This window comes from Neoroseomonas lacus, from assembly GCF_014644535.1.
In the GTDB taxonomy this organism is placed as follows: Bacteria; Pseudomonadota; Alphaproteobacteria; order Acetobacterales; family Acetobacteraceae; genus Neoroseomonas; species Neoroseomonas lacus.
The window spans coordinates 1-56,523 of sequence record NZ_BMKW01000016.1 but is presented as its reverse complement, the minus strand read 5'-3'; the positions used below and the strand labels follow the sequence as shown (position 1 = coordinate 56,523).

General features: G+C 69.6%; 52 protein-coding genes (1 of these 52 only partly in view). 22 read left to right on the top strand and 30 right to left on the bottom strand.

Annotated features, from left to right (window positions below):
• Window positions 1-999: the 5' portion of a glycerol kinase GlpK gene (gene glpK / locus IEY36_RS25930; RefSeq protein ID WP_188972418.1), read on the bottom strand. The gene continues 495 nt to the left of window position 1, outside the view; 999 of the gene's 1,494 nt are visible here — the first part of the coding sequence; the start codon lies at window positions 997-999; its stop codon lies beyond the left edge, outside the window.
• Between the two features lie 122 nt (window positions 1,000-1,121).
• On the opposite strand from glpK, the gene IEY36_RS25925 reads away from it, so the two are divergent.
• Both IEY36_RS25925 and IEY36_RS25920 read left to right on the top strand, forming a co-directional pair.
• The gene (locus IEY36_RS25925) at window positions 1,122-1,670 is read left to right on the top strand and encodes a cytochrome P460 family protein (RefSeq protein ID WP_188972416.1); all 549 of its coding nucleotides are present in this window, start codon (window positions 1,122-1,124) and stop codon (window positions 1,668-1,670) included.
• Window positions 1,671-1,682: 12 nt separating this feature from the next.
• A complete protein-coding gene (locus tag IEY36_RS25920) occupies window positions 1,683-3,131 on the top strand; it encodes an amidohydrolase family protein (protein ID WP_188972414.1) in 1,449 nt (482 codons plus the stop codon).
• A 9-nt stretch (window positions 3,132-3,140) separates the two neighbouring features.
• Here the strand turns inward: IEY36_RS25920 and IEY36_RS25915 are convergent, their stop codons facing one another.
• Genes IEY36_RS25915 through IEY36_RS25905 form a run of 3 tightly spaced genes read right to left on the bottom strand, consistent with a single transcriptional unit; the run spans window position 3,141 to window position 6,990 of the window.
• Window positions 3,141-4,211, bottom strand: coding sequence for an ABC transporter ATP-binding protein (locus tag IEY36_RS25915; protein ID WP_188972411.1), 1,071 nt, complete (start codon window positions 4,209-4,211; stop codon window positions 3,141-3,143).
• A 3-nt stretch (window positions 4,212-4,214) separates the two neighbouring features.
• Complete coding sequence (locus IEY36_RS25910) at window positions 4,215-5,936, bottom strand: ABC transporter permease (RefSeq protein ID WP_188972409.1); 1,722 nt, start codon at window positions 5,934-5,936, stop codon at window positions 4,215-4,217.
• Window positions 5,937-5,940: 4 nt separating this feature from the next.
• A complete protein-coding gene (locus IEY36_RS25905; RefSeq protein ID WP_188972407.1) occupies window positions 5,941-6,990 on the bottom strand; it encodes an ABC transporter substrate-binding protein in 1,050 nt (349 codons plus the stop codon).
• Window positions 6,991-7,133: 143 nt separating this feature from the next.
• Here IEY36_RS25905 and IEY36_RS25900 point away from each other — a divergent pair, with 143 nt between their 5' ends.
• Window positions 7,134-7,958: a sugar phosphate isomerase/epimerase family protein gene (locus tag IEY36_RS25900; protein ID WP_229681578.1), complete on the top strand. Its 825-nt coding sequence runs from the start codon at window positions 7,134-7,136 to the stop codon at window positions 7,956-7,958.
• Window positions 7,959-8,071: 113 nt separating this feature from the next.
• Here IEY36_RS25900 and IEY36_RS25895 read toward each other — a convergent pair whose 3' ends face one another.
• Together IEY36_RS25895 and IEY36_RS25890 are read right to left on the bottom strand one after the other, a co-directional pair.
• The gene (locus IEY36_RS25895) at window positions 8,072-9,079 is read right to left on the bottom strand and encodes a zinc-binding alcohol dehydrogenase family protein (protein WP_188972403.1); all 1,008 of its coding nucleotides are present in this window, start codon (window positions 9,077-9,079) and stop codon (window positions 8,072-8,074) included.
• 192 nt (window positions 9,080-9,271) lie between these two features.
• Window positions 9,272-9,991, bottom strand: a complete 720-nt coding sequence (locus tag IEY36_RS25890) for a M48 family metallopeptidase (RefSeq protein ID WP_188972401.1) — start codon at window positions 9,989-9,991, stop codon at window positions 9,272-9,274.
• A 76-nt stretch (window positions 9,992-10,067) separates the two neighbouring features.
• On the opposite strand from IEY36_RS25890, the gene IEY36_RS25885 reads away from it, so the two are divergent.
• Entirely contained in the window at window positions 10,068-10,961 is an 894-nt protein-coding gene (locus IEY36_RS25885; RefSeq protein WP_188972399.1) for a DMT family transporter, read from the top strand.
• Here the strand turns inward: IEY36_RS25885 and IEY36_RS25880 are convergent.
• From IEY36_RS25880 to IEY36_RS25840, 9 genes are all read right to left on the bottom strand, one after another.
• Window positions 10,942-11,256, bottom strand: a complete 315-nt coding sequence (locus IEY36_RS25880; protein WP_188972397.1) for a cupin domain-containing protein — start codon at window positions 11,254-11,256, stop codon at window positions 10,942-10,944. The two genes, IEY36_RS25885 and IEY36_RS25880, sit on opposite strands and share 20 nt — an antisense overlap.
• Entirely contained in the window at window positions 11,256-12,194 is a 939-nt protein-coding gene (locus tag IEY36_RS25875) for a dihydrodipicolinate synthase family protein (protein WP_188972395.1), read from the bottom strand. Before IEY36_RS25875 ends, IEY36_RS25880 begins: the two co-directional genes overlap by 1 nt.
• A complete protein-coding gene (locus IEY36_RS25870; protein WP_188972393.1) occupies window positions 12,191-12,670 on the bottom strand; it encodes a YcgN family cysteine cluster protein in 480 nt (159 codons plus the stop codon). Before IEY36_RS25870 ends, IEY36_RS25875 begins: the two co-directional genes overlap by 4 nt.
• 188 nt (window positions 12,671-12,858) lie before the next feature.
• Window positions 12,859-13,119 (bottom strand): hypothetical protein, encoded by a 261-nt coding sequence (locus tag IEY36_RS25865; protein WP_188972391.1) that lies wholly within the window; start codon window positions 13,117-13,119, stop codon window positions 12,859-12,861.
• Between the two features lie 287 nt (window positions 13,120-13,406).
• Complete coding sequence (locus IEY36_RS25860) at window positions 13,407-14,807, bottom strand: sensor histidine kinase (RefSeq protein WP_188972389.1); 1,401 nt, start codon at window positions 14,805-14,807, stop codon at window positions 13,407-13,409.
• Window positions 14,808-15,150: 343 nt separating this feature from the next.
• Window positions 15,151-15,831, bottom strand: coding sequence for a winged helix-turn-helix domain-containing protein (locus IEY36_RS25855; protein ID WP_188972387.1), 681 nt, complete (start codon window positions 15,829-15,831; stop codon window positions 15,151-15,153).
• Between the two features lie 12 nt (window positions 15,832-15,843).
• Entirely contained in the window at window positions 15,844-16,887 is a 1,044-nt protein-coding gene (locus IEY36_RS25850) for a S1C family serine protease (protein WP_188972385.1), read from the bottom strand.
• A gap of 44 nt (window positions 16,888-16,931) precedes the next feature.
• The gene (gene hrpB, locus IEY36_RS25845; RefSeq protein ID WP_373290353.1) at window positions 16,932-19,433 is read right to left on the bottom strand and encodes an ATP-dependent helicase HrpB; all 2,502 of its coding nucleotides are present in this window, start codon (window positions 19,431-19,433) and stop codon (window positions 16,932-16,934) included.
• Between the two features lie 283 nt (window positions 19,434-19,716).
• Window positions 19,717-20,451, bottom strand: coding sequence for an aspartate/glutamate racemase family protein (locus IEY36_RS25840; protein ID WP_188972382.1), 735 nt, complete (start codon window positions 20,449-20,451; stop codon window positions 19,717-19,719).
• A 300-nt stretch (window positions 20,452-20,751) separates the two neighbouring features.
• Here IEY36_RS25840 and IEY36_RS25835 point away from each other — a divergent pair, with 300 nt between their 5' ends.
• Both IEY36_RS25835 and IEY36_RS25830 read left to right on the top strand, forming a co-directional pair.
• Window positions 20,752-21,705, top strand: a complete 954-nt coding sequence (locus IEY36_RS25835) for an ABC transporter permease (RefSeq protein WP_188972380.1) — start codon at window positions 20,752-20,754, stop codon at window positions 21,703-21,705.
• Window positions 21,706-21,799: 94 nt separating this feature from the next.
• Window positions 21,800-22,708 carry an ABC transporter permease gene (locus IEY36_RS25830; RefSeq protein ID WP_188972378.1) on the top strand — a complete coding sequence of 303 codons (909 nt, stop codon included), beginning with the start codon at window positions 21,800-21,802 and terminating at the stop codon, window positions 22,706-22,708.
• A 187-nt stretch (window positions 22,709-22,895) separates the two neighbouring features.
• Here the strand turns inward: IEY36_RS25830 and IEY36_RS25825 are convergent, their stop codons facing one another.
• The 3 genes from IEY36_RS25825 to IEY36_RS25815 all read right to left on the bottom strand — a co-directional run bounded on the left by IEY36_RS25825 (window position 22,896) and on the right by IEY36_RS25815 (window position 24,770).
• Window positions 22,896-23,339: a hypothetical protein gene (locus IEY36_RS25825; protein WP_188972376.1), complete on the bottom strand. Its 444-nt coding sequence runs from the start codon at window positions 23,337-23,339 to the stop codon at window positions 22,896-22,898.
• The gene (locus IEY36_RS25820; RefSeq protein ID WP_188972374.1) at window positions 23,336-23,968 is read right to left on the bottom strand and encodes a glutathione S-transferase family protein; all 633 of its coding nucleotides are present in this window, start codon (window positions 23,966-23,968) and stop codon (window positions 23,336-23,338) included. Before IEY36_RS25820 ends, IEY36_RS25825 begins: the two co-directional genes overlap by 4 nt.
• Before the next feature lie 64 nt (window positions 23,969-24,032).
• Window positions 24,033-24,770 carry a Crp/Fnr family transcriptional regulator gene (locus tag IEY36_RS25815; RefSeq protein ID WP_188972372.1) on the bottom strand — a complete coding sequence of 246 codons (738 nt, stop codon included), beginning with the start codon at window positions 24,768-24,770 and terminating at the stop codon, window positions 24,033-24,035.
• A gap of 73 nt (window positions 24,771-24,843) precedes the next feature.
• On the opposite strand from IEY36_RS25815, the gene IEY36_RS25810 reads away from it, so the two are divergent.
• Window positions 24,844-25,848, top strand: coding sequence for a sensor histidine kinase (locus tag IEY36_RS25810; protein ID WP_229681577.1), 1,005 nt, complete (start codon window positions 24,844-24,846; stop codon window positions 25,846-25,848).
• Between the two features lie 116 nt (window positions 25,849-25,964).
• Here the strand turns inward: IEY36_RS25810 and gshB are convergent, their stop codons facing one another.
• Window positions 25,965-26,912 carry a glutathione synthase gene (gene gshB, locus IEY36_RS25805; protein WP_188972368.1) on the bottom strand — a complete coding sequence of 316 codons (948 nt, stop codon included), beginning with the start codon at window positions 26,910-26,912 and terminating at the stop codon, window positions 25,965-25,967.
• A gap of 275 nt (window positions 26,913-27,187) precedes the next feature.
• Here gshB and IEY36_RS31165 point away from each other — a divergent pair, with 275 nt between their 5' ends.
• Complete coding sequence (locus IEY36_RS31165) at window positions 27,188-27,802, top strand: hypothetical protein (RefSeq protein WP_188972571.1); 615 nt, start codon at window positions 27,188-27,190, stop codon at window positions 27,800-27,802.
• 68 nt (window positions 27,803-27,870) lie between these two features.
• On the opposite strand, the gene IEY36_RS25795 is transcribed toward IEY36_RS31165, so the two are convergent.
• From IEY36_RS25795 to IEY36_RS25785, 3 genes are all read right to left on the bottom strand, one after another.
• Entirely contained in the window at window positions 27,871-28,890 is a 1,020-nt protein-coding gene (locus tag IEY36_RS25795; RefSeq protein ID WP_188972366.1) for an FUSC family protein, read from the bottom strand.
• 111 nt (window positions 28,891-29,001) lie between these two features.
• On the bottom strand, window positions 29,002-29,988 hold the full coding sequence (locus IEY36_RS25790; RefSeq protein WP_188972364.1) for an HlyD family secretion protein: 987 nt from the start codon (window positions 29,986-29,988) through the stop codon (window positions 29,002-29,004).
• Between the two features lie 49 nt (window positions 29,989-30,037).
• Entirely contained in the window at window positions 30,038-31,477 is a 1,440-nt protein-coding gene (locus tag IEY36_RS25785) for a helix-turn-helix domain-containing protein (protein ID WP_188972362.1), read from the bottom strand.
• A gap of 155 nt (window positions 31,478-31,632) precedes the next feature.
• Between IEY36_RS25785 and aceA the strand changes: the two genes are divergently transcribed.
• The 3 genes from aceA (at window position 31,633) to IEY36_RS25770 (ending at window position 33,879) form a co-directional block, all read left to right on the top strand.
• A complete protein-coding gene (gene aceA, locus IEY36_RS25780; RefSeq protein ID WP_188972360.1) occupies window positions 31,633-32,976 on the top strand; it encodes an isocitrate lyase in 1,344 nt (447 codons plus the stop codon).
• Window positions 32,977-33,002: 26 nt separating this feature from the next.
• On the top strand, window positions 33,003-33,182 hold the full coding sequence (locus IEY36_RS25775; protein WP_188972358.1) for a hypothetical protein: 180 nt from the start codon (window positions 33,003-33,005) through the stop codon (window positions 33,180-33,182).
• A 145-nt stretch (window positions 33,183-33,327) separates the two neighbouring features.
• Window positions 33,328-33,879 (top strand): cytochrome b, encoded by a 552-nt coding sequence (locus tag IEY36_RS25770; protein ID WP_188972355.1) that lies wholly within the window; start codon window positions 33,328-33,330, stop codon window positions 33,877-33,879.
• Window positions 33,880-33,978: 99 nt separating this feature from the next.
• On the opposite strand, the gene IEY36_RS25765 is transcribed toward IEY36_RS25770, so the two are convergent.
• From IEY36_RS25765 to IEY36_RS25755, 3 genes are all read right to left on the bottom strand, one after another.
• Window positions 33,979-35,043 (bottom strand): hypothetical protein, encoded by a 1,065-nt coding sequence (locus IEY36_RS25765; protein ID WP_188972353.1) that lies wholly within the window; start codon window positions 35,041-35,043, stop codon window positions 33,979-33,981.
• Entirely contained in the window at window positions 35,018-36,391 is a 1,374-nt protein-coding gene (locus tag IEY36_RS25760; protein WP_188972351.1) for an MBOAT family O-acyltransferase, read from the bottom strand. The genes IEY36_RS25765 and IEY36_RS25760 overlap by 26 nt, the downstream gene beginning before the upstream one ends.
• 225 nt (window positions 36,392-36,616) lie before the next feature.
• A complete protein-coding gene (locus IEY36_RS25755; protein ID WP_188972349.1) occupies window positions 36,617-37,030 on the bottom strand; it encodes a nuclear transport factor 2 family protein in 414 nt (137 codons plus the stop codon).
• A gap of 232 nt (window positions 37,031-37,262) precedes the next feature.
• Here IEY36_RS25755 and IEY36_RS25750 point away from each other — a divergent pair, with 232 nt between their 5' ends.
• Window positions 37,263-38,693, top strand: a complete 1,431-nt coding sequence (locus tag IEY36_RS25750; RefSeq protein WP_188972347.1) for a vWA domain-containing protein — start codon at window positions 37,263-37,265, stop codon at window positions 38,691-38,693.
• Between the two features lie 49 nt (window positions 38,694-38,742).
• Here IEY36_RS25750 and IEY36_RS25745 read toward each other — a convergent pair whose 3' ends face one another.
• From IEY36_RS25745 to IEY36_RS25730, 4 genes are all read right to left on the bottom strand, one after another.
• Window positions 38,743-39,411, bottom strand: coding sequence for an SDR family NAD(P)-dependent oxidoreductase (locus tag IEY36_RS25745; protein WP_188972345.1), 669 nt, complete (start codon window positions 39,409-39,411; stop codon window positions 38,743-38,745).
• Between the two features lie 78 nt (window positions 39,412-39,489).
• Window positions 39,490-40,023: an SRPBCC family protein gene (locus IEY36_RS25740; RefSeq protein WP_188972343.1), complete on the bottom strand. Its 534-nt coding sequence runs from the start codon at window positions 40,021-40,023 to the stop codon at window positions 39,490-39,492.
• On the bottom strand, window positions 40,020-40,424 hold the full coding sequence (locus tag IEY36_RS25735) for an ArsR/SmtB family transcription factor (protein WP_229681576.1): 405 nt from the start codon (window positions 40,422-40,424) through the stop codon (window positions 40,020-40,022). Before IEY36_RS25735 ends, IEY36_RS25740 begins: the two co-directional genes overlap by 4 nt.
• Window positions 40,425-40,880: 456 nt before the next feature.
• Window positions 40,881-42,011, bottom strand: coding sequence for a M20 family metallopeptidase (locus IEY36_RS25730; RefSeq protein WP_188972342.1), 1,131 nt, complete (start codon window positions 42,009-42,011; stop codon window positions 40,881-40,883).
• A gap of 116 nt (window positions 42,012-42,127) precedes the next feature.
• On the opposite strand from IEY36_RS25730, the gene IEY36_RS25725 reads away from it, so the two are divergent.
• The 3 genes from IEY36_RS25725 to IEY36_RS25715 are packed head-to-tail and all read left to right on the top strand — an operon-like array spanning window position 42,128 to window position 44,085.
• Window positions 42,128-42,571: a MaoC family dehydratase gene (locus IEY36_RS25725; protein WP_188972340.1), complete on the top strand. Its 444-nt coding sequence runs from the start codon at window positions 42,128-42,130 to the stop codon at window positions 42,569-42,571.
• Between the two features lie 3 nt (window positions 42,572-42,574).
• The gene (locus tag IEY36_RS25720; protein WP_188972338.1) at window positions 42,575-43,156 is read left to right on the top strand and encodes an LOG family protein; all 582 of its coding nucleotides are present in this window, start codon (window positions 42,575-42,577) and stop codon (window positions 43,154-43,156) included.
• Between the two features lie 11 nt (window positions 43,157-43,167).
• Window positions 43,168-44,085 carry a bifunctional riboflavin kinase/FAD synthetase gene (locus tag IEY36_RS25715; protein ID WP_188972336.1) on the top strand — a complete coding sequence of 306 codons (918 nt, stop codon included), beginning with the start codon at window positions 43,168-43,170 and terminating at the stop codon, window positions 44,083-44,085.
• Between the two features lie 305 nt (window positions 44,086-44,390).
• Here the strand turns inward: IEY36_RS25715 and IEY36_RS25710 are convergent, their stop codons facing one another.
• Window positions 44,391-45,989, bottom strand: a complete 1,599-nt coding sequence (locus IEY36_RS25710; RefSeq protein WP_188972334.1) for an ABC transporter substrate-binding protein — start codon at window positions 45,987-45,989, stop codon at window positions 44,391-44,393.
• A 133-nt stretch (window positions 45,990-46,122) separates the two neighbouring features.
• Here IEY36_RS25710 and IEY36_RS25705 point away from each other — a divergent pair, with 133 nt between their 5' ends.
• From IEY36_RS25705 to pgi, 7 genes are all read left to right on the top strand, one after another.
• The gene (locus IEY36_RS25705) at window positions 46,123-47,478 is read left to right on the top strand and encodes a peptidase C69 family protein (protein WP_188972332.1); all 1,356 of its coding nucleotides are present in this window, start codon (window positions 46,123-46,125) and stop codon (window positions 47,476-47,478) included.
• 266 nt (window positions 47,479-47,744) lie between these two features.
• A complete protein-coding gene (ileS, locus tag IEY36_RS25700) occupies window positions 47,745-50,552 on the top strand; it encodes an isoleucine--tRNA ligase (RefSeq protein ID WP_188972329.1) in 2,808 nt (935 codons plus the stop codon).
• A gap of 73 nt (window positions 50,553-50,625) precedes the next feature.
• Window positions 50,626-51,123: a signal peptidase II gene (gene lspA, locus IEY36_RS25695; RefSeq protein WP_188972328.1), complete on the top strand. Its 498-nt coding sequence runs from the start codon at window positions 50,626-50,628 to the stop codon at window positions 51,121-51,123.
• Window positions 51,120-51,692, top strand: coding sequence for a DUF3035 domain-containing protein (locus IEY36_RS25690; RefSeq protein WP_188972326.1), 573 nt, complete (start codon window positions 51,120-51,122; stop codon window positions 51,690-51,692). The genes lspA and IEY36_RS25690 overlap by 4 nt, the downstream gene beginning before the upstream one ends.
• 157 nt (window positions 51,693-51,849) lie before the next feature.
• Window positions 51,850-53,235 (top strand): M16 family metallopeptidase, encoded by a 1,386-nt coding sequence (locus tag IEY36_RS25685; protein ID WP_188972324.1) that lies wholly within the window; start codon window positions 51,850-51,852, stop codon window positions 53,233-53,235.
• 4 nt (window positions 53,236-53,239) lie between these two features.
• Entirely contained in the window at window positions 53,240-54,493 is a 1,254-nt protein-coding gene (locus tag IEY36_RS25680; RefSeq protein ID WP_188972322.1) for a M16 family metallopeptidase, read from the top strand.
• Window positions 54,494-54,685: 192 nt separating this feature from the next.
• Window positions 54,686-56,410, top strand: a complete 1,725-nt coding sequence (pgi, locus tag IEY36_RS25675) for a glucose-6-phosphate isomerase (protein WP_308423202.1) — start codon at window positions 54,686-54,688, stop codon at window positions 56,408-56,410.
• Window positions 56,411-56,523 lie beyond the last annotated feature (113 nt).

Genomic DNA, 56,523 nt, shown 5'->3' with positions numbered 1-56,523 from the left:
GGCAGCGAGCACGCCCGCCTCGGCCGCGGTGGCGATGATGCCAAGCCCGTCGCGCAGCCACTGCACCGCCGCGCCGGCGACGAAGATTGCCCCTTCCAGCGCATAGGTGCGCCGTCCGCCAAGCTGATAGGCGATGGTGGTCAGCAGGCGCGCACCGGACGCGACCGGCGTCTCCCCCGTATTCAGCAGCGCGAAGCAGCCGGTGCCGTAGGTGGATTTCACCATGCCGGGCTCGAAGCAGCCCTGCCCGACCGTCGCCGCCTGCTGGTCGCCGGCGACACCACGGATCGGCACCGCGACGCCGAGATGCACCGCGTCGGCCATGCCGAATTCGGCGGCGCAATCGCGCACCTCCGGCAGCACACTGCGCGGGATGCGGAACAGCCGCAGCAGCTCGTCATCCCAGTCGCCGCGGCGGATGTCGAACAAGAGCGTGCGCGCCGCATTGGTCGCATCGGTCGCATGCACGCGCCCACCGGTCAGCCGCCAGATCAGGAAGCAATCCACCGTGCCGAAGGCGAGGCTGGCGCGTTCGGCCGCGGCGCGCGCGCCCGGCACATGGTCGAGCAACCAGGCGAGCTTGGTGGCGGAGAAGTACGGATCGGCCAACAGGCCGGTGCGCTCGCGCAGCAACGCCTCGGCACCCTCGGCGCGCAGCCGCGCGCAATGTTCGGCGGTGCGGCGGTCTTGCCAGACGATGGCGCGGTGCAGGCAACGCCCGGTGGCGCGGTCCCACAACAGCGTCGTCTCACGCTGGTTGGTGATGCCGATGCCGCCGATCCGGCGCGGGTCGCCGCCGGCCGCCGACAGCGCACCGCGCAGCGTCGCCAGGCTGGCGTTCCAGATGTCCTCCGGCTCGTGCTCGACCCAGCCGGGTGCCGGGAAATGCTGCGGCAACTCCTCCTGCGCGGTGGCGAGCGGGCGCAGCGCGGCGTCGAAGGCGATGGCGCGCGTGCTGGTGGTGCCCTGGTCGAGGGCGAGCAGCAGGTCCCCGGTCATGCGATGCGTTCTCCTCCGGTGCGCAGGATAGACGCTGCGCCGGCCGCGGGCGATGGCTGCCGAAACCCTTGCATACCGGCGCCGAAACGGGCCGGATGGCGTCCGGGAGAGGGAGAAACGCCATGACCCGCACCGCCATCCTGACGGCCGCGCTGCTGACCGGGGTGCTCGCCACCGCCGCGATCGCCCAGCAGCGACCCTACGCCACCGGCCCGCAGAACATCCAGTTGCCGGCCGACTGGCAGCAGCGCTTCATCCGCTACAGCACGGTGGACAATCCGACCCGCAAGATCATCCGCAACATTTACATCAACCCCGAGGCCTACGCCGCGCTGAGCCCCAGCGCGCCGATGCCCTACGGCACGCTCGTGATCATGGCCGACCAGCGCGCGCGGCTGGACGGGCAGGGCAATCCTCTGCTCGACGCCAATGGCCGCATGATCCCCGAACCTGCCTTCATCGCCATCGCCGCGCAGCAGAAGGAACGTGGGTGGGGTGAGGGCTACGGCCCGGAGCTGCGCAATGGCGAATGGGAATATGCCCGCTTCAATCCGGCTACCGGCGCGCCGGTGGAAGGTCCGCTCAACGCCTGCTTCACCTGCCATCTGCGGGCGCGCGCGCAGCAGGATTTCACCTTCACCACCTGGGATTACGCCAACCGCAGCCGCTGAAGGACCGCTGCCATGCCTGCACCCGTGCTGATCCGTGATGCCGACTGGGCGGTGGTGTGGGACGCGCCGGCGCGCCGCCATGCCTATGCGCGCGGCATGGACGTGCTGCTGGATGGCGGGCGCGTCGCCGCCATCGCGCGTCACGACCCCGATGCGCCAGTGCCACCCGGCGCCGAGGTGGTGGATGGAAGGCGCCTGCTGGTCATGCCGGGCCTGGTGAACATCCACACCCACCCGACGACGGAACCATCCGCGCGCGGCGTGCGGGAGGACCATGGCGTGCCGGAACAGCAGATGTCCGGGCTGTTCGAGCGCCTGCAGGCTTTCCGCCTCGACCAGGCGGGCCAGGCGGCGGCGATGCGCCTCGCCTATGCCGAGCTGATGTCGGCCGGCGTGACCTCGGTGGTGGACCTCTCGCCGCCCTTTCCCGACTGGCTCGGCATCATGCGCGACAGCGGCCTGCGCGTCTGGGCCGGCCCGGGCTATGCCGCGGCGCATTGGGGCATGTCGGCGCCGCAGACCGTCACCTGGATGTGGAACCGCGAGAATGCCCGCACCCAGTTCGACGCCGCCAAGCGCGTGATGAAGGAGGCGGACGCCGACCCCTCCGGCCGGCTGCACGGCATCGTCTTCCCCGCCCAGATCGACACAGTGGAGGAGGACATGCTGCGCGAGAGCATCGCCTTCGCCGGCGAGACCGGCCGCCCCTTCACCACCCATATCGCGCAGGCCGTCGTCGAGGTGCGCGAGATGATCCGCCGCCATGGCATCACACCGATCCAATGGGCGGCCTCGATCGGGCTGCTGACGCCGCGCAGCATCCTCGGCCATGCCATCTTCGTCGATGAGCACAGCTCGATCGGCTGGCACACCGCGACGGATATCGGCCTGGTCGCCGAACACGGCGCGACGGTGGCGCATTGCCCGTCGCCCTTCGCGCGCTATGGCGAACACCTCAAGCATTTCGGTAAGTATCGCGCGCGCGGCGTGAACATGGGCTTCGGCACCGATTGCGCGCCGCACAACCTGATCGAGGAAATGCGGCTCGCCATCATCCTGGCGCGCAATGCGGTGCGCGACGTGGCGGCGGCCGATACCGGCAGCGTCTTCCATGCCGCGACTGCGGGCGGGGCGGCGGCGCTGGGGCGGCCGGATCTCGGGCGGCTGGAGAAGGGCGCCGCGGCGGATGTGGTGCTGGTGGACCTCGCGCATCCGCTGATGTCGCCTCCGCGCGACCCGCTGCGCGCGCTGGTCTTCCACGCCGCCGACCGTGCGGTGAAGCGCGTGATGGTGGGCGGCGAGACAGTCTTCGCCGATGGCGGGCCGACGCGGCTCGACGTCGCGGAGGCGGCCGGCATCCTGGCGGAGAGCCAAGCGAAGATGCTGCGTGATGCGCGCGGGCGTGACTATCGCGGCCGCAGCGGGGATGAGATCAGCCCGCTGTCGCTGCCCATGCATTGACGCGGTGGGCTATTCCACCACCGCGACCTGCCGCGGGTCGATCCGCAGCCACACCGCGGCGCCGACGTCATGCGCTTCCAGCGGTGGCGCGGCGGCGCGCAGATGCAGCCCCGTGCCGTCCGGCCGCAGCACGTAGTCCCAGGCCTCACCGAGATAGGTGCGCTCGGTGATGACTGCCTTCAGCACGAGGGCATCGCTGGCCGGCGGCGGCGCGGCGAGGATCGCCATGGCCTGTGGGCGCAGCGAGACCAGCACCGAGCCCCGCGCATCGGCCGGCAGCCCGGCCTGGGATGCGGGGCCGAGGCTGACGCCATCGAGCAGCAGCGCGCCGTCCTCGACGCGCGCTTCCAGCAGGTTGGTGCGCCCGACGAAGCCGGCAACGAAGCGGGTGCGCGGACGCGTATAGAGCAGATGCGGCGCATCGACCTGTTCGATCCGCCCGGCATTCATCACCGCGATGCGGTCCGAGGTCGCCATCGCCTCGCCCTGGTCATGCGTGACATAAACGGTGGTGATGCGGAACTCGTCGTGCAGGCGGCGTATCTCGAAGCGCATCTCCTCGCGGAGGTTGGCGTCGAGGTTGGACAGCGGTTCATCGAGCAACAGCACCGAGGGCTTCACCACGATGGCACGCGCCAGGGCGACGCGCTGCTGCTGCCCGCCCGAGAGTTCGGCCGGATAGCGATGGGCGAGCTTGCCGAGTTGCACCACGTCGAGCATCTCGGTGACGCGGCGCTGCACCTCCTCGCGTGGCAGTTTGCGCAGTTTCAGGCCGAAGGCGACGTTCTCTGCCACCGTCATGTTCGGCCAGATGGCATAGGACTGGAAGATCATCGACATGCCGCGGCGTTCCGGCGGCACCACCGCGCCGGGAGCGGACAGCGCCTGGCCATCTACCGAGATGGTCCCGCCGGTCGGGTCGACGAAGCCGGCGATCATGCGCAGTGTCGTCGTCTTGCCGCAGCCTGACGGACCGAGCAGGGAGACGAATTCGCCTTCCTCCAGCGTCAACTCGACGCCATCCACCACCTTGATCACGCCATAGGCCTTGGTCAGGCCGGAGAGCACCAGACGCGGCACGCGCTATTCCCTTCGCAGCATGAAGTCGCGGCCCACCAGCTTCATGCCGATGCCGACGATGACCATGGTGATGAACAGCAGGATTCCGCCAAAGGCCGCGACGACCTCGAAATTGCCCTGCTCGCTGAGGTCATACAGCAGCACGGACATCGTTCGCGTGCGTGGTCCGACCAGGAAGATCGCCGCCGACAATTCGCGCGAGGCGACGATGAACACCACCAGCCAGCCGCCGAGCAGCGAGGTCTTCAGCAGTGGTGCCGTCACCTTGCGGATCGCGTGCAGCCGGCCGGAACCGAGGATGCGCGCGGCTTCCTCCATTTCCGGATGCACGGCGCGGATCGCCGCCTGGGAATTGGCGTAGGCGATCGGCAGGAACCGCGCGGCGAAGGCGAGGATGATCAGCAGCCCCGAGCCGTAAAGCGACAGCGGCGGCCCGGCATAGGCGGCGTAGAAACCGATCGCCATGACGATGCCCGGGATGACGAAGGGCGCCATCGCCAGGAAGCCGAGCGCGTCGGCGAAGCGCATGAGCTTGCGAACGACGATGTAGGCGACGAGCAGCGCCAGAACGCCGGCGATGGTCGCGGAGGCGCCCGAGAACCACACCGTGTTCCACACTGCCCGCGGGGCGACGTCGTGTTCGAACAGCAGGAACTCGTAATTGCGGAGCGTCAGGTTGTCGAAGGAGAAGCCGCGCCCCCACGCCTTCGCGAAGGAAGCCTGCAGCAGCACCGTCAGCGGCTTCACCACCGACAGCATCGCCACCGCCACGCACCAGCCGAGCATCACCCAGCGCCACGGGCCGAGCTTCACCTCGCGCCGCTCGCCGCCTTTGCCGGTCTGCGAGACGAAGCCCTTGCGCGAGAGCATCAGCTTCTGCACCGCGATCATGCCCATGGTGATCAGCAGCAGCGGGATGGCATAGGCGGCGGCAACCTCGACGCGGACCGGGTCCTCGAAGAACTGCCACAACTGGGTGGTGACGACGTTGATGCGCGCCGGGATGCCGATGATCGCCGGCGTGCCGAACAGCGCGATGGTTTCGAGGAAGATCAGGATGAAGCCGCCGAGGATCGACGGCCAGACCAGGGGCAGCGTCACCTTGCGCATCGCGGTCCAGGTGCCGGCGCCGAGGATATTGGCGGCGTCCTCCATCTCCGACGAGACCAGGTCGAGCGCCGACTTCACGAAAATGAACACCAGCGGGAAGGAATGCAGCGCGATGACGAAGGCCATGCCGGTGAAGGTGTAGATGTTCACCAGCGGGTCGGTCGCCCCGGTGAGGCCACGCCAGACCACGTTGATCCAGCCGGAATTCGGCCCCGCCAGCAGGATCCAGCCGATCGCGCCGAGATAGGGCGGCATGATGAAGGCGGCCAGCACCATCGCCCAGGTGAAGCCCTTGCCCGGCATGTCGGTGCGCGAGACCGCCCAGGCCATCGGCACCGCAATGACGGTGGAGATCGCCGCCGACAGCGTGCCGAGCAACAGCGAATTGATCAGCGCATCGATGTAGCGCTGCCGCCCATAGGCGGTGAAGTAGTTCTGGATGGTGAAGACGCCGGTGTCCTGTTCCTCGAATGAGATCACCAGCAGCTTCAGCAGCGGCGCCGCCACCAGCACCAGCAGCGCCGCGATCAGAGCGACCCACAGCAGCGTGATCGGCTCGAACAGGCGGAGGCGGCTTGGTCGTGCCGCCACCGCCGGCAATACGCTGGAACTCATATGATCAAACGCCGAAGATCTCGCGCCACTGCTCGCGCACCTCTGGCACGCCCTTTTCGGCATCCTCCAGGCTCGGTGCGAGCATTGTCACCTGGTCGAGCGGGCGCGAGCCTTCGGGCGGCGCCACGTCAGGGCGAATGCTTTCGTTGAACAGCAGCCGCACCGCGGTCGACAGCGCCGGACCGGTCTGGAATTCCTGGAACAGCTTTGCCGCGTTCGGGTGCGGCGCGTTGGTCGGAATCGCCGAGGGCGACAGCGCCGCGATCACGCCTTCGGTCGGGTAGATCACCTTCAGCGGATTGCCGCGCGAGGCGGCGAACAGCGTCGATGCATTCGGTACGGCGACGCCCACCGCGCGTTCGCCCGCCGTCATCATCGTGACCGGGTCGATCGAGGACCGGCCGACCTGCGGCTTGTTGCGCTCGAAGCGGCGCAGGTAGTCCGGCCCGAACATGGTACGCATCTGCAGCGCCCACAGCCCGATCGCGCCGCTGAAGCCGGGATGTCCGACCGCCAGCTTGTCCTTCCACTTCGGGTCGAGGATGTCAGTCCAGGATTTCGGCGCCTCGGCCTCCGACACCAGGGTGGTGTTGAAGCCCATCAGGTAGATGCCGAGGAAGGACGACTGGAAATAATTGTCCGGGTCCGGCGTGCGCAGGATCGGCAGCAGCCCGTCCGCATTGAGCGGGCGGAACTGCACCAGCCGGTTCTGCCGCTTGAGCTGGACGTAGTGCCCGCCATTGGTCGAGGAGAACACGTCGCATTGCCCGACGCCGGCACGGAAGTCCTGCGACAGGCGCTGAAACGCCACCTGCGACGTGCTGCGCACCACGTTGCAGCGCACCCCCGGGTAGCGTTCGTTGAAGGCGCGGCCGGCGGCTTCCGAGGCATCGGCGCTGTACTGGCCGGTGTACCAGGTGATTTCGCCTTCGCGCTTGGCCGCTTCGTACAGCGCCGCTTCCTGCGGGTTCATCGGCGTATCCGCCCATGCCTTGGTGGCCGCGGCCGACCAGGCCGCAAGGGCCAGCATCTGTCGCCTGTCGATCAGGAACATCCGGCTTCCTCCCATGATTGTCGGCGTTGGCCGCCTTTGGCGGTCGCAGCGCACGGCGCATTATTCTTGGACGAGGAAACGTTGCCACCGGGCTCGGGGCCTGTAAACCGTTCGTCTTGGCAAGGGGGAATACGATGTCACTGATGGACCGCATCGGCGTCGATGTCGGCCGCAAGCTGCGGCTGGAAGACGCCATCGAATGGGCCGCGCGCAACGGGGTTCGCCACATCGACATCCAGCTCGACACCGGCGCCAACGCCGTGACGCTGTTCGACGATGCCCGCTGCCGCGCCATCCGTTCGAGCGCGAAGGCCAATGGCGTGGTCGTCGCGCTGCACACGCTCTCGGCCGTCAATGTCGCGGAATATTCGCCCTTCCTGTCAGAGGCCGTGGATGCCTACATGCGCGCCTATATCGAGGTGGCGCCGAAGCTCGACGCCGAATGGATCGTCGTCCATGCCGGCTATCACTTCACCGCCGATGTGGCCCAGCGCATGGAGGCCGGGCGCGACCGGCTGCAGCGCATGGTGCAACACGCCGAACGACACGGCGCGCTGCTGCTGCTGGAGAACCTGAACCGCGAACCGGAGAATGCCGAGGTCCACTACCTCGCGCATACGATGGAGGAATGGCGGTACTATTTCGATGCCATCCGCAGCCCGTCCTTCGCGCTGTCCTTCACCGCCAACCACGCGCATTTGTTGCCGCCCGGCGTCGAAGGCTTCGTCGCGGAAATCCCGCTGGACCGCGTGAAGGAAGTCCGCCTCGCCGATTGCTGGCGCAATGGCTACGAGGAACACTTGGTGCCGGGCCGGGGCGACTTCGATTTCGGCGCCATGTTCGCCCTGCTGGAGGGCAAGGGCTATCGCGGCGCCTACACCAACGCTTTCGGCACGCTGGAGGAGATGCAGGCGGCGCGCGGCACGATGGCGGAGCAGGCGCGCCTTGCCGGCGTCATGGTGGGCTGACCACGCTTCCATGTGACGGGCGCCGACGTCGAGCGCCCGACCCTGAAGAATGGCATTCCAACGGGCCCTGCCCCTTGGCGGGGTAGCTTGGAGAGGCGGCGCCCCTCCAACGGTCACAGCCCTTCCAGCACCACCTTGCCGACCATCGTCCCGCTCTCCACCATCGCATGCGCCTCGCGCATCCGCTCCGCCGTGGCGGGGCCGAGGTTGCGCGTCATGGTGTGGCGGATACGCCCGTGGTCGACCATCTCGGCCACGGCATTCAGCAGGTGATGCTGTTCGATCATGTCCGGCGTGCCGAAGATCGGCCGCGTGAACATCAGCTCCCAATGCAGCGACACCGATTTCGGCATGAGCTGCCGCGCATCGATCGGCGCCTGGGATTCGATCAGCACGATCGCCCCCTGGGGCGCCACGGCAGCGACGATCTGTTCCCAGTTGCGCGCCGTGGTGTTGGTCGAGAACACATAGCGCGGCCGCACGCCGATCGCCTTGAGCTGTGCCGCGATGTCCTCACGATGATCGACGATGTGATGCGCGCCGAGCTCGCGGCACCAGGCCGCGCTCTCGGGGCGTGACGCGGTGGCGACGACGGTCAGCGCCGTGCGCTGCCGCGCGATCTGCATGACCATCGAGCCAACACCGCCCGCACCACCGACCAGCAGCAGCGCCTCCCCCGCGCCGGCACCCTCGTGCAGGCCGAGCCGGTCATGCAGCCCTTCCCAGGCGGTGATGGTGGTCAGCGGCATCGCCGCCGCCTCGGCGAAGGTGAGCGTGGCCGGCTTTCGCCCGACGATGCGCTCATCGACCAGTTGCAGTTCGGCATTGCTTCCCGAGCGGTTCACCACACCGGCGTAGAACACCTCGGCGCCCGGCTGGAACAGCGTGCAAAGCGGCCCCACCGCGCGCACCACCCCGGCCGCATCGAAGCCGAGGATGCGCGGCCCGTCCTTCGGTTCCTCGCTGCGGCGGCGCTTGGTGTCCACCGGGTTCACCGACATGGCGCGCACCGCGACCAACATGTCGTGCCCGGCGGGCTCGGCGGGGGCGGGAATATCGAGGTCGAGAAATGCCTCCGGATGTTCCGCCGGGTGGCACGCCGTATAGCCAATCGCCTTCATCGCATCCTCCGCCTCGTTGCGGATGAATGTAGGCCGGATTCATACAAACGGTCGAATTCTTCGACCGTTGACATTCGCCTGTTCATGCCCCCGCCCGCCGGGCGGAAACCTCCGGTCTGCTTGGCTTTCGCCGGATTCTCGGCGGGCCGCATTCGCGGCCTCGGCACGAGCTGAACCCTCGTGTCCTTGGTATCAGCCGACACGCAGCAGGGCCGGCCCGTGGTCGCGTAGCCAATCCTGCGCGGCCCCGCGATGCGGCGTCAGAGCCTCGACATGTGCCCAGAAGCGCGGCGAGTGGTTCAGCTCGCGCAGATGCGCGACCTCATGTGCCACGACGTAGTCCAGCACCCAGTCGGGCGACATCACCAGCCGCCACGAAAAGGCCAGCGTGCCATCCGGCGCGCAGGAGCCCCAGCGGCTTTGCGTGTCCTTCAGCCGTACCGCGCGAATCTTCACGCCGAGCGTCGCGGCATGCCCCTCGGCGAGCACCGTGATGCGCCGCTTCGCCTCGGCGCGCAGAAAGTCCTTCAGGCGGCGGGCGTGGAACTCCGGCTGGCCGGTGACGACGATGGTCTCACCCTCGAGGAAGGCGCCCCCGCGCGCCGTCGGGTCGTGTCGCACCACATGCGGGCGTCCGCCGAGCAGCACCTCGGCACCGGAGGAGAGTTCGACCGCCGGGCTCAGTGCGGAAAGGCGCTGCATCACCCAGGCGGCATGCGTCGTCAGCAGCGCCATACCGGCGCGGCGCGCCGTGCGCATCGGCAGTGTCACCACCACCTCCCCGGCGCGGGCATCGATGCGCAGACTGACGCGCCGCGCGCGCGCGGACCGGCACCAGCGCACCGGGCAGCCGACCGGTGCGCCGAACACGCCAGGACGCAGGACGATGGTTTCCGACTCGGGCAACGCCATGGGGCCAACTTGGCGCACCACCCATGACCGGTTCAACTGCTTGACAGATGACGGCGCCGGGCGACCTCTGCGCGTCATGCCCGACGCGCTCCGTCCGCTGCCGCCCTTGCTGCTTCTCGGCACGATCTGGGGCGCGACACCGGGCTTCGTGAAGTATCTGGGCGGCATCGGCTGGCCGCCGTTCCTGATCGCAACCTGCGCGGGGGCGGGCAGCGCGGTCATCCTCATCCTGTTGTGCCGGATGCGCGGCCTGGCGCTGCCGTTGTCGCGCGCGCATCTGCGCCATTACGTCGTCTCGGGGCTGACCGGCCTGGCGGCGGCGAACCTGGTCGGCTTCACCGCGCTCCAGCATATCCCGGCGGGCTTCTTCTCCCTGCTCGTACCGCTATCGCCGATGCTGACGGTGCTCGGTGCCGCCATGCTCGGGATGGAACGCGTGACGCCGCGACGCATCCTGGGCACCTTGCTCGGCCTGTCGGGCGTGCTGCTCGCCATGGCGCCGGGGGCGGCGCTGCCCGACCCGGCGATGCTGCCCTGGGCGTTCCTCGCGGCGCTCACGCCGGTCTGCTACGCGGCGTCGAACCTGATGGCGGTCAAGCTGGCACCGCGCGACACGCCACCGCTGGTGCTCGCCGCCGGCACGCTGAGCGCCGGGGCCGTCGGCCTCGCCATCGTCGCGGCGGCGAGCGGGCATATGCACGCCGTGCCGCTGTCGGGCGTGCCCGTCTCGGCCTTGCAGGCGGCGGCGACGGCCGGCGCCTTCATGCTGTATTTCCGCTCGCTCGGCGCGCATGGCGGCGTGGTGACGTCGCAGGCCGGCTACGTCATCACCATCACCGGCCTCGCCTGGGGATGGGTGCTGTTCGGCGAAAGGCCGGGATGGCTGACCATCCCGGCGGCGCTGCTGGTATTTGCCGGGCTCGCGCTGGTGACGCTGCCCGGCCGGCGCCTCACCCGATCAGGTGCTTGAGCTCGGTCTCCACAAAGGAGAACGCCGTGTCGCCGGCATTGACGACGTTGTGCTCCATCCCCGCCGCGCGGGCATAAGCGACGCCTTGCTTGATCTCGGCGGTCGCTGTCTGCCCGCCGGGCAATTCCAGCAGCATCTTCCCGTCCGACACCGGCACGACGACATAGGCCATGCCGTGGCGGTGCCAGCCCGTCTCGGAACCCGGCGGGAAATCCCAGCGGGTCACGCGGACGTTGTCATCATCCACCTGAACGGTGGCGATGGCGGGCTCGCGGCAGCGCAGCGGTTCACTCATCACTCGGCCGCCTTCGCCGTCGTCATGCCCGGCAGCGGCAGCGCGCCGGCGGCATCCCACGAGGCCCACACCTTGTCGGCCTGCTCCTGGCTCAGCGGCAGATGCGGCGGACGGATAACACGCCAGCCGGCATCGCCGGTGCTGCGCGCGATGATCTCGCGCAGGCCCGGGATCAGCGGCACCGAGGTCGCGGCGCGGCGCGTCGCGGTCAGCGTCGCCTGCGCGGCATCGGCCTCGGGGCCGGTGCGCTTCGCATAGACAATCCCGCCCCAATGGCTGTTGCCGTTCGACGCGGCGGTGATGCAGCCCGCGCCACCCTCGGCAAGGATCTGCTGCAGGTATTCGTCGCTGCCCGAATAGACCTCGAAGCCATCCGCCGCGAAGGCCTTCACCATCGCCAGCATGTTGGCGTAGTCGCCCGAGGAATCCTTCACGCCCTTGATCGTGCCCGGGAAGGCCTTGATCAGGCGGCCCAGCAGCTCGAGCGAGAACGGCACCGCCGATTGCTGCGGGAAGTGGTACAGATAGATCTTCACCCCGCCGCCGACGCGGTTCACCACTTCGCTGAAATACGCGAACAGCCCGTCATCCGACGGCGCCTTGTAGTAGAAGGGCGGCAGCATCAGCACGCCGGGGCAGCCGGCATCGCGTGCATGCTTGGTGAGTTCCACGGAATCCGTCAGCGACGCGCAGCCGGTGCCCGGCATCATCTTCGCCGCCGGAATGCCGCGCTCGATCAGCCCTTCCAGAATCGCCTTGCGCTCATGCAGGCCGAAGGAATTGGCCTCGCCGGTTGTGCCGAGCACGCCGAGCCCGTTGCAGCCATTGGCCAGCAGCCAGCGCGCATGCGCCGCCATGCGGTCTAGGTCCGGCGTCAGGTCCGGAGCCATCGCCGTCAGCACCGCGGCATTCACGCCGCCATAGATCGCGTTTTTCATCCGGCTCTCCTCCGGTCCTTCGCCCCGGGCGGCCAGCGGCCGGGCCAGGCGACGACATGGTCCTCGAAATCCCCCGCCTCGCGTTCCGCGATCGTGCGGCCGCGGACCGAGACGCCCGCTTCATGCACCGTTTCCGCTCGGCCGGAAACCAGGGGGTGCCACCATGGCAGGTCGCGGCCCTCCGCCAGCAGCCGATAGGCGCAGGTCGGCGGCAGCCAGTCGATCGCGGCGACGCGCTTGGGCGTCAGCTTCACGCAATCGGGCACCCGCGTCTTGCGGTCCGCGTAATCCTTGCATTGGCAGGTTTCGCCATCGAGCAGCCGACAAGCGACATTGGTATAGGCGAGACGGTCGGTCTCCTCGTCGCGCAGCTTGTGCAGGCAGCAACGGCCGCAGCCATCGCACAGGCTCTCCCACTCGGCGCGCGTCATCGCGTTGAGGGGCTTTTCTCGCCAGAAGGGGGGAACTGTTGTCACGGGACGCATCCTAGACGCATGGGGCGCCCGGCTCCATGGGGTCGATTGCTCGCCCCGACACGCGCCTCGGCCGCCATGCACCAGGACCGGCCGCAGCAGGCCCGTGCCCGATCTTCCAGATAGACCCCGGAGCGGTTTGCTCGGGCATCTCCACGTGCCTGACTGATTCCAACCAGGCGCGCTCTGCTCTAGGGATGCAGCTGCGCGGCGCGGATCGCCCGGCGCAGCTTGGCGACCCCGGTACGCGGATGTCCATTATTGCACAGCTGCATGCCGTCCTCGGCTAGCCGGCGCACGGCATCGTCCCGCGCACCCGGCAGCACGCCCAGCCGGTCGGCCAGCTCGACGCAGTATTCGCGGCTATCGGTGGTGACGCGCGGCATTGGCTCGCCGCCGGCAACGAGATCAGGCGCGGCGAAGAGCAAGGCCAAAGGCAACAAGGCACGCATCGAAGGAATTATGCCGCCGCCCGCCTAGCCTGCCCGTGACACCCGCATGAAGCCCCGTTCATCGGCCGGCCGGCCACTCGACGACCGGATCCTGGTCGGGCGGCCGGGCATCGGCGGTGCCGCTGCCGGCGCGTCAAGATCGCTCAGAGACCGTTTGAAAAGCACGGCACCGGCCCGCACCCCCACCCGGCCACCCACGTCAGTATCCTGGAATGGGTGGCCGGGTGGGGGTGCGGGCCGGTGCCGGACCTCAAAATGTGCCCCCGGGCGCATTTTCAAACAGTCTCTCAGGCGCCGCCAAGCCTGATCGTGGCGCGCAGCCCCGGCGGCAGCAGATCCGGCGTCGCGTCATCCAGTTCAAGGTCACCACCATGCAGATGCGCCACCGCCTGCACCAGCGACAGGCCCAGCCCCGACCCCGGCGTGCCGCGCGAGGCATCGGCGCGGAAGAAGCGTTCGCCAGCGCGGGCGCGATCCTCCGGCGGCAGGCCGGGCCCGGTATCGGCGACCGCGACCTCGATACTCTCCCGCGCGCCAGGCCGGGCGGAAAGCCGCACGATGCCTCCCGGCGGGGTGAATTTCAGCGCATTGTCCAGCAGATTGCCGACCGCCTGGGCGAGCAGGTCCGGATCGCCCACCAGTTCCAACCGCTCGGGCAGGTCGGTCTCGATCACCTGGCCGCGGCTCTCGGCCACCACGCCGTAGAATTCCGCGACATCGGCCAGCACCGGCACCAGGTCGATCGGCGCGAAGGCGGCCCGGCGCGCGCCGGCCTCGGCCTCGGCGATGCGCAGCAGCGCCTCGAACACGCGGGAGATGTTGTCGAGGTCGGTGATGCCACGTTCCATCGCCGCGCGCAGCGCCTCGGCATCGCCGCTGTCGGTCACCGCCTCCTCGAGCCGCGCTCGCGCCCGCGCGATCGGCGTGCGCAGGTCATGCGCGATCGAATCCGAGACGCCGCGAATGCCTTCCATCAGCCGGTCGATGCGGTCGAGCATCGCGTTCATGCTCTCCCCCAGCCGGTCGAACTCATCCTCCCGCCCCGAGGGCGGCACGCGGCGCGACAGGTCGCCGGCGGCGATCGCCCGCGCGGTCTGCGCCGCCGGGCGCAGCCGGTGTTCCAGCGCACGCCGCAGCACCGCCGCGCCGACCAGGGCGAACAGCGCCGCCGCCGCCGCCGACCAGGCGAGCCCTTCGGCCAGCAGGTCGCGCAGGCGCTGCTTCTCCTCGACATCGCGCCCGATCAGGACGCGATAGCCATCGAGGTCGATGGTGTAGGTGCGCGCCTCGACCTGCACGCCCTCGCGCGCCACCAGCGTGACCGACCAATTGCCATCGCCCACGGCCTCGGGCGGCCAGCGGTCGAGGTTGCCGGCCAACCGGTGCCCGTCGGCATCGACCATGAGGTAGATCGCGTGGTTCTCGACATCGGCGGCGAGACGCTCGGCAATCGCCTCGGCAACCGCGGTGGGGCCGGCCTCGCGCCAGCGTTCCGTCAGGCCGAAGGCGTCGGTGCGCAGCGCGGCATCGGTCTGGCGGTCCAGCGAACCGGCGGTGGCGAACCACAGCACCAGTGCGAACAGCACCGCCGAAACACTGAACACGCCGGCGAACAGCAACGCGAAGCGGAACGACGCGCTGCGCAGAAAACGCAGCAAGGGGTCCCAGGCGCCGGCAGCGGCGGGCATGGGGTCAGGTACCATTGGACGGGACAGATGGCGGGACGGCCCAGGGGCGCCCCATAAGCGCGAAGGTTGGAACCGGAGAGGGCTTTGCCCCCTCCGGACCTCCCCCACCAAAGGCCCGAGGCCTTTGGAAACCGATACTTGGTGTTGGGCAATGGGGGGTTTCGCGAAAGCAGGGCGATTGCCCTGCTCTGTGCCGGGCACAATGTCTCAGTCCTGGCAGGGTTGGCGCGCCCGACCCCAACTCAAGGTGTCCGCAGGCCCTCAGGGCCTCGGCGGGGTGAGATCCGGCGAGGGGAAGGGCCTCTCCTCGATGCCGCCAGCATCGCATCCTCGCGCGTGGACCTCATGCCTCGGCGCGAATCATGTAGCCCGCATTGCGCACGGTATGGATCAACGGCTTGTCGAAGCCTTTGTCCACCTTCTGGCGCAAGCGGCTGACATGCACGTCGATCACATTGGTCTGCGGATCGAAATGATAATCCCACACTTTCTCAAGCAGCATGGTGCGCGTCACCACCTGCCCGGCATGGCGCAGCAGATGCTCCAGCAAACGGAATTCGCGCGGCTGGATCTCGATGCGCTTGCCGCCACGCGTCACGCTGCGCGACAGCAGATCCATCTCCAGGTCGGCGATCTTCAGCCGCGTCGCCGGCGCATCCACCGTCGGGCGGCGCGCCAGCGCCTCGACCCGGGCGAGCAATTCGGCAAAGGCGAAGGGCTTGACCAGATAGTCGTCGCCACCCGCCTTCAACCCCTTCACCCGTTCATCGACCGCCGACAGCGCCGAGAGGAAAAGCACCGGCGTCCGGTTGCCCTGCCCGCGCAGCGTCTCCACCAGCCGCACGCCATCCACCCCGCCGGGCAGCATGCGGTCAAGCACCAGGATGTCGAATTGCTCGGACGCGGCCAGGAACAGACCATCGCGACCATTGCCCGCGTGCTCGACCACATGGCCGGCTTCCTGGAGGCCTTTGCGCACAAAGCGCGCGACCTCAGCATCGTCCTCGACCAGCAGGATACGCATGCGCTTTCGTCCTCAGCCTTCGTTCGGCCGCCGGCCGATCTGCACGGCGATTTCCTGGCTCCGTCCGCCACGCGTCAGCGTCAGGCGCACCGTCTCCCCGGGCGGGAGCCCGGCGACGCCGCGCACTAGGGCGCGCGATGTGACCACCGGCTCCCCGTTCAGCGCGGTCACCAGGTCCCCCTGGCGCAGGCCCGCACGCGCGGCCGGGCTGCCACGCTCGACGCCCATGATCACCGCGCCACGCTGGTGGCGGCCCTGCTCCTCGGCATCGGAGACCGAGACGCCCAGCCAGCCGCGATCGACCCGCCCGCCGCGGATCAGCGCCTCGACCACCGGCCGCGCGAGGTCGGACGGCACCGCGAAGCCGATGCCGGCGGAGGCGCCGGAAGGCGAATAGATCGCCGTGTTGATGCCGATGACCTCGCCCGAAAGGTTGAACAGCGGCCCGCCGGAATTGCCGGGATTGATCGGCGCATCGGTCTGGATGAAGTCGTCGAACGGCCCGGCGCCGATATCGCGCCCACGGGCCGAGATGATGCCGCTGGTCACCGACCCGCCAAGGCCGAACGGATTGCCCGCCGCCATCACCCACTGCCCAACCCGCATATTGGCCGAAACACCCAGCGACACGGCCGCCAGCGGCGCCTGCGGCGTGATCTTCAGCAGCGCGATGTCGGTCAGGTCATCCGCGCCCAGCACCCGCGCGACATATTCGGTGCCGTTCTGGGTGGTGACCTGGACGCGCGTGGCATTGCCCACGACGTGGCCATTGGTGACGATGATGCCCGAGGGCTCGATGATGAATCCCGACCCGGCCCCCTGCACCAGATGCCCGCCGCGCCGGCGTTCCTGCGGCGTGTCGCGCCGTTCGAGCGGGCCGGCGCGTTCGCGGCTGGTGACCTGGATGCTGACCACGGCCGGCAGCACGCTTTCGGCGAGGTCGGCGAAGTCGGGCAGGCCGCGCTGCGCCGCGCCCGGCCGGGCGCAGGCGATCAGGGCGGTGGGCAGCAGCAGCGCCATGCGACGGGACAGACGCGGCGACTCGGCGGGGGGCATTGATTTCCTCACAGGATACAATCTGCGCTGACGCAACCGGCCGTTCAACCGCCAGCCGCCGGATCCTCCGGCCAGGCGTGTTTCGGGTAACGGCCGCGCATCTCCTTGCGGACCTCCGACCATGTGCCTTTCCAGAAGCCGGCGAGGTCCCCAGTGACCGCAATCGGCCGCCCGGCCGGCGACAGCAGCGCCACCTGCAACGGCACCCGGCGCCCCGCCAGCGGCGGCATGGCGGCGAGGCCGAACAGATGCTGCGCGCGCGCCTCGAGCGTCGGCACGTCGCGCGCATAGTCGATCGCAGCCGAGCGCCCGCCCGGCAGCGTCATCCGCGCCGGCAGCGCGGCATCGAGCGCGCGGCGCAACTCCCACGGCAGGTGGTCCAGCACCAGCGCCGTGGCGTCCAGGGCCGCCAGTTCCGTCAGTCGCGTGCGGCCATGCAAATGCGGCGCCAGCCAATCGCGTACACTGGCGATGAGCGCGGCGTCCGAGACATCCGGCCAGGCCTCGCCCTCCACCTTGCGCATCCAACCGATGCGCGCCTGCGCCTGGCGCGCGGCATCGGTCCAGTTCAGATCACGCAATCCACGTTCCCCGGCCGCATCGGCGAGCGCGAGCGCGACCGCCTCGGGGTCGGCATGGGCGAGCGTCGCTTCCTCCAGCACCAACGGGCCGAACATCAGCCGGCGACGGGCGACCACGGCGCCGGCGCGGGCGTCGAAGGCCGCGCCCTCCTCGCGCCGCAGCCGTTCGGGGAAACGGGCTTCGAGCACGGCGCGGTCGATCGGCGCGGCCATGCGGATGCGTGCCTCGGTGCCCTGAAGCGCGAGGTCCGCCACCGCCAGCAGCACGGATTTCGCCAGTGGATCGGTCGCCGGCAGCCGCGCGCCCTGGCCGGAGGTGAGCCGGAAGGCGCCATCCATCGTCCCGCGTTTGGCGGCGATCCGGTCGGGGAAGCCGGCGGCGAGCAGCGCGCCGGCATCGCCCTCGGCATGCACGCCGCCATGCACGCCCAACCGCCGCCGATGCAGCGCCGAGGCCCGGCGAATGCGGTGAATCGTCGCCCGGTCCGCATCGGCGTGATCAGCGCCATGCAGCAGGTCGAGCCGCAGATGGATATCCGCCGGCACCTCGCGCCCCCGGATCGGGTCGCGTTCCTCCAGCAGCGCGGCGAGGTCCGCGGCCAGCGCCCGTTCCCCGTCATCCGTCGCGGCGACCAGCATGCGCGCGAGGCGCGGATGCGTCCCCAGCCGCGCCATGCGCCGCCCTGTCGCGGTGATGCGCCCCTGCCCGTCCAGCGCGTCGAGGTCGCCCAACAGCGCCTGTGCCGCCTTCACTGCCCCGGCCGGCGGCGGGTCGAGAAATGCCAACTCGGTCAGCGAAGTCCCCCAGCCGGCGACGTCGAGTACCAGCGACGACAATTCGGCCTCCAGCATCTCCGGCCGGTCGGCGAGCGGCAGGCCGCGATGAAGTGCCTCGGACCATAGCCGGATCGCGACGCCAGGTGCGGTGCGTCCCGCGCGACCGGCGCGCTGTTCGGCTGCCGCGCGGCTGATGCGGATGGTCACAAGCCGCGACAGGCCGCTCGCGGGGTCCAGCCGCGGCGCACGCCGGAAGCCGCCATCGACCACGATGCGCACGCCCGGCACGGTCAAGGATGTCTCGGCGATCGAGGTGGACAGCACCACCTTGCGCCGCCCATCCGTCGTCGGGTTCAGCGCGACATCCTGCTCCGCCGGCGGCAATTCGCCGTGCAGCGGCACCACCAGCGCATCGAGGCCGGCCAGCCGTTCCTGCGTGCGCCGGATCTCGCCCCAACCGGGCAGGAAGGCGAGCACGTCGCCCGGATGCTCACGCAGCGCGTCGCGGATGGCGCCGGCCATCGCCTCGGGCAGGTCGCGCGCCTCGGCGATGTCGCGCCCGCGGTGCTTCAACGTGACGGGGTAAGCGCGGCCGAGGCTTTCGATGACCGGCGCGTCACCCACGGGCCCGGTCGGCGTAGCGCCGGAGGGCGCGGCGCCGTGAATCGGCCCAGCACCCAAGAGCCCGGCGAATGCCGCGCCATTCAGCGTCGCCGACATCGCCAGCAGCCGCAGTTCCGGCCGCAGCGCCCGCTGCAGGTCGAGGCACAAGGCCAGCGCCAGGTCGGTGTCGATGTTGCGCTCATGCGCCTCGTCGAACAGCACGGCGGCGACGCCCTCGAGGCCCGGGTCGGATTGCATCCGCCGCACCAGCAGGCCCTCGGTGACCACCTCCACCCGCGTGCGGTCGGAAAAGGCGCGGTCGAGCCGAGTCGCCAGCCCGATCGTGCCGCCCGGCGCCGGTTCGCCCAGCATCTCCGACATGCGCCGCGCGGCGGCACGGGCAGCGACGCGGCGCGGTTCCAGCACCAGGATGCGCGCACCCTCGGCCCAGGGCTCGTCCTTCAGGATGAGCGGGACCAGCGTCGTCTTGCCGGCACCAGGCGGGGCGATCAGCACGGCGTTGGGGCCGGCGCGCAAGGCCTCGCGCAGGGCCGGAACGGCCTCGGCGACGGGGAGATCGTACATGTCGGGCATCAGGCGGGACCGAGAGGGGCTTTGCCCCCCTCGGGCTCCCCCCACCAGAGGCCTAAGGGCCTCTGGACACCGATACTTGGCGTTGGGCGGGGCAGGTCATCGGCGGCGACCAGCCATGCGCTGGGCCCGTTGGCCGGCGTTGCCTCCTGGCGCCATGCCCGGCGCGCGCTCCGTCCACTCGACACCAACTCCCGGCGGTCCAGGGTGCCCGGCACCCTAGCGGGGTGAGGTTTGGAGAGGGGCAGAGCCCCGCTCCAATTCCCGGCCTTTGCCATCAAGCAAACCAGCGCCGCAGCGCGTCCGACCCGCCCAGCATCGGCGCCTGCCCCACACGCGGCGTCACTGCACCGCCGCGCACCGCCGCAACCAGCGCGCAGTCCAGGCTGTCGAGCACCGGCACCCCCACCAACGGCGCGACACGCGGCGCAAGCCCGGCCAGCCCCGCCCCGCCCAGCACCACGGCGCCCGCGCCATCGGCCACCGCCGCGCGCGCGGCCTCCGCCAGCAGCGCGATGGCACCGTCCGGGTCCCGGGCGATCATGTCCCCGGTCGGCGCAACCCCGCGCACCAGGGCACGATCCGGCCCCAGGCCGCGGATCAGGCAGAATTCTTCCAGCATCGGCACCCAGAGCGCGCCCCCGGTCAGCAATGCAACGCGCGGCGCCAGCGCCAGCGCGGCGGCGATCGAGGTCTCCGCCATGCCGAATACGGGGACGGGCAGCAGTTCGCGCGCCGCTTCGATCCCCGGTTCGCCGAAACAGGCGATGATGACGGCATCGTAGCCGCGCGGATTGTCGGCGCCGACATGCTCGGCCAGGGCGGTGAGCACGGCATGGCCGGCGACGGCCACCGCCGCGCGGGTCGAGATGTAGCGCACGCCGAAGGGTGCCGTGGCCGGGACCACCTCCATCGCCGGCAGGCCGAGACGCGGGATCGCCGCCGCCGTTCGCGCCGCGAGCAGCTCGGTGATGGCCGGGTCGGTATTGCCGTTCAGCAGCAGTATGCGCATCGCGTGGGATCAGCATGGGGGCGTGGCGGGCGCAAGGGCCGAGGCCCGCCATCGCCTGGAACCGGCGTCGGACGCCACCCGCGCGGGCAGGCTGCCGCTGTTCTGGGCAAGGCCGGGGCGGGGCTGCCCGGCCGGCAGGGCATGGGGCATGGCATGGCCCTTGCAGCGCTGAACCATCTGTTTCGTCGGCCAGGCGGGCCGGTGCCGCGACGAGATCGCCACGCGCCACCGTCCGAAGCGACGACCAGGACCCCATTCCCGCCGGGCCGCAGCCTTGCCCGGGCCCCGTGAGGAGAGCGCATGTTTTTCTACCTGATCCGCCGCATCCTCTATGCGATCCCGATCGCGCTGGCGGTCGGTTTCTTCTGCTTCATGCTGGTGCAGATCGCGCCGGGCGACCCGATCAACGCCATCGTCCCGGCCGACGCGCCGGGCGATGTGGTGGAGCAGGTTCGGCGCGACTACGGGCTCGACAAGCCGCTGCCGATCCAGTTCGGGCTGTGGCTGATGAAGGTGGTGCAGGGCGATCTGGGACGGTCGCTGGCCACCGGGCGCAGCGTCTGGTCCGACCTGTCGGGGGCCATCATGAATACGCTGCGCCTCGCGCTGGTCGCCTCGGTGGCTGGCTTCGTGATGGGCTGCGTTCTGGGCGGGCTGGCCGGGACCTTCCGTGGCTCCTTTGTCGACCGCGCGGCGGTGGGTGTCGCCGTGGCGGGCGTTTCGGTGCCGCATTACTGGCTCGGCATGGTGATGGTGGTGATCTTCTCGGTGCAGCTGAACTGGTTGCCGGCGATGGGCGCGGGGCCCGGCGGATCATCGGATTGGGCCTGGGACTGGGAACACATGCAGCACCTGGTGCTGCCGGCGGTCACCCTCGCAGTCATCCCGATGGGCATCGTCACGCGCACGGTGCGCGGCATCATCGCCGAGATCATGAGCCAGGAATTCGTCACCGCGCTGCGGGGCAAGGGGCTGACGCGCGGGCGCATCTTCGTCCATGTCGTGAAGAACGCCGCGCCGAACGCGCTGGCCGTGATGGGCCTGCAGCTCGGCTACCTGATGGGCGGTTCGATCCTGGTGGAAACGGTGTTCTCCTGGCCCGGCACCGGGCTGCTGCTGAACAACGCGATCTTCCAGCGCGACCTGCCGGTGCTGCAGGGGACCATCCTGGTGCTGGCGATGTTCTTCGTGACGCTGAACCTGTGCGTCGACCTGATGCAGACGGCGCTCGACCCGCGGATCAAGCGGGCATGATCCGCCCTCTTCATGTTTGCGCGCGTCACCGCGCGACGGATCAAGCGCGCATGACGAACCAGATGGTTTTGACCGGCACCGAAGGGAACGGCCGATGAGCGCCACCACGCCGACGGCCGCCGAGGCCGAACTCGCCCTCCAGGCCAAGCAGACCGTCACCCGCAGCAAGGGCTACTGGGCGGGGGTGCTGAAGCGGCTGCGGCGCGACCCGCTGACGATCCTCTGCGGCCTGGTGCTGCTGCTCATGCTGCTGGCGATCGTCTTCGCGCCGCTCCTGGCACCGCATGAACCCTTCCAGGGCAGCATGATCCGCCGCCTGAAGGGGATCGGCACGCCGAACTACCCGCTGGGCACCGATGAACTCGGGCGCGACATGCTCACGCGCCTGCTCTATGGCGGCCGGCTATCCTGGTTCATGGGCATCACGCCGGTCGTGCTCGCCTTCTTCATCGGTACGGTGCTCGGCGTCCTGGCAGGTTTCGCCGGCGGCAAGATCAACATGGCGATCATGCGCACCACCGACGTCTTCTATGCCTTCCCCTCCGTGCTGCTGGCGGTCGCCATCTCGGGCGCGCTCGGCGCGGGCATCATGAACGCGATCCTCGCCCTGACGCTGGTGTTCATCCCGCCGATCATCCGCGTGGCGGAAAGCGTCACGACCGGCGTGCGCAATCTCGACTTCGTCGACGCGGCGCGGGCCTCGGGTGCTTCCGCATTCACCATCGTGCGCGTGCACGTGCTGGGCAATGTGCTGGGGCCGATCTTCGTCTATGCGACGTCGCTGATCAGCGTCTGCATGATCGTGGCCTCGGGCCTCTCCTTCCTCGGCCTCGGCACCAAGCCGCCGGAGCCGGAATGGGGGCTTATGCTGAACACGCTGCGCACGGCGATCTATGTGCAGCCCTGGGTAGCGGTGCTGCCGGGCGTGTGCATCTTCGTGACGTCGATCTGCTTCAACCTGCTGAGCGACGGGCTGCGCCAGGCGATGGACGTGAAGGCCTGATCGGCCTTCACTCCATCGCTGTTTCAGCTTAGCACGCTTGCCGGCGTGACGGACGTGAAGGCATCATCGGCCCTCACTCCATCGCTGCTTCGGCTTGGCAAGCCTGCCGGCGTGACGGACGTGAAGGCCTGATCGGCCGTCGCCTTCATCGCCGGCGTGGCCTACGTCGTGACGAACGCGGCGGCCTTCACCAGAGCGGCAGGAACCGCTTGATCACCGCGCGCGACAGTCGCTGGTTGGACCGTCGCCACGGATCTTCCGTGTAGAACACCGGTTCCGCCGGCTCCCAGCCCGAGCAGCTCCAATCCGACTGCCGCGCGAAGAACGCAACAAACGCCTCCTCGTCACGCCAATGCGCGATCGCTGGACCAGGGAAGAAGCCATCCTGAATCTCGCACAGGATGACGCCGCCGCCGCTGCGGATCAGCCCATGGCCGCAATAGTCCCGGTGCGTCTCATGGATCAGCCCCTTGCCCTGTGCGCACCGGGACAATTCACGCCAAAGTCGGCCGGCCAAGCGTTCGCCGAAGGGCCGGCGGTCCAGCCTGGCGGCGAAGCGTTCGCGCTCGGCGCGATTGGACTCGTAATAGTCGCGCAAATAGGCGTCGTGGTCGGGTGGCGGTTCCGTCATGTCATCGGCACAGCCACCCAGCGATCGAAGCCCGGGCGCTGGCCGATCGCCGCATACCAGCGCGCCAGCGCCGCGAATTCCGGCATCCCGTCCACTCGCACTTCCGGCCCGAACCACCGCCGCGCATAGCAACCGAGCACGATGTCGGCGATCGTCATCGCCGCACCGTCGATGAACGGCCCGCCATGGCGCGCGATATGCGCATCGAGCATCGCCCAGCATTCGCCCGCGGCCTTGGCCGCCGCCATCACGGCGGCCATGTCGCGCTTGTCGGGCGCGGTGCGCACCATGCCCCAGAACAGGTTGCGCTCCGCCGGGCCGAGCGTGGAGAGCTGCCAATCCATCCAGCGGTCGGCACTCGCCCGCGCCGCCGGGTCGGTCGGATACAGCGCGTCGCCATGCTTCATCGCCAGGTAGCGCAGGATGGAATTCGACTCCCACAGGACGAAGTCGCCATCCTCGATGGTCGGCACGCGTCCATTCGGGTTCATGGAACGATAGGGCACATCATTCACCACGCCATGCTCCATGCCGGCGTCAACGCGGTCATAGGCGGTGCCGAGCTCGTCGAGCATCCACAGCACCTTCTTCACATTGACCGAATTGACCCGGCCCCAGACCTTCAGCATGCGCGCCTCCCTGATGATGGCACGTAGGATAAAGCCATCGGCGTGACCGAGGAACCGCCGCCCGCTAAAGCAACGGCCGCAACGGCGCCGGCTGTTCCCAATACTGCCCCACCCGCCGCATCGCCCCCAGATCGCCGATCGCCAGCCGCTGATCCTCCAGCCGGATGAAGCCGCCCTTGCGCAGTCGTTGCAGCACCCGGTTGGTGTGCACCACCGAGAGGCCAAGCGCATCGGCGATGTGAAGCTGCGTCAATGGAAACGGAATGCTGTCCCGCTCCACCAGCCCGACCGAGGCAGCGCGCTTGAACAGATGCACCAGCAATGCCGCGACGCGTTCCATTGCGGTGCGGCGCCCCACCGTCAGCACCGCATCATCGACCAGCCTTTCCTCGTGCGCGGCGAGCCAGGTGACATCGAGCGCAATGCCCGGATGGTCGCGAAAGAAGCTCGGCACGGCATCGCTGCCGAAGGCACAGAGATTGACCGGCGTCAGCGCCTCAACCCCATGCGGCAGCCGCGCCAGCAATTCCCCCTGAAGCCCGAGCAGATCCCCCGGCAGCAGGAAGTTCAGGATCTGCCGCCGGCCATCCTCCAGCGACTTGAACCGGAACGCCCAACCGGCCAGAAGGACATAGACGCGTGTGGTCGCCTGCCCCTCGGCGAGAACGGTCGCCCCGGCCGAGCACAAGCGCTGGCCGACCTTGGCGGCGGAAATGGACATCACCTCCTCCGGCCGCAGCGGCTTGAAGGCCGGCAGCGGTCGCAAGGGGCAAGCCGAGCAGGGCAGCACTGGTTCCATCATGGTGGTTATCACAGGTTAATGACGCCGCGTCGCGTGGATTGCAGTATGCGGCAACCCAAGGAGACTGACCGGCTTGGCCGTATTCGAGAGCCTCGGCCGCAAGCCATGGATGGGGTGGGCAGTGGCCGCAATCACTTTTGCAGCCGCTTTCCTCACCCGCTATCTGTTTTCCGACGTCATGGCGGGCCTGCCCTTCCTCACGTTCCTGTTGGCTGTGCTGCTGACATCCTTCGTCGGTGGCTGGCTGCCGGCGACGGTGGTGGCGGTCGCCTCGCTGCTGTCGGCCAGCTATTTCTTCTTGCCGCCGCCGGGCGCCTGGACCTTCGTCTGGCCGCGCGACGCCGTGGCCCTGGCGCTCTTCGCCGCGGTGGCCGGTAGCCAGATCGCGCTGGTCCACCGGCTGACCAAGGCGATGCGGCGGCTGGAATGGAAGCGGGCACAGATGGAAGCGCTGCGCGCCTCCGAACAACTGATGTTCAGCGAATTGCAGCACCGCATCGCCAACGGCATCCAACTGGTCGCCAGCCTGCTGTCGCTCGAGGCAGCCCGCGTCGAAACCGCCGAGGATGCCGTCGCCGTGCTGGACGACGCCGTGACGCGGCTGTCGATCGTCGCGACCATCCACCGCCGACTGCACGACCCGGCGCTGGGTGAGACAGGCTTTGAAAAGGCGATCGAGACCCTGGTGCGCGACATCCTGGTGGCCGCCGGGCGCGATGGCGTGACGGTCAGCGTGACCGCGCCGCGCCTGGCGATCACGCCGGCGGACGCCACCTCCTTGTCGATGATCATCGCCGAGGCCGTGACCAACGCCGTCAAGCACGCCTTCGCGGGGCGCGAGACTGGCCATATCGCCATTCGCTTCGAGGCCACGGCGGATGGCGGGCGCCGCCTTGTGCTGCGCGATGACGGCCCCGGCTTCGAGACCGTGCCGGATGCCGATGGAGAAAGCCTCGGCCTGCTGGTGATGAGCAGCATGGCGCAACGGCTGGGTGGCAGCCTGGAACTCGGCAATGCGGCCGAGGGCGGCGCGGTCGTCACGGTGTTGTTGCCGCCGCCGGAGGATGCGCCGGGGTGAGGAAAGCCGGAGGGGGCAAAGCCCTCTCCGGTTCCGCCGTCGGGCGGCATCATCCCGGCGCGAATGGAGCAACGCCCCACTCGCCTCCGCCGGTCACGACACCGGGCCGCTAGTACTTACCGCTTCGCCTCGATCGCATCCCAGATCGCCTTTTCCAGATGCACGCCGTCGAAGCGCGCGATCTCCTGCAGCCCGGTGGGCGAGGTCACGTTGATCTCGGTGAGGAAGCCGCCGATCACGTCGATGCCCACGAAGATCATGCCGCGCGCCTTGAGTTCCGGCCCGATGGCCTCGCAGATCTCGCGCTCGCGATCGGTCAACGTCGTGGGCTCGGGCCGGCCGCCGACATGCATGTTCGAACGCGCCTCGCCGGCGGCGGGCACGCGGTTGATCGCGCCCATCGCCACGCCATCCACCAGGATGATGCGCTTGTCGCCCTCGCGCACGGCCGGGACGTATTTCTGGATCACGAGGGGCTCGCGGGAGCGTTCGGTGAACATCTCGACCAGCGCGTTCATGTTCGGGTCTTCGGGGCGCAGATGGAACACGCCGGCGCCGCCATTGCCGAACAGCGGCTTGATGATGATGTCGCCGTGCTCGGCGCGGAAGGAGGCGATGCGCCGGCGGTCGGCGGTCACCATCGTGATCGGCATCAACTCGGGGAAATGCGTGACGAACAGCTTCTCCGGCGCGTTGCGCACCGAGGCCGGGTCGTTCACCACCAGCGTCTTCGGGTGGATGTGCTCGAGGATGTGAGTCGCGGTGATGTAGCCCATGTCGAAGGGCGGGTCCTGGCGCATTAGCACCACATCCGCGCCGGAGCCGAGGTCGAGTTCCACCTCCGCGCCGAAGGTGAAGTGGTTGCCCTGTTCGCGCCGCACCTGCACCCGCTTCGCCCAGGCGGTGACGCGCCCGCCGCGCAAGGCGAGGTCGCGCACATGGTAGTGCCACAGCGCATGGCCGCGCGCCTGCGCCTCCAGCATCAGGGCGAAGGTGCTGTCAGCGTCGATGTTGATGGTCTCGATCGGGTCCATCTGGACCGCGACGCGAAGGCTGCGGGTCATGGGCGCGCTTCCTGATCCGGGTCCGCGAGGGACCCCTCGAGTGATGGTCCGGGACGGACCGCTTGGGCCTGTCGTGCCACCCCCGCGCGGAATCCGCCAGAGGCCCTGGGCTGGCACCGACAATGCAACTCATGGTTGTTTTAGATTAACGTCGCACGATTGTGGGTTAAGCTCTGCCGTCTTTGTGGCATAGATTGACGCATGGTTAAGGTCCGCGCAGCGCGGGCCCGAGACGCGGCAAGAGGTCGCAATCACCCCTCGGTTCGAGTTGCGCCATGATCATCCCGCCTCTGCCCGACGCCTTCTTCCTCCTGGAGGAACCGCCTTTCGTCGTTCCGGACGAAATCCTGGTCTCCGGCCCCACCACGGTGACGGAGGCGGTGCCGTCTGTTGACGCGGTATTCGCCGCCACCCCGGCGACTGAGGCGCTGCTCGTCGCCATACCGGCGCCCGAGGCCCCCGTGCCCGTGGAGCCCGCCCCCGCCGCCGGGCCGGATGTCGCGCCCCCCGAAGCCGCGCCGGAGCCTCTACCGGCCGCCGGGCCTGCGCCCGAACCGGCGCCGGCGGTGACCGCCGCCGATCCCGCCCCCCCGCCGCCCTTCGACGTGCCGCCCGAGGATGCCTTCCCGAGCCTGGCCGATCTAGACGCCATCCTCGCGGCCAATGCCGGCCCACTGCCCGGCCCGGAGCTGGCGGAGCAGGAAGCGCTGCTCGCCCTGCTCGGCCTCGACCTCGCCATCGCGGCGGACCCCGACCTCTACGACGCGACAATCGCTGGGCTGCATGACCCCGATGCCGAGCAGGTCGTCGCCGACTGGATGAATGAGGCCGGCGTCGGCGAACCGCCACCGGAATGGCCAGGCCCGGTCGGGGACTGGCATCTGGGCTGATCGCCGCCAGCCGCCCTGCCATGGCTCGCCCCGGTGCGCGGAACCCGCTCGCGAGCAACGTCACCCGGTCAGGCGCTTCCACCCGACCGGGATCCGCCCTGCCGGCCCGCCAGCCCATGGGGCTGAAGCATCCCTTGCATCACCACCGTCGTCGTCAGGATCAGCACGAGGACGCCCAGGGTCGCCCCGGCCAGCCGGTCCACCACCGGCAGGATCGATGCCGGCGGCCCGCGCCCGGCGACCAGCGTGATGATCACCGCGAGCCCGCCCTGCGTGCCGACATAGGCTGACGGCCCGCCGCCATGGTGCAGCACCGAGAACAGGAACAGCCCCAGCCCCAGCACGCCGAGCCACAGCACAAGCGACGCCCCGCCCAGCATCATCGCACCCAGCCCGAAAGCACCACCCAGCAGGCAGCCCACCACTCGCTGCCGCCCCCGATGACGCAGCGCGCCGAGGTCCCGGTCCAGCACCACCAGCGCCGAGATCGCCATCTGCACCGGCTGCGGCAGATCGAAGCGCTGCCACAGCAACACCACCGCCACCAGCACCAGGCCGCCGATCAGCGTCACGGCCGAGAGTTCCCGCTCCGACAGCACCGGCGCCGCGGCGCCGGGCGCCGCCCTGGCGGTGGGCATGATCACCACCGCCACCGAGGCGGCGCAGATCACGCCAGTGATTATCTCCGCCGACCGATTGGCCGCGAAGTCGAACAACCCGGCCGGTGCGACCGCCGCCTGCACCAGCACCATCGTCGCCGTCACCGCGCCGAGCAGCCAGGCATAGGGCGCCGCCGCGACATACCGCGCGCGCGTCCCCACCGCCCCCACGCAGAACAGCGCGACCAGCAGCAAGGCCGGCTGCCCGTTCGACAGCGTCGCCAGCACCAGCCCGGCGGCCAGGCCGAGCAGCGTGCCCATCACCCGCTGCATCGCCTTGGCCAGCATCATGTGCCGGTCCGGCCCCGCCACCACCCAGGCCGAGATCGCCGACCACCACGGGTCCTGCAACCCCAGCAGCAGCGCAGCCAGCACCGCCACCACCACGCCGGTCGCGGTGGTCAGACCCTGCCGCGCGCTCCACCCCATCGGCCTAGCGTCCACCCGACACGTCCGGCCGCGGCCCGCACCCCCACCTCACGACCTTCGAATGGCCGGCCGGGTAAGGTGCGGGCCGCCGCCGGACAGGAGGATGGACACTCAGAACCACACCAGCACGCGCGCCGTCGCGCCATGGAAGAGCCGCACCCCGGGCGGCAGGTCGGGCAGCGTGATCTCGACCGGGAAATGCTGCGGCAGGCGGATCCAGTCGGTCTCCGGCGGCACCACCGGCACCACCGCCTCGGATGCGCTGGCCGGCGCGCTCAACACCGCCGGGGCGATGCTGCGCACCCGGCCGCGATGCAGCCGCCACGGGTCGCTGCCGAGCAGCACCCAGACCGTCTGCCCCGGCCGCAGGCGCCGCAGATGCCGTTCCGCCACATTGGCGACCAGCCGCCAATCGGCATCGGTCACCAGCGTCAACACTGCCTGCCCCGGCGCGGCCATGTCGCCGGGCCGCGCGTCGAAGGGCGCGACACGTCCGGCAAGGGGTGCGAAGACGCGCGTGCGCGCCAAGTCATAGGCCGCCCGGTCCAGCGCCGCCGTCGCCGCCGCAGCCTCGGCCTGGCGCACCTCGACGAGGCGATGCGCCACGCTCAGCGCAGCCTCGGCGCGACGGATCTCCGCTTGCGCTACCGCCGCGTCGCGCACCGCATCCTGCACGCGTTCCTGCGGCATGATGCCGCTGCGCCCGAGCGTCTGGTCTCGCGCCAGGACGGCCTGCGCATCGGTCAGCCGCGCGCGTGCCTGGTCGATCGCGGCGGAGGCCTCCGCCACCGCATCCTCCGCCAAGCCGCGCTGGCGTTCGGCCACGTCGCGCGCGGCCGTGACACTCGCCACCGCCAGCGCGAAGGGCCGCGGCTCAATGCTCAGCAAAGGCTGGTTCGCCTCGACCGTCTGGTCCGGGCGCACCGGCAGCACGGCGATCGGGCCGCCCACCTCGGGCGCGACCGCCACCAACGCCGCCGTCACCCGCACATCGCCGGAATAGGCGGCGACCAGGCCGGTCGCCTCATAGGCGAGCCACAGCAGCAGCGCCCCGCCGAGCACGACTCGCACGACGTGATTCTCGATCCATGCCAGCATGCGGCGAGCGTAACGGGCGGCCGGGCGCGCCGGAAGGGCCGGCGACCGATCAGCGCCGCGTCTTGCGGGGCGGCGGCGCCTCGGCCGGCGCCGGCCGCGCCGCCGTCTCGAAGCGATAGGGCGCCGCACCCTCCTCGGCCGGGTCCAGCACTAGCCGGTGTTCCAACGGCGGAAAGGCACGGCTGCGACATTCCGCGCGGTCGCACAGCCGGCATGACAGGCCGATGCCGACGGCCGCCGCCTCAAGGTCGAGCCCTTCGGCATAGACCAGCTCCGGCGCGCGCGTGATGTCGCAGCCCATGGCCACCACATGCACCGCCGGCGGTTCGCCCCAATGGCCCGCCGGCCCCTGCACGGTCTGCGCGATGGTCAGGAAGGTCGCGCCATCGGGCAGCCGCGCCACCTGCACGCGGATGCGTCCGGGCGTGGTGAAAGCCTCATGCACCACCCAGCGCGGGCAGGACCCACCGAAGCGCGCGAAGGGAAAGCCGGCGGCGGAAAACCGCTTGCCGACATTGCCGGCGGGATCGACACGCAGGAAGAAGAACGGCACGCCGCGCGCGCCGTCGCGCTGCAAGGTGGAGAGCCGCTGCGCCGCCTGCTCGAAGGAAACGCCGAAACGCGCGGCCAGCGCCTCGATGTCGTGGCGGAATTCCCGCGCCGCCGCCAAGTACGCAGCATAGGGCATCAGCAGTGCGGCGGCGGCGTAGTTGAGCAGGCCGATGCGGACCATCTGCGCGGCCTCGGGCGTCGAGGGCTCGGCGCCCTCCATCGCCGCCTCCACCGCCTCGCGCGCTTCGAGCAGCATCAGCGTGAAAGCCATTTGGAAGCCGCGGGATTCGCGCGGCAGCGACTCCGACAGATGCAGCGTGCGCGCCGCCGCATCATGACGGCGCATCGCGCCTTCCAGCGGGCCGACGATGACGGTGAGGCCATGCGCACGGCGCAGGCGCTCGGCGATGGCGTGGTTCATCTCCGACGGACGCGCGCCGATCTCGCGCCCGATCGCCTCGGCGGCGGCTTCCAGCGCGGGGAAATGATTGGCGCGGTCATGGAAGAAGTCGCGCGTCTCCTCATTCGGCAGCAGGATGCGCCGGCCGGTCGGCAAGGCGAGGCCCGACGAATCCTCCCTCGCAACGCGCCAGGCGCGATACAGCGCGAGCACCGCGCGCGCCGCATTCGGCGCGGAAGCGGCGAGCGTCGCGACCTCGCCTTCCGGCACTTCCTCAAGGCCCAGCATCGGGTCCGACAACACCTCGCGCAGCCCGGATTCCAGTTGCCGTTCCGCGCTGCCCGACAGTGCGGCGAGTTCGACGCCGAGCACCTCGGTCAGCTTGATCAGCAGCGAGGCGGTCACCGCGCGCTGGTCGTGTTCGATCAGGTTCAGGTAGCTGCCGGAAATGCCCAGCCGCGTGGCGAGCGCCTGCTGCGTCAACCCGCGCTCGGCACGCAACCGACGCACCGTGCGACCGATGAGGGGGCGGGTCATTTCTTTACACCCTTCACAAAATCAGCGCCGCGATTGTGAAAATCACCACGTTCTTGCGGCGCCGCACCCAAGATCGCTGGTGCTTTTGCGCAGTGCAATGTGAATTATTCACGGGCGCCGGATGCACCGGCCACGACAGTCACTTGAGGATCATCATGCGCCCGACCAGCACGCCCTGCTTCGCTCCCGATGGTTCCACCGGCGGCCTGCCGCCCCAGGACCCGAACCGCTTCGCCGGCATCCGCCGCGACTACACCGATGCCGATGTCGCCCGCCTTGCCGGTTCCTTCCGGGTCAAGCACACCCTCGCCGAGAATGGCGCGCGCCGCCTGTGGCAGCTGCTGCAGAACGAGCCTTTCGTGAACACCCTCGGCGCGCTGACCGGCATGCAGGCGCTGCAGCAGGTCAAGGCGGGGCTGAAGGCGATCTACCTCTCCGGCTGGCAGGTCGCGGCCGATGCGAACAGCGCCGGGCAGATGTACCCGGACCAGTCGCTCTACCCGGTCGATTCCGTGCCGAAGGTGGTCAGCCGCATCAACGGCTCGCTGCGCCGCGCCGACCAGATCGCGACGATGGAACGGCTCGACGGCAAGGCGGATGACAGCATCCACTACATGGCGCCGATCGTCGCCGATGCCGAGGCCGGCTTCGGTGGCGCGCTCAACGCCTATGAACTGATGCGCGCGATGATCGAGGCCGGTGCCGCCGGCGTGCATTTCGAAGACCAGCTCGCCAGCGAGAAGAAGTGCGGCCATCTCGGCGGCAAGGTGCTGGTGCCGATCAGCCAGCACATCCGCACGCTGAACGCCGCGCGCCTCGCCGCCGATGTCGAAGGCGTGCCGACCGTCCTGCTGTGCCGCACCGATGCGGAATCCGCCCAGCTGCTGACGGCGGATGTCGATGAGCGCGACCGCCCCTTCATCGGCAATGACCGCACGCCGGAAGGCTTCTTCCGCATCCGTCCGGGCATGGGCAAGCAGTATGCGATCGCCCGCTCCCTGGCCTATGCGCCCTATGCCGACCTGCTGTGGTGGGAGACCTCCGACCCCGACCTGAACGACGCGCGTGACTTCGCCGAAGCGATCCATCGCGAATTCCCCGGCAAGATGCTCGCCTACAACTGCTCGCCCAGCTTCAACTGGCAGCGGAAGATGGGCGTCGAAGCCGCGGCGCAGTTCCAGCGCGAAATCGGCGCCATGGGCTACAAGTTCCAGTTCGTGACGCTGGCCGGCTTCCACAGCCTGAACCTGTCCATGTTCAACCTGGCGCGCGGCTATGCCGAGCGCGGCATGGGTGCCTATTCCGAGCTGCAGCAGGCGGAGTTCGCGGCGGAGGCCGAAGGCTTCACCGCGGTGCGCCACCAGCGCGAGGTCGGCGTTTCCTACTTCGACGCGGTGGCGATGGCGGCCTCGGGTGGCCGGTCCTCCACCACGGCGATGGAGCACTCCACCGAGACCGCGCAATTCCACGACGCCAAGACGCCCGAAGCGGCGCACTGACAACACAACACAGAGGAGACACGACAATGACCGACGACCGCCACGACGACGGCTTGGTGCACGCCCACAACTGGGCGACCGAACCGCCCCGCCCGGTGCAGGCCCAGCCCCGCGCGATCACGCCGCCCCCGCGCGAGGAGCCGGATGAGGGCTTGGTGCATTCCCATGGCTGGGCCTGCGGCGAACGCAACCGCCCCGCCCATTGACGCCACGCCGAGCCAGGGAACGGGGCCCCGGGGGACACTCCCCCCGGGGCCCTTTGGCGTTTTGCTGCACTGCGATACATCAAGGACATGCGGCGGACATACGGGGATGCTTTGTCCCCAGGCTTTCTGTCGCCGGAGCGCCGCCATGCCCACCACTCGCTTTTCCACCGCCAACATCATCCTGCATTGGACCATGGCCCTGGCCATCGCCGCTGCCTGGATCCTCGCGCAGGTGATCGACCTGGTGCCGCGCGGGCCGGGGCGCACCGCCGTGCTGGGCAGCCATGTGCTGGTCGGCCTCGCGGTGCTCGCATTGCTGCTCCCGCGGCTGCTGGCCAGGCTGCGCGGTCCGGTGCCGGGGCCGGTGCCGGGGACATCGGCCTGGGAAACCCGGCTCGCCGCCGCAACGCATGTGCTGCTGTACGTGCTGATGCTGGCCCAGCCGGTCACCGGCATCGCCTTCGCGCTGGTGCGGCGCAGCCCGACCGATGTGCTCGGCCTGTTCGCCATCCCGAACCTGTTTGCCGATGACACGCTGCGCAGGCTGCTGGGCGAGACGCATGAACTGCTCGCCAACCTGCTGCTCGCCACCGTCGCGCTGCACGTCGCGGCGACGCTGTTCCATTTCTTCATCCGCCGCGACGATGTGGCGGCGCGAATGATCCCGGTACTCGTGCGCGACGAGCCGGCCTCTTGAGCGTGATGGCCGCAGGTGCGAATGCAGCGGAGGTCTGAATCACGCGATCAAACAAAAGGTTGGAGCGGGGTTGGTGAACGACCGTGAACCAATCACGCTCTATGGGGTGAGGTCGACGTAATCCTCGCTCGCCCCTGGCGCGCCACGCGCGGCGCGCGACAGCGGCGCCTCGATGCGTTCGGCGATGGCGTCGCGATAGTGCATCTCGTCCCAGTAGTTGGTGGGCTCGCGCGTGATCGGGCTGGCGCGCCAGTAATCCAGCACCACTGTGCCGGGCCGCGCACGCGCCATGGCGACGACCTGCCGCTTGCACGCCTCCGTCACCGCGGCACTCCCCGACCCCGGCGCACCCTGCGAGCCGAGCCAGCGCGGCATGAAGACCAGCACCAGCGTCGTCGGCGCCGGCGTCGCCGTCACCATGCGGTCGAGCAAAGCCATCGGCGGCAGCGGCAGGTCGGTGGGCGCGGTCTCGATGTGACGATGCGTCTCGGGCGGCAGCGGCGGCAGATGCGTCGCGGCGCGGGCGGCGTCGTAGCGATCTTCGGGTGGCAGGAAACGCGTGTAGCCATCGCGGCCATAGCGCGGGCGCATCAGGCCGGTCAGCACGGCGAATTGCCGCCCGGCTTCCTGCACCGCGTAGAAGGACAGCATCTCGCGCAGCGCCGGCCAGGGCGAGGCTTCATAGAAGGATTCAGGAAAGTCGCGCGGCGTGTAGCGCTGCAACGGCCCGGCGTCGCACCAGACATGGTCGAGACCGATCACCACCGCGCGCGGTGTTGGATGCGCGCGCAGGAACACCTCGAACAGCCGCGACTGTTCATAGGCCGTCGCGGCATTCATTGCGAGATTGGCGAAGCGTGCCTCGAATGCCTCGTTCAGCGCCGCGGGCCGCAGCATGCGGCTGGTCGAGGTGCCGATGATCGCCGCATCGAAGCTCTGCGACCGCGCCAGCCCAGCGAAGGCGAAGCGCGCATTGGTCGAGATCGGCGGCCGTTCCGCCGGGATGTGGAAGGGCAGCACGCCCCAGGGGTCGACCAGCACGACGAAGCCATAGACCACCGCGCAGCCGAGAGCCGCCGTCGCAACGGCGCGCAGAAAGAAACGCCTCCAGGCGCCGTGTTCCCGCGCCTCGTCAGGGTCAGAACTGGAAGTAGATGAACTCACTGGGCGTCCTGGTGCCGGATTGCAGGAGAAGCAGCAGCAGCACGATGCCGACCGGCACCGCGAGCCAATGGACCGGCCGCAGCCGCAGCAACGCGACCTGCTGGCTGGTCGGCCCGAACAGCGCGATCGCCGTGCCGATCACGAAGGCCACCGCGTGGTCCACCTTCACATGGCCGAGCCCTTCGAGCCCCGCCATGCCGCGCAGCATGGTCCAGGCGGTGGCGAAATCCGGCGCCCGGAACAGCACCCAGCCGGCCATGACGAAGACCAGCGTTAGCGCCCAGCCAAGCAGCGCCGGCATGCGCCACCCCGCCCGCGCCCAAGCGCCATTGATCGCGAGTGCCACCCCATGCAGCCCGCCCCAGACCACGAAGGTCCAGTTCGCGCCATGCCACAGCCCGGCCAGCAGCATGGTGATGAAGGCATTGCGCGCCTGCGCCAGCCCACCGCCACGATTGCCGCCCATCGGGATGTAGAGGTAGTCGCGCAGGAAGCGCGACAGCGTCATGTGCCATCGCCGCCAGAAGTCGCGGATCGAGGTCGCGCGGTACGGCGCATCGAAATTGTAGGGCATGCGCAGGCCGAACATCAGCGCCAGCCCGATCGCCATGTCGGAATAGCCGGAGAAGTCGAAATAGATCTGCAGCGTGAAGGCGCCGGCGGCGGTCCAGGCCTCGGCGGCCGAAGCGGGGGCGGCCTGGGCCGCCAGGAACAACCGGTCGGCAACCTGCGAGACATAATCGGCGATGCCGAGCTTCTTCGCCGCGCCGATGGAATACAGCACGAGCCCGCGCGACAGGTTCTCCCACATCTCCGCCCGACGCGGATCGGCGGCGAATTGCTCGATGATCTCGTTGTGGCGGACGATCGGCCCGGCGATGAGCTGCGGGAAGAAGGTCACGAACATGAAGAAGTCGAGCAGCGGATAGGCATGCGCCTGTCCCCGCCGCAGATCGACCAGGTAGGAGATCTTCTGGAAGACGAAGAAGCTGATCCCGAGCGGCAGGATGATGTCCCAGGGACTGAAGGTCATCCCGAGCAGCGCCGCGAAGGTGCCGGCGAAGAAATTGGTGAACTTGCAGACGCCGAGGACCGCCAGGTTCAGCACCACGCCAATCACCGGCCAGTCGCGCCGCGGGTTCGCCTCGTGCAGCCGGCCGATCAGCCAATTGGCGAGCGTCAGCCCCACCAGCAGCGGCACGAAGCGGACATCCCAGGCGCCGTAGAAGACGAGCGAGGCCGTCACCACGACGATCTGCCGCAGCGTTCGGCTGCCCGCCGCCGCGTAGTACAGCGCGAGCGTCACCGGCAGGAAGACGAGGATGAAGATCTGGCTCTGGAACAGCACGGCACGGGCCTAGCACAGGGGTGCGAAGGGCTCCTAGAGCAGATCCCGAACGGGCGAAATCATCCGATCAGGTGAAGATGCTCGAAAAAACAATGATCTAGAGAGGACTCCGCGGACCGGAGCGAGCCGAAGCCGCTCTGGAACGGTTCCCCTGAGGATGGAACCGCTCCCACCATACGTGAACGGCCACCGTCATCCGACCGGGCGCCTCCAGCCGCTTCGCATCTACTCCAGCTGCGGCTTCGATTGGCGCCGGTCCTGCATGGCTTCGAGTCGGTCGAAGATGGCCATGTCCGACATCACCAGATTGCTGACGACGAGCCCGCCACGCAGCGCGATGCGGTCGCATCCGATACCCTCGAAGGCGCCATCAGGGCCAGTGCCGCGCGCCTGCCACCGGATGAAGTGCAGGTCGCCGCTGGCCGCATGTTCCTGCAGCTCGAGCCGCATGTCCGGCACCAGGGAAAGCAGGTCCACGACACGCCCGGCATAGGCCTTCGGCCCGCACACCGGATGACGCGAACGCGGCCAGACGGCTTGGACCTCCGGCGCCGTGATGGTCGGAATGCGCCTCAGCGCGGTCTCCGGGTCGGGCTTCGCCCAGAAGCCTCTCCAGCTATCGATCGACCAACCTGTCATGGCGCTCCTCACGAACAACAATGCGTTCGTGACGCTGACGCTCGCTGCGGGTCGGGTCGATTACCCCGTAGGTCAAGGATGGCGGCGGCGACAGGTGCGGCCATGGGCATTCTCCTGCGGGCAATCGTGCAGGATGATGCCCCCCGCGGCGACGCGGCGTCGTTGCCGCCGCCTCACGCTTGCCACGGCCTGCGCCGCTTGGTTGCATGAGCGCCAATGACGAGGACCGAGGATGCTCCGCAGCACCGCCATCGTATCGTTGCTGTTCTGCCTGCTGGCCTCCGGCCTCGCCGCGCAGCCGGCGGTGATCGTGCTGGACGGCTCGGGCTCGATGTGGGGCCGCACCGAGGAACGCAGCCGCATCGACATCGCGCGTGACGCCCTGCGCGGGCTGATGTCCCGCTGGCCCGCCGGCCGTCCGGTCGGGCTCGTCGCCTATGGCCATCGCCGCACCAGTGATTGCGCCGATGTCGAACTCCTGCGCGCCCCCGGCGCCGACACCGCCGAGATCACCGCGCTGGTCCAGGCCATCACGCCGCGCGGCCGCACGCCACTGGCCGAGGCGGTGCGCCAGGCCGCGGAGGCGCTCGGCAGCGTGGCCGGCAGCGTCATCCTGGTCACCGACGGCATCGAGTCCTGCCACCCCGACCCCTGTGCCGTGGCGCAGGCCATCGCCCGGTCCGGCGCCCGCATCGCCATCCACACCATTGCCTTCGCGGTCAGTGACCCGGCGGCGGTCGCACAGCTGCGCTGCATGGCCGAATCGACCGGGGGCCAGGCGCTGACGGCCGAGAATGCGGCGGAACTGGCCGAAGCACTCGACCGTGCCGCGGCCTCGCCAAGGCCTCGCACCCGTGCCTCGGCGCCGCGCGCCGAACCGGTGCGGGTGCCGCGCCTGATCGTCACGCTGCGCATGTGCGCCGATTGCGACCCGATGACCGGCGATGCGCGCATCCTGCTGCGCCGTGGCGATGACGTTGTGGCAACGAATGGCGACCCCTTCGGCCGCTTCTTCGACCTGCCCGCCGGGGAGTATCTCGTCGCCGTCGAAACCCCGCTCTTCGACCGTGGCCCGGTGCCCGTCACCATTCCGCCCGGCGGGCCTGGCCGGGTCGAGGTGGTGCTCGATGCCGGCTGGCTGGTGGGTGACGTGCGATCGGTGCCCTCGGGCCAGGCGGTCGCCGCCCATGCCCGTCTCGAATGGCAGCCCCTGGTAGGGTCGAATGGCGAGCCATCACCCGGCGTCGAGGCGATCGGCGGCAGCCCCGTCTTCCTGGTGCCGGCCGGCGCGCATCGGTTGCGGGCCTGGGTTGGCAATGCCGAGGGCACGGCCGAGACGTCGGTCGCCGCCGGGCAGGTTGTGGTGCTGCCCGTGCCTGTCCGCTTCGGCACGCTGTCGTTGCGGCGCATCGGCTTCGGCGAGGCCAATCCACGGGTGAGCGTCACCGCGCTGGAGGAGGACCGCATCGTCTTCGACGATTGGCCGAATGTGGAGCGGGTGGAGATCCCGTTGGCCCCCGGCCGTTACCGTGTTTCCGTCATCCGCGCCGGCAAGCATGCCGAGACGGAGGTCGAGATCCGCGCCGAGGCGGTCGAGGAGATCACGCTGGGCCCCGCTCCGCCGCCGATTTCGCAGAAATCGAGCGAAGTTCCAGGAAACTGAGTGTCCTGGCGGGGTGCTCGAGGGGCAGCGCCCCTCGACCTTCAGCCGGTCAGAACTTCTCCCCCCAAGGCCGCACCTCGATCTCCCACGACCACGACGAACGCGGCTGGCGAATAAGGTGCAGATAACTCTCCGCGATCGCATCCGGATCAAGCAGCGTATCCTGCCCACTTTCTGGCCGACGCGCGCCGCGGATGCCGCCATCGATCACGACATGGGCGACATGGACGCCCTGCGGATGCAGTTCGCGCGCGAGCGACTGCGCCAGCCCGCGCAGGGCGAATTTCCCCATCGCGAAGGGCGCGGACTGCGGATACCCCTTCACCCCCGCCGAGGCGCCCGTCAGCATGATGGTGCCGGCCCCGCGCGGGATCATCCGCCTAGCCGCCTGCTGCGCCGTCAGGAACGCCCCGAAGGCGCAGACCTGCAGGGTTCTCTGTACATCGGCCGGCACCAGCTCGGTGATCGGCCCACGGGTGCGGAAGGACGGATTGTAGATGACCACCTCGGCATCGCCCTCCTGCGCGAAGAGGGTGGCGATGTCGGTCTCCGAGGCGGCGTCGCAGGCATGGGCGGTGGCGCCGATCGCGGCCGCCAGCGCATCGAGCTTGGCGATGTCGCGCGCCGCCAGGGCGATGGCGTAGCCCTCCCGTGCCAGCAGGCGGGCGAGGGAGGCGGACAGCCCATCCCCCGCCCCGATGATGAGGGCCTTCGGCATCGCGTCATTCCTTCTGCAATCCCCGGCATGTGGGGGCGCGGGGGGTGGACGCGAAGGGGCGGCGCGATGCCGGCGCCGTCAGGCCGGCAGGCGCCGGTCGTATTCCTGCTTTAGGCGGACCCAGCCATCCCAGAACGGTTCCGTCTCGCGGCCGGTTGCCCGGGCGACCAGGACGTCTAGATGCATGTGCCAGCCGGCGCCGACCATCAGCATCATGTTGCGGTCCGGCAGGCGATGATGCGTCACGGTCAGCAGCACGTCGCTGCCCCTCGGCTCCAATTCGAAGGTGACGCCGCCGCTGCTGCCCCAGGTGATCGACAGAAGGCGGGGCGGATCGAGCGCGGTGATGGTGCTCCGCATCCGGTGTTCGGTGCCGAAGCCTTCCGGCCGCGTGCCGGGCGGGGTGGTCAGCGCGTCATTGTGCCAGACGAGTTCGAAGCTGGCGCCGAGCTTCAACTCCATCTCGCCTTCCGCCAGCCACTGCCGGCGCAGGTCACTCTCGGTGAGATAGGCCCAGACCCGTTCGACCGGGCCGGGCAGCCGGCGCTGGATCGTCAGCGTGGCCGGCTCGGTCAGGACGCCATAGGCGTCGCGTGGGGCGAGGTCGTTCATCGGTCGTCTCCTGTCTTGGGGGTGGTGGTTTGACGCTGGTCCTCCTTGCGGAGGAGCCGATCGAGGACATCCAGACGCTCGGTCCAGAAGCGCTCGTAGAAGCCCAGCCACTGATGCGCGGTGGCGAGGGGGCCGGGATCGAGGCGGCACAGATGGGTCCGGCCGCGCACCTCGCGGCGGATCAGCCCGGCCTGTTCCAGTGCCTTGATGTGCTTGGAGGCCGCCGCCAGCGAGATCGCGTAGGGCTGGGCCAATTGCCCCACCGTGCGCTCGCCATCGGCGAGGTCGCGCAGCATGCGCCGGCGCGTGTCGTCGCCGAGGGCGTGGAAGACGGCATCCAGGGAGGGCGCTTGATATTCAACCATGTAGTTGAATATCAGCGCGGCGCCGAGAACTGTCAACCATTTGGTTGAATGAAAAACCGCTGTGCGATCACATCAGGGTGACGACGGATGCGGTGGCGTGCCGCGCCCGCCATCGTGTTGCCAGGCCGCGCGACGCCGCGAAGCGGGCGCCGGCATGCTCCTGCTCGGCGGCCGAGGAGGGACGTCAGGTCAAAGCAACGGCTCTATTTGATGACCTGCGGTTGGAACGAATGGAGGGGCGCCGCCCCTCCAAACCACCCCGCCAAAGTGCCGGGCACTTTGGAATGCCATCTTCTGATGCAGGGCGGGGGAGGCTTGCTGTACCGGCGCGAGGCGCTTTGTGCACGAGGGCGGCCGTCAGGGTTTTCCCTGCCCGCGGCGCCCGGCACCAAGTCGAGGTTTCCAAAGGCCCTTAGGCCTTTGGTGGGGAGAGTTCGAGAGGGGCGACGCCCCTCTCGGTCACACCGGCCAGAATAAAAGGGGCCGTTGGTATCAGTCGATGTTCTCCAGCAGCGCACACAGCGTCGCGCACCGCGCCGCCATGTCCTGCCACAGGATGTGCTCGAAGGGCGCATGGGCGCCGGCCCCCGTGCAACCCAGCCCATCGAGCGTCGGCACGCCGATCGCCGCGGTGAAATTGCCGTCCGACCCACCGCCGCGATGCTGCTTCGGCAAATCGTAGCCATGCGTCGCCGCGAAGCCGCGCGCCATCTCGTACAGCGCGGTGATCTCCGGCGTCTCCACCATCGGTGGCCGGTTCATCCCACCCGTCACCTCGATGCGGATGCCATCGGCCTCGCCCGCCATGCCGAGGATCAGCCGCTCGATCCGCTCACCCTCAGGGACCGACGTGACACGGCAATCGATCTCGCAACCAGCCTCGGGCGGCACGACATTCGGCCGCGTGCCGCCCCAGATCGGCGCAACATTGGTGGTGGTGCCACCGGCAAGGTTGGTCAGCGCATGCACCTCCAGGATCTTGCGCGCCAGCGCGACCACGGCCGACCGCCCATCCTGCCAATTGCCGCCGGCATGGGCCGAGACGCCATGCACCTTCATCACGAACCGCCCGACGCCCTTGCGCGCGGTCACACAGGCGCCGTTCGGCCCGCCGGCGGGTTCGGGGATCAGCACCGCCCGCGCCCCGGTCGCGCAACGCTCGATCGGCGCGCGTGAGGTCGGGCTGCCGACCTCCTCATCCGGCGTCAGCAGCAGCACCAGCGGCCGCTTGGTCTTCACCTTCTGGCGCAGGATCTCGCGCACCGAATGGAAGGCGAAGAACGACCCGGCCTTCATGTCGTAGATCCCCGGCCCATGCGCCTTTGGCCCCTCGACCTTCCAGGGCATCGAGTTGGACAGCGTGCCATGGTCCCACACGGTATCGAGATGCCCTGCGACCACCACCGGCGCGCCCTCGCCCGGCGTGCGGGCGACCAGCGTGTCGCCATAGCCGTCATAGCCCGGAATGCGCTCGATCGCCGCGCCAACCGCGCGCAGCTCGGCCTCGGCCTTGCCGATCAGCCCGTTCACCGCCACCGCGTCGGTCGTCGGCGTCTCATGCAGCACCCAGCCCTTGAGCTCCTCGAGCAGGCGTTCGGAGGAACCGATCTCGGTCTGCGGCATGGCGAAGGTCCTTCAGCGGGCAAGGCCCGGCTTCTGGCAGGGGGGTTTTCCCTTGTCCATCCCGGGCGGGGAGGCTACCGACCCTCCCGCAGCGCACAACGGGGACCCCGCCTCCCATGCCGGAATTCTATGCCTTCGAGGACCTGACGGTCGGTCTCACCGCGAAATTCTCCAAGACCGTCACGGAGGCGGACATCGTCCTGTTTGCCGCGGTGACGGGCGACACAAACCCGATGCATCTCGACGCCGAATACGCTGCGACCTCCATCTTCAAGGAACGCATCGCCCACGGCATGCTCGCGGCGGGGCTGATCACCAAGGTGTTGGGTACCCAGCTGCCCGGCCCGGGCACCATCTACCTCTCGCAATCCCTGAAATTCCGCGCCCCGGTCAAGATCGGGGAAACCGTCACCGCCACCGTCGAGGTCATGGCACTGCACCCCGAAAAGCACCGCGCCACGCTGCGCACCGTCTGCACCGTGAAGGGCGAAGCGGTGCTCGAGGGCGAGGCCTTCGTCTCCGTCCCCTCGCGCGCCAACCTCATCAAGGCGGCGGAGTAGGCCATGCGTCGTGTCTGTGTGTTCTGCGGCTCGGCGGCCGGCGCGCGGCCGGATTATGCGCGCGATGCCGAAGCGCTCGGTCGCGCCATCGCCGCGCGCGGCATGGGCCTGGTGTTCGGCGGCGGGGCGGTCGGACTGATGGGCATCGTCTCGAGGGCGGCACTCGCCGCCGGCGCCCCGGTCACCGGCATCATCCCCCACGGCCTGGTGATGCGCGAGGCCGGCAACGGCGACCTCACCGACCTGCGCATCGTCGCCTCCATGCATGAACGCAAGGCGATGATGGCCGAGATGTCCGACGGCTTCCTCGTGCTGCCTGGTGGCTTCGGCACGCTTGAGGAAGTGGTCGAGGCGCTGACCTGGCTGCAGCTCGGCATCCACCGCAAGCCGGTGGTCTTCATCGACACGCTGGGCTTCTGGGGCAGGCAGATGGCGATGTTCGACCACATGCTCGCCGAAGGCCTGCTGCGCCCCGAAATGCGCCCGATGGCAATGATCGCCCCCGACCCCGAGGCCGCGCTCGACGCGCTGGACGGCTTCACCCCACCCGACGTGCCCCGCTGGCTGCTGCCGGGCGAAACCTGAGAGCCGCGCCGATGATCATCGAAGGCTGGCACCAGGTGCCGGAGGCTGCCCGCGGCGCGACCATCGCCCTGGGCAACATGGATGGCGTGCATCTGGGCCATGCGGCGGTGCTGCGGGCGGCACATGCGGCGCGGCCCGACCTGAAGCTGGCCGCGCTGACCTTCGAGCCCCATCCGCGCGAGCATTTCCGCCCCGACGACCCGCCCTTCCGGCTGACGCTGCTGCCGGCCAAGGCCACCGCGCTCGCCGCCGCCGGGGCGAGCTTCGTCTTCGCCCTGCCCTTCGACGACGCGTTCGCCGCCATGACCGCGGAAGCCTTTGTCGAGGAGGTGCTGCACCGGGGCCTGGGTGCGAAGCACCTGGCCTGCGGTCCGGATTTCGCCTTCGGCCACCGCCGTGGCGGCGACGTCGCCTTCCTGGCGCAGGAGGCCGAGAAGCGCGGCATGGGCCTGTCGGTCGTGCCACCCTTGCTGCATGACGGGGAGGCAATCTCTTCCACCCGCATCCGCCGCCTGTTGCAGGATGGCTACCCCGAACGCGCCGCCGAGAAGCTCGGCCGGCCGTGGGAGATCTGCGGCCCGGTCGTGCATGGCGACAAGCTCGGCCGCGTGCTCGGCTGGCCGACGGCGAATATGTGGCTGGGTCGGCACCTGGAACCGGCGCGCGGCGTCTATGCCGTCACCGTCGCCCTGCCGGACGGCACCGAGGCGAAGGGCGTCGCCAATGTCGGCCGCCGCCCGACGCTGGGCGGCGACCCGCAGACGCGGCTGGAAACCTACATCTTCGATTTCGCCGGCGATCTCTATGGCCAGGAAATCGGCGTGCGGCTGGTGCGCTTCCTGCGGCCCGACGCGAAATTCGCCGGGCTCGAGGAACTGAAGGTCGCCATCGCGCAGGATGTCGAGGATGCGAAGGCCGCGCTCGGTTGAGTTGCGGCGGATGTGGAACCGGAGAGGGGCGTCGCCCCTCTCCGGACCTCACCCCACCAAAGGCCCGAGGCCTTTGGAAACCAATACTTGGTGTTGGGCGGGAACGGCTTTCACCAGAGCAGAACGTCCTCATTGCCCGGCGCCAGGAATCCTCCCGGGTCGTGGGCGCGACGGGACTTCCCCACTTCGATCCGCCCCTGATGCCCGGCGCCAAAAAATGGCGTCCAGAGGCCCTTAGGCCTTTGGCGAGGTGAGGTTTGGAGAGGGGCAGAGCCCCTCTCCAACTCCCCCACCACCGCCCTCGCTCAGGACTTCTCGACGCTCCAGAACAGCGGAATGCTCGACGGGATCAGGTTGCGCAGGTTGTTCCGCCAGGCGGCTGGCGTCACGAACTGCCCCCACATCACTGCCGGCACGTTCTCGAAGGCGATCGCCGAGATCTCACCCGCAATGCGCTGCCGTTCCTCCAGGCTCTGCGCCATCGGGAAGGCGGCGAACAGCGGCTTCAGCCGTTCGTCGCAGCTCCAGCCCGCGTAATCCACGCAATTGCCCGACAGGTAGAAATGCGTGGGCGGCGCCGAGAGGTCGAAGCCCGAGGCGGTGACGCCGAACAGGCTCCACCCCTCGCGCCGGCCGCGGCGGTTCAGCAGCGTGCCCCAGTCCATCGCCTGGAGCTCCACGTTGAAGCCGGCCTGCGTTAGCATGTCCGCCGCGACGGCGGAGGAGACGCGCAGCGTCTCGATGTCGGTTGCCTGGAGGACGACCACCTTCTCGCCATTGTAGCGGGTCCGGCGCAACGCCTCGCGCGCCGCGGCGACCGACGGGTTGCGCGCGATATCGGCCCCGGCGGTGTTCTCCAGCGGCGTGCCGCACATGAACCAGGACAGGCAACCCGGCTGGGTCAGCCGTTCCGGCAGCCCGAGCGCCGTCAGCACCGTGGATTGATCGAACAGCCGCCACAGCACCTGGCGGATTTCGGGGTCGTTGAACGGCGGCGCGGCATGGTTCAGCCGAAAATAGCCCTGGTAGCTGTTCATCCCGCCAGGCCCGCCGACCGATAGGCGCCGGTTGCGCTCCAGCACGGGCAGCAGGTCGAAGGACGGGCTCTGGATGTAGTCGATCTCGCCCTGCTGCAGTGCGGAGGCCGCGGTCGCGCCATCCGGCATGGTCCGCAGTTCCAGCCGCTCGATATTCACGCGCTTGCCGCCGGCGAGGAAATCCGCCGGCTCGGCGCGCGGCACATAGCGGTCGTTGCGGTCGAGGATGATGCGGTCGCCGGGGCGATACAGGTCCTGCCGGAACACGAAGGGGCCGGAGCCAATGATCTCGCTGATGCGCCCATCGCCCGCGGCGCGAACCAACCGCTCCGGCATCATGAAGGGCACCGGCGTATTGGGCTGGCCGAGCGCCTGCAACACCAGGCCGAAGGGCTGCTTGAGCGTCAGCCGGAAGGTCCGCGCATCGACGGCTTCGAGGGATTCGGTGGCGCCGGCGAGCAGCCGCCCCATGCCGGCCTTCGGCATCCAGCGGCGCAGCGACGCGACGCAATCGGCCGCCGTCACCGGCGTGCCGTCATGCCAGGTCAGCCCCTCGCGCAGGGTGAAGGTGTAGGTCAGGCGGTCTTCGGAGATGACGGTGTCCTGCACCATCTGCGGGCGGATCTCGCCAGTGGCGGTCAGGCCGAACAGCGTGTCGAACACGGTGTAGCCGAAGGCGCGCGTGATGTAGGCGGTGCTGAAATGCGGATCGAGCGTCGCGACCTCGGCTTCCAGCACGGCGACCAGCGGCGCCGCCTCGGCGCGACGGGTGGGCGTCGTCAACAGCGGCAGGGCGAGGGCAGCAACAGCAAGAGAGCCAAGAAACCGGCCAAGCGCGAACGGCTTGCCGTAACGACGTGCGATCATTCTATACCTCCGATGGTGATTCGCAGCATGGCATGGCGGATCGGGGGCGGCTATGTGCCACCAGTGACGCCGTGGGCCGCTGTTCCGCCTGCGTGCGCGAAGCCTATCCACCCCGGCCTGGAGACCGCAACCGATGTGCGACACCATGGTGGCCCTGCCTTCCGCTACTGCCACGGGCGCGGTGCTTTTCGCCAAGAACAGCGATCGCGAAAGGAACGAAGCGCAGTTCCTCGAACAGCGCCCGGCCGCGCGGCATGCGCCAGGCAGCCTAGTCCGTTGTAGCTACATCGACATCCCGCAATCCGCCGAAACCCAGGCCGTGCTGCTGAGCCGCCCCTTCTGGTGCTGGGGTGCGGAGATCGGCGCCAATGCCGCCGGCGTAGTGGCCGGCAATGAGGCGGTGTTCTCCCGCCTGCTGCCGCCGGCCCACGAACCGGCGCTGGTCGGCATGGATCTGGTGCGCCTCGCGCTGGAACGCGCCACGACCGCCGAGGCCGCGGTCGGCGTCATCATCGACCTGCTGGAACGCCACGGCCAGGGCGGCGATTGCGGTCATCTCAACGAGCATTTCTACGACAACGCCTACCTCGTCGCCGATGCGCGCGAAGCCTTCGTGCTGGAGACCGTCGGCCGCTTCTGGGTGGCTGAGCGCGTCACGCGCAGCCGTGCCATCTCCAACGCGCTGTCGATTGGGCGCGGTGCCATCTGGCGCGCCAGCCCGGGCCTGATCGCCGATGCCAAGGCGCGCGGCTTCTGCGAAGGCGCGGCGGATTTCGACTTCGCCGCAGCCCATCTCGACCTGGAGCGCGACGCGCAGAGCCAGGGCCGCGCCCGCTGCACCCGCGCCGCCGAATTGCTGGCACGCCAGGACGGCGCCCTCACGCCGGCCTCGATGATGGCTATGCTGCGCGACCATGGCGCGGCCGCCGAGGATGACGACACCTGGCATCCGGCCCGCGCGACCGGGCGGACCATCTGCATGCACGCCGCCGGCCACGACCGGCGCGGGCAGAGCACCGCCTCGATGGTCTCGGAACTGCACGCCGATGGGCGGGTGCTGCACTGGGTCACCGGCACCGCAGCACCCTGCCTGTCGATCTTCAAGCCGGTGCTGATGGAGGCGGGGCTGCCGCCGCAGGGCCCGCGGCCGGCCGACCGCTGGGATGCCACCACACGCTGGTGGCAGCACGAAGCGCTGCATCGTGGCGCGGTGCTCGGCGATTTCGGCGGAATTCTCGCCGCACTGGCCCCCGAGCGCGACGCGCTGGAGACGCGGTTCATCCGCCACATGGCGGAGGCCAGCCCCGGTCAGCGCGCGGAGGCCGCCGCCGCCTGCTGGGCGGAGGCCGAAGCCTGGGAAGCGTCCTGGCGCCGGCGCGGCCTGCCGCGCAGATTCATCACGGATGCCGGCCATGAATCGGCCTGGCGGGAGCTGACCGCCCGGGCCGAGGCCGGCGCCTCCGGCCTGCGCTGCGCCGCTGTCGCCTGATCGCCGGTGCGACCCGGTCGCCCGCGGCCTGCCCCGTCATCTTGACGCTGACGGAATGGGGCGGTGCGAACGCCGCACCGTTCTCCCCCGCCACAGCGGCTTGACGCCCGCCCGCCCGCCTCCGCATAAGCCTGCCATGCTCCGGGTCGCGCAGCGGCGAATTACCGTCCCGGCCCTCCGCTGAGGGCCGGGTTCCAGCGCGCGCTTTCCCCCGACACGCCGCCCGCCCCGACTGACCGGCGCCGGGCGCACCGAGACAGGCACCCATGACCGACAGCCCCGCCGAGGCCCGCGACTACCGCGGCACCGTCTTCCTGCCCAAGACCCCCTTCCCGATGCGCGGCGACCTGCCGAAGCGCGAACCGGCGATGCTGGAGCGCTGGGCCAGGCTCGGCCTGTGGGAGCGGCTGCGCGCACAGTCGAAGGGCCGCACCCCCTTCGTGCTGCATGACGGCCCGCCCTATGCCAACGGCAACCTGCACATCGGCCACGCGCTCAACAAGATCCTGAAGGATGTGGTGAACCGCGCCGCGCAGATGGCCGGCTACGACGCCAACTACGTCCCCGGCTGGGACTGCCACGGCCTGCCGATCGAATGGAAGGTCGAGGAGGAATATCGCTCAAAGGGCAAGGACAAGGACGCCGTGCCGGTGCTCGACTTCCGCGCCGAATGCCGTGCCTATGCGACGCATTGGCTGGGCGTGCAGTCGGCCGAATTTCAACGTCTTGGCGTGGCGGGGGACTGGGCCGACCGTTATGCGACGATGGACTTCCCCTCAGAAGCCACCATCGCCGGCGAGATCGGCAAGTTCCTGCTGAATGGCTCGCTCTATCGCGGCCTGCGCCCGGTGATGTGGTCGCCGGTCGAAAAGACCGCGCTGGCCGAGGCCGAGATCGAATACCACGACCATGTCTCGCCCACGCTGCACGCGAAGTTCCGCCTGCTGAAGGCCGCCGCCGAGGACCTGGTCGGCGCCGATGTCGTGATCTGGACCACCACGCCCTGGACCATGCCGGGCAACCGGGCCGTCGCCTATGGCGCCGAGATCGACTACGCGCTGGTCCACGTCGAAGGCGTCACCGAGACCTCCCTGCTGAAGGTCGGCGACCGCCTGCTGGTCGCCCTGCCGCTGCTGCCGGGCTTCGAGAAGGACGCCGGCATCGGCGCGCATACCGTCAAGCGCGTGCTGAAAGGTGCCGAACTCGAAGGCGCCATCGCAGCCCATCCGCTGCGTGGCGAGGGCTATGATTTCGACGTCCCCCTGCTGCCCGGCGACTTCGTCACCACCGAGGCCGGCACCGGCTTCGTCCACATCGCGCCCGGCCATGGCGAGGACGACTTCAACCTCGGCCGCCAATACGGGCTGCCGATCCCCGAGACGGTGAATGACGACGGCACCTTCACCCATCACGCGCCGGGCTTCACCGGCCTGCATGTCTTCAAGGCGCACACGGCGGTCTATGATGCGATGCGTGCGGCCGGCACGCTCGCCGCGACCGGCAAGCTGACGCACAGCTACCCGCATTCCTGGCGCTCCAAGAAGCCGGTGATCTTCCGTGCCACGCCGCAATGGTTCATCGCCATGGACGATGGCAACGAGATCCGCGCCAAGGCGCGCTCGGAAATCGCCAGGACGCGCTTCGTCCCTGATGCCGGGCGAAACCGCCTCGATTCCATGATCGCCGCCCGTCCCGACTGGTGCATTTCCCGCCAGCGCGCCTGGGGCGTGCCGATCCCGGTGTTTGTCTCCAAGCAGTCGGGCGAACCCCTGCGCGACCCCGCCATCATCGAACGCGTCGTCGAGGCATTCCGCACTGAGGGCGCCGATGCCTGGTACAAGCCCGGCGCCGCCGCCCGCTTCCTCGGCCCCGACCGCGACCCGGCGCTGTATGAGCAGGTGATGGACATCGTCGATGTGTGGTTCGAATCCGGTTCGACTCACGCCTTCGTGCTGCCGCCGCGCGGCCTGCCCTTCCCGGCGGATCTGTACCTGGAAGGCTCGGACCAGCATCGTGGCTGGTTCCATTCCTCGCTGCTGGAATCGGTCGGCACCAATGGCGTCGCGCCCTTCAAGGCGGTGCTGACGCATGGCTTCGTGCTCGACGAGCAGGGCCGCAAGATGTCGAAATCCATGGGCAACGTCACCGCGCCCCAGGATGTGATGAAGCAGTATGGCGCCGACATATTGCGCCTGTGGGTGATGAATTCGGACACCGCGCTCGACCTGCGCATCGGCCCGGAGATCCTCAAGCAGCAGGCGGAACTGTACCGCCGCATCCGTAACACACTGCGCTGGCTGCTCGGCAGTGTCGAAGGCTTCACCGAGGCCGAGACGGTGCCCTACGCGGAGTTGCCGGAACTCGAACGCTGGGTGCTGCACCGGGTCACCGAACTCGACGCGAAAATCCGCGCCGCTTCCGACCCTGATTCGGCCGACCGCTTTGCCTGGACCGGCGTCTATCCCGAGATCCACAATTTCTGCGCGACCGACCTCTCGGCCTTCTACTTCGATATCCGCAAGGACGCGCTGTACTGCGACAAGTCCGACAGCCTGCGCCGGCGCGCCGCGCGCACGGTGCTCGACATCCTGCATCGCAGCCTGTGCGCGTGGCTCGCCCCGGTGCTCGCCTTCACCGCCGAGGAAGCCTGGCTGGCGCGGTTCCCGGATGAGAATGGCAGCGTGCATCTGCTCGACTTCCCCTTCGTGCCCGAGGGTTGGAAGGACGTCGTGCTGGCCGCGAAATGGGCGCGCATCCGCGAATTGCGTGGCGTCGTGACGGCCGAGTTGGAGAAGGCGCGTGCCGCCGGCACGATCGGTTCCAGCCTGCAGGCCGCCCCGGTGCTCGCGGTGCCGGCCGAGGACGCCGCCCTGCTGACCGCCGAGACTTGGGCCGAGACCTGCATCACCTCGGACTTCGTGCTGGCGCCGGCCGAAGCGCCCGCGGCCAGCTTCGCCCCTGCCCCCGGCAACAAATGCGCCCGCTGCTGGCGTGTCCTCCCCGAGGTCGGCCGCTCTGCCAAGCACCCCACCCTCTGCCTCCGCTGCGAAGACGCCGTGGAGGCCCTTTCATGACGGCGGGGTCCGGGGTAGCCCGGCTATCCCGGCGGGGGTCGAGGGGGCGGTGCCCCCTCGTGGCGACCGCCCCATGAGTCTCCGCCTCGGCCTGCCCATCGCCGCTGGCATCCTGGTCGCCGACCAGGCCAGCAAATGGTGGATCCTCGACGGCCTTGCCCTGCCCGAGATCGGCAGCCTCCCGCTCTTCGCCGCCGGCCCGGTTGGCCTCAACCTCACCATGGTGTGGAATCGCGGCGTCACCTTCGGCCTGCTCTCGGGCGACGGTTCCTGGCACCATCTGGCGCTGGCCCTGCTCGCCGCCGTCATCGCCGCCTTCCTGCTGCGCTGGATGGCGCGGGCGGAGAATCGCCTCACCGCCATCGCCCTTGGCGCCGTGGTCGGCGGGGCGATCGGCAATGTGATCGACCGCGTCCGGTTCGGCGCCGTGGTGGATTTCGTGGACGCCTACGCCTTCGGCTGGCACTGGTATGTCTTCAATATCGCCGATGCGGCCATTGTCTGCGGCGTCATCGCCCTGGTCGCGGATGCCTTGTTCCGGCCCAAGCCCGGGCCTATGGAAGGGTCATGAGGAAGCGCCTCCCCCCCGCATTTGCCGCTCTCGCCCTCGCCGCGCTGTTGCCGGCCTGTGGCGACAACACGGCTCGCACCCTCGGCCTGGTGCGCGACGCGCCGGACGAGTTCCAGGTCACCACCCGTGCGCCGCTCTCCCTGCCGCCGGACATGACCACCCTGCCCAGCCCGACCCCCGGGTCGCCACGCCCGCAGGAACGCAGTTCGAGCCAGCAGGCGGAGGCGCTGCTCTCCCCGGGCCTCACCCTGCAGGACCCGCGCCGCGCGCCCAACGTCCGCCCCAGCGTGGGCGAGGCGGCGCTGTTGCAGCATGCCGGCCCCGACGCCCCCGCCAGCATCCGCCAACGCGTGGACGAGGAAAGCCTGCGGCTCGACCGCCCCGACCGCAGCCTGACCGACCGGCTGATCTTCTGGCGTGACCCGCCACCGCCGGGCACGCCGGTCGACCCGACCCGCGAAGCCCAGCGCATCCGGGAGAACGCGGCGCTCGGGCGTGATGTCGATTCGGGCGAAACCCCGGTCGTGCAGCCGCAAAGGCAGTCGTTCTGGCAGTGGCTCGGCTTCTGAGCCTGGGTTGAGGCGCCCGGCCACCCACGCGGGGCCGGGTTGCCGCATCATGAAGCGCCGGCCGGCCAAGCTGGCGCTTCCCGGCCGCCGGCATACACTTCCGTAAGACCGTGTCGTTACGCTTCACCTGGCGCCTGGCCGGCCCCATCTTGTGGACATGCCCGAGATCACCCGCCGCCATACCCTCCGCGCCGCCGCCGCCGCCGCATCGATCGCCGTGACGCCCTTCGCGCGCGCGGCCGACCAGCCCGCCGTCGCCGCGCCGACCACCGACGCCCCGCTGTTCGGCGCCAAGCAATGGACGCTGCCCAACGGCCTGACCGTCGCGCTGGTGGAGAGCCGCCGCGCCCCGGTGGTCGCGCAATACCTGTATTACGCCGCCGGCGGTGGCGAGGACCCCGCCGGGCGGTCGGGCGTCGCGCATTTCCTCGAACACATGATGTTCAAGGGCAGCCCCAACGTGGCCTCGGGCACCTTCTCGCGCCGCGTCGGTCGGGAAGGCGGCAACGACAACGCCTTCACCTCCCGCGACATCACTGCCTACTACCAGCAGGTCGAGGCCTCCCGCCTGCCGATGATCATGGCGATGGAGGCCGATCGCCTCGCCGCCGCGCTGATCCCGGCCGATGAGCTGGAAAGCGAGCGCCGCGTCATCCTCGAGGAACGCAACCAGCGCACCGATTCCAACCCGCGCGCCCGCTTCCAGGAAGCCTTCCGCGCGGCGCTATGGGGCCCGCAAAGCTGGCCCGGCCGCCCCATCATCGGCTGGGCGGACGAGATCCGCGCCATCTCGCGCGACAACCTCACCGACTTCCACGGCCATTTCTACGCGCCGGCCAATGCCACGCTGGTGCTCGCCGGCGCCGTCTCGGAAGCCGAGGCCCGCGCGCTCACCGAGGAACATTACGGTCCGGTCCCCGCCCGCGAGGTGCGCCACCGCGACCGCGCCCCGGCGCCGACCGCCGCCCACGAACCCCGCCTGACGGTGCGCGAGCCCCAGGCGCGCGAGGCGTTGATGCTGCGCGCTTGGATGGCGCCCTCGCTGACCACGGCGAAGTCCGAACAATCCCTGCCGCTTGAAGTGCTGGCCCATCTGCTCGGCGGTGGGCAGGGTTCGCGGCTGCATGCGGCGCTGGTCGAGACCGGCCTCGCCGTCCAGGCCGGCGCTTCCTACGACAGCGAATCCGCCGGCGTGACCGAATTCATGGTCTATGCCGTGCCGCGCCGCGGCGTGACGCCCGAACGGCTGGAGGAAGCCGCCACCGCGGTCATCGCCACCCTGTTGCAGGACGGCCCAACCGAGGCCGAGGTGGGGCGCTCGACGCGGCAGATCTCGGCCGGGGCGCTGCTCTCGCTCGACAGTTTCGGTGCCGCGCCGCGGATGCTGGGCGGCGTGCTCGCCATCGGCCTGCCGGCGGAAGTGGTCGAATACTGGCCGGCCCGGCTGCGCGCCGTGACCCGGACGCAGGTTGCCGAGGCCTCCCGCGCCGTACTCGGCGGCGCGCCGAACACGGTCGCCTGGCTGCTGCCGGAAGGGGCGTGACCCGATGACCAACGCCTTCACCCTGCCGATCCAGCCGGTCGACGCGGGCCCCCTCACCGCTTGGCTGGTCGAGGACCATTCGGTTCCGGTCGTCTCCGTCTCCTGGTCCTGGCCCGGCGGCGCCGCTACCGACGCGCCGGGGCGCGAGGGCACCGCCGCCATGGCCGCGGCGATGCTGACCGAAGGGGCCGGCGACCTGCGCGCCGTCGCCTTCGCCGATGCGCTGCGCGATTCGGCGGTCGGGCTGAACTTCAGCGCCGGGCGCGATACCTTCGAGGGCAGTTTCCGCTGCCTGACCGATGCCCTGCCCGAGGCGCTGCGCCTCGCGACGATGGCGATGACCGCGCCGCGCATGGATGAGGATGCGCTGGTGCGCGTCCGCGCCCGCGCGATCGCCGGCGCCCGCACCCAGCTGGAGACCCCGCGCGGCCAGGCCGGGCGGGCGTTCTGGGCCTCCGCCTTCCCCGACCATCCGGCCGGGCGGCCGGCTAACGGCACGGCCGAAAGCCTCGCCGCCGTCCCACCCGAGGCGTTGCGCGCGGCGCTGGCCGCCCAGCTGCGTCGCGACGGGCTGCTGATCGGCGTCGCCGGCGCGATCCGCCCCGCCCAACTCGCCACGCTGTTGCGGGACCTGTTCGGCGCCCTGCCCGCCGGTGCGCCGGCAACCCCGCCGCCGCTGCCGCCCTTCACCGCCTTCGGCCGCCAGATCGTCATGGTGCCGAGCCCGCAATCGCAGATCGTCTTCGGCCAGCCCGGCATCACCCCGCCGGACCCGGATTGGGAGATCGCGCAAGTCGTGCTGCGCGTGCTCGGCGGTGGCGGCTTCTCCTCCCGCCTGATGGAGGCGGTCCGCGTGCAGCGCGGGCTGACCTACGGCATCGGCGTCGGGCTCGACACGCTGTTCGGCGGCGGCGTCATCACCGGCAGCTTCGCCACCGAGAACGGCAAGGTGGCCGAGGCGCTGGAGGTCACCCGCGGCGTATGGGCCGACCTCGCCCGCACCGGCCCGACCGAGGCCGAGCTGGAGGAAGCCGTCGCCTACCTCACCGGCTCCCTGCCGCTGCAATTCACCGACAGCCGGCGCATCGCCGCCACGCTGCTGGCGATGCGCCGCAACAACCGGCCGATCGGCTGGCTGAACGGGCGCAACGAACGACTGCGCGCGATCACCAGGGGTGATGCGGTGCGGCTTGCCGGGTCGTTGCTGAAGCCGGAATCGCTCGCCGTGACGGTGGCGGGGGAACCGGTCGGGCTTTGATGGAAGGTCGAGGGGCGCCGCCCCTCGAACGCCCCGCCAGGAAACGAAGGTCACCGGACCTTCGGGCGATTTCTGCGAAATCGACGACAGGTTCGGCGGCTGCGGCCGCTCATGGGTCCTGCGACGGCCGTATGGCGATCGGCCGGCCATAAACCGGTCATCGTTGTCGTGATGTGATGTACCCTTCGTCCCATGCCAGATTCGGGACGCGATACAGGAGCACACGACAGCAATATGCCGAGCAGCGAGGTTGAAGCGGCCTGGGCCGTGGTTGAAGCTCTGGGCCAGCAGCCAGACGCGGCGGCAATCCGTCCTCTTTTCACCGCCGACCCCGGCCGGCCCTCACGCATGACGCATCGCGCTGCGGACGTGCTGCTCGACCTCTCCCGCACCGCCCTCGGCCCGGCCGTGCTGCCCGCTCTTTTCGCCCTCGCCCGCGCCGCCGATGTGGAAGGCTTCCGCGACGCCATGGCCGGCGGGGAGACGGTCAATGTCACCGAAGGCCGCGGCGCACTGCACATGACGCTGCGCATCCCCGACGGCGCACCGCCCTACCCACCCGGCCATGGCGACCGCCCGGCGACCGAGGCCAGCACCACCCCGTCCACCATCGCCTGGAAACTCGCGCGCCAGACTCGCCACCAGATGCAGGCCTTCACCGAGGCCGTCCATGCCGGCGCCATCCGTGGCGCCACCGGGGAAACCTTCTCCGACGTCCTGAACATCGGCATCGGCGGGTCCGACCTCGGCCCCTTCATGGCGGCGCGCGCACTGTGGACGCCGGCCTGCCCGATGCGGGCGCATTACCTCGCCAATGTCGACGCCCATGCCTGGGACGCACTGCGTCCCCGGATCAACCCCGCGCGCACCCTGGTGCTGGTCGCCTCCAAGACCTTCACGACGCAGGAGACGATGACCAACGCCGCGCTGGTGCGCGGCTGGCTGGCCGAAACCCTGGGCGATGCGGGGGCGGCGATGCATCTCGTCGCGCTGTCCACGAATGTGGCGGGCGCCGCCGCCTTCGGCATCCCGGCCGAGCGCGTCTTCGGCTTCTCCGACACGGTCGGCGGGCGGTTCAGCCTCTGGAGCGCGATCGGCCTCTCGCTGGCGCTGTCCCTCGGCTGGCCGGCCTTCGAACAGCTCCTGGCCGGCGCACGGGCGATGGACGAGCATTTCCTCGCCGCCCCGCTGGAGGAAAACCTGCCGCTGCTGCTCGCCCTGGCCGAGATCTGGCACGTCAACGGCCTCGGCTACTGTGCCCGTGCCGTGCTGCCCTATGACGAGCGCCTGGCGCGTTTCCCCGCCCATCTCCAGCAGTTGGAGATGGAAAGCCTCGGCAAGGGGCTGCATGCGGATGGCACCCCGGTCAGCCGCCGCACCGGGCCGGTCGTGTTCGGCGAACCTGGCACCAATGCCCAGCATTCCTTCGTCCAACTGATCCACCAGTCGCCCGTGCCGGTGCCGGTGGATTTCGTGCTGATCGCCAATCCCGGCCACGTGCATCCGGACAGCCATCGCAAGCTGCTGGCGAACGGTCTGGCCCAGGCCGAGGCGCTGCTGGTCGGCAAATCCGAACACACGGTGCGCGCCGAAATGGCGGCGGCAGGCGCGTCGCAAGAGCAGATCGACCGCGTCGCCCCGCATCGCGTCTTCACCGGCGACCGGCCGAGCACGGTGATCCTGCTCCCGCGCCTGACCCCCCATACCCTCGGCCAGCTGGTCGCGCTGTATGAGCACAAGGTCGCCTGCCTCGGCGCGCTCTGGGGCATCAACCCCTTCGACCAATGGGGCGTGGAACTGGGCAAGCAACTCGCCGCCCATATCCTGCCGGCGCTGGAAAGCCGCTTGGCCACGGCCGATGAACCGGCGACCGCCGCCCTGATCGCGGAAATCCTGGACCTGCAGGCCCGCGGCTGAGAATCCGTCTGGAAACACGCCTACCGGCGTGTTCCGGGGTCCCGCAGCGGCCCGCACCCCCACCCGGCCAGCCATTCCAGGGTACTGACGTGGGTGGCCGGGTGGGGGTGCGG

Coding starts and splice junctions, on each gene's coding strand:
- IEY36_RS25925 (WP_188972416.1), top strand. CDS start 1,122: ATGACCCGCACCGCCATCCTGACGGCCGCGCTGCTGACCGGGGTGCTC.
- IEY36_RS25920 (WP_188972414.1), top strand. CDS start 1,683: ATGCCTGCACCCGTGCTGATCCGTGATGCCGACTGGGCGGTGGTGTGG.
- IEY36_RS25910 (WP_188972409.1), bottom strand. CDS start 5,936: ATGAGTTCCAGCGTATTGCCGGCGGTGGCGGCACGACCAAGCCGCCTC.
- IEY36_RS25905 (WP_188972407.1), bottom strand. CDS start 6,990: ATGTTCCTGATCGACAGGCGACAGATGCTGGCCCTTGCGGCCTGGTCG.
- IEY36_RS25900 (WP_229681578.1), top strand. CDS start 7,134: ATGGACCGCATCGGCGTCGATGTCGGCCGCAAGCTGCGGCTGGAAGAC.
- IEY36_RS25895 (WP_188972403.1), bottom strand. CDS start 9,079: ATGAAGGCGATTGGCTATACGGCGTGCCACCCGGCGGAACATCCGGAG.
- IEY36_RS25890 (WP_188972401.1), bottom strand. CDS start 9,991: ATGGCGTTGCCCGAGTCGGAAACCATCGTCCTGCGTCCTGGCGTGTTC.
- IEY36_RS25885 (WP_188972399.1), top strand. CDS start 10,068: ATGCCCGACGCGCTCCGTCCGCTGCCGCCCTTGCTGCTTCTCGGCACG.
- IEY36_RS25880 (WP_188972397.1), bottom strand. CDS start 11,256: ATGAGTGAACCGCTGCGCTGCCGCGAGCCCGCCATCGCCACCGTTCAG.
- IEY36_RS25875 (WP_188972395.1), bottom strand. CDS start 12,194: ATGAAAAACGCGATCTATGGCGGCGTGAATGCCGCGGTGCTGACGGCG.
- IEY36_RS25865 (WP_188972391.1), bottom strand. CDS start 13,119: ATGCGTGCCTTGTTGCCTTTGGCCTTGCTCTTCGCCGCGCCTGATCTC.
- IEY36_RS25860 (WP_188972389.1), bottom strand. CDS start 14,807: ATGCCCGCCGCTGCCGGCGCCTGGGACCCCTTGCTGCGTTTTCTGCGC.
- IEY36_RS25855 (WP_188972387.1), bottom strand. CDS start 15,831: ATGCGTATCCTGCTGGTCGAGGACGATGCTGAGGTCGCGCGCTTTGTG.
- IEY36_RS25850 (WP_188972385.1), bottom strand. CDS start 16,887: ATGCCCCCCGCCGAGTCGCCGCGTCTGTCCCGTCGCATGGCGCTGCTG.
- hrpB (WP_373290353.1), bottom strand. CDS start 19,433: ATGTACGATCTCCCCGTCGCCGAGGCCGTTCCGGCCCTGCGCGAGGCC.
- IEY36_RS25840 (WP_188972382.1), bottom strand. CDS start 20,451: ATGCGCATACTGCTGCTGAACGGCAATACCGACCCGGCCATCACCGAG.
- IEY36_RS25835 (WP_188972380.1), top strand. CDS start 20,752: ATGTTTTTCTACCTGATCCGCCGCATCCTCTATGCGATCCCGATCGCG.
- IEY36_RS25830 (WP_188972378.1), top strand. CDS start 21,800: ATGAGCGCCACCACGCCGACGGCCGCCGAGGCCGAACTCGCCCTCCAG.
- IEY36_RS25825 (WP_188972376.1), bottom strand. CDS start 23,339: ATGACGGAACCGCCACCCGACCACGACGCCTATTTGCGCGACTATTAC.
- IEY36_RS25820 (WP_188972374.1), bottom strand. CDS start 23,968: ATGCTGAAGGTCTGGGGCCGGGTCAATTCGGTCAATGTGAAGAAGGTG.
- IEY36_RS25815 (WP_188972372.1), bottom strand. CDS start 24,770: ATGATGGAACCAGTGCTGCCCTGCTCGGCTTGCCCCTTGCGACCGCTG.
- gshB (WP_188972368.1), bottom strand. CDS start 26,912: ATGACCCGCAGCCTTCGCGTCGCGGTCCAGATGGACCCGATCGAGACC.
- IEY36_RS31165 (WP_188972571.1), top strand. CDS start 27,188: ATGATCATCCCGCCTCTGCCCGACGCCTTCTTCCTCCTGGAGGAACCG.
- IEY36_RS25795 (WP_188972366.1), bottom strand. CDS start 28,890: ATGGGGTGGAGCGCGCGGCAGGGTCTGACCACCGCGACCGGCGTGGTG.
- IEY36_RS25790 (WP_188972364.1), bottom strand. CDS start 29,988: ATGCTGGCATGGATCGAGAATCACGTCGTGCGAGTCGTGCTCGGCGGG.
- IEY36_RS25785 (WP_188972362.1), bottom strand. CDS start 31,477: ATGACCCGCCCCCTCATCGGTCGCACGGTGCGTCGGTTGCGTGCCGAG.
- aceA (WP_188972360.1), top strand. CDS start 31,633: ATGCGCCCGACCAGCACGCCCTGCTTCGCTCCCGATGGTTCCACCGGC.
- IEY36_RS25775 (WP_188972358.1), top strand. CDS start 33,003: ATGACCGACGACCGCCACGACGACGGCTTGGTGCACGCCCACAACTGG.
- IEY36_RS25770 (WP_188972355.1), top strand. CDS start 33,328: ATGCCCACCACTCGCTTTTCCACCGCCAACATCATCCTGCATTGGACC.
- IEY36_RS25755 (WP_188972349.1), bottom strand. CDS start 37,030: ATGACAGGTTGGTCGATCGATAGCTGGAGAGGCTTCTGGGCGAAGCCC.
- IEY36_RS25750 (WP_188972347.1), top strand. CDS start 37,263: ATGCTCCGCAGCACCGCCATCGTATCGTTGCTGTTCTGCCTGCTGGCC.
- IEY36_RS25745 (WP_188972345.1), bottom strand. CDS start 39,411: ATGCCGAAGGCCCTCATCATCGGGGCGGGGGATGGGCTGTCCGCCTCC.
- IEY36_RS25740 (WP_188972343.1), bottom strand. CDS start 40,023: ATGAACGACCTCGCCCCACGCGACGCCTATGGCGTCCTGACCGAGCCG.
- IEY36_RS25730 (WP_188972342.1), bottom strand. CDS start 42,011: ATGCCGCAGACCGAGATCGGTTCCTCCGAACGCCTGCTCGAGGAGCTC.
- IEY36_RS25725 (WP_188972340.1), top strand. CDS start 42,128: ATGCCGGAATTCTATGCCTTCGAGGACCTGACGGTCGGTCTCACCGCG.
- IEY36_RS25720 (WP_188972338.1), top strand. CDS start 42,575: ATGCGTCGTGTCTGTGTGTTCTGCGGCTCGGCGGCCGGCGCGCGGCCG.
- IEY36_RS25715 (WP_188972336.1), top strand. CDS start 43,168: ATGATCATCGAAGGCTGGCACCAGGTGCCGGAGGCTGCCCGCGGCGCG.
- IEY36_RS25710 (WP_188972334.1), bottom strand. CDS start 45,989: ATGATCGCACGTCGTTACGGCAAGCCGTTCGCGCTTGGCCGGTTTCTT.
- IEY36_RS25705 (WP_188972332.1), top strand. CDS start 46,123: ATGTGCGACACCATGGTGGCCCTGCCTTCCGCTACTGCCACGGGCGCG.
- ileS (WP_188972329.1), top strand. CDS start 47,745: ATGACCGACAGCCCCGCCGAGGCCCGCGACTACCGCGGCACCGTCTTC.
- lspA (WP_188972328.1), top strand. CDS start 50,626: ATGAGTCTCCGCCTCGGCCTGCCCATCGCCGCTGGCATCCTGGTCGCC.
- IEY36_RS25690 (WP_188972326.1), top strand. CDS start 51,120: ATGAGGAAGCGCCTCCCCCCCGCATTTGCCGCTCTCGCCCTCGCCGCG.
- IEY36_RS25685 (WP_188972324.1), top strand. CDS start 51,850: ATGCCCGAGATCACCCGCCGCCATACCCTCCGCGCCGCCGCCGCCGCC.
- IEY36_RS25680 (WP_188972322.1), top strand. CDS start 53,240: ATGACCAACGCCTTCACCCTGCCGATCCAGCCGGTCGACGCGGGCCCC.
- pgi (WP_308423202.1), top strand. CDS start 54,686: ATGCCAGATTCGGGACGCGATACAGGAGCACACGACAGCAATATGCCG.